Source organism: Streptacidiphilus cavernicola, from assembly GCF_042510955.1.
GTDB lineage: Bacteria > Actinomycetota > Actinomycetes > Streptomycetales > Streptomycetaceae > Streptacidiphilus > Streptacidiphilus cavernicola.
The window spans coordinates 1-51,018 of the sequence record NZ_JBHFAB010000039.1 but is presented as its reverse complement, the minus strand read 5'-3'; the positions used below and the strand labels follow the sequence as shown (position 1 = coordinate 51,018).

General features: G+C 71.6%; 52 protein-coding genes. 30 read left to right on the top strand and 22 right to left on the bottom strand.

Annotated elements, in window-relative coordinates:
• Nucleotides 1–412 precede the first annotated feature (412 nt).
• Nucleotides 413–616: a cold-shock protein gene (locus tag ACEZDE_RS32880; protein ID WP_030258797.1), complete on the bottom strand. Its 204-nt coding sequence runs from the start codon at nt 614–616 to the stop codon at nt 413–415.
• A 661-nt stretch (nt 617–1,277) separates the two neighbouring features.
• On the opposite strand from ACEZDE_RS32880, the gene ACEZDE_RS32875 reads away from it, so the two are divergent.
• Nucleotides 1,278–1,481 carry a cold-shock protein gene (locus ACEZDE_RS32875; RefSeq protein ID WP_370080745.1) on the top strand — a complete coding sequence of 68 codons (204 nt, stop codon included), beginning with the start codon at nt 1,278–1,280 and terminating at the stop codon, nt 1,479–1,481.
• Nucleotides 1,482–1,548: 67 nt separating this feature from the next.
• Here ACEZDE_RS32875 and ACEZDE_RS32870 read toward each other — a convergent pair whose 3' ends face one another.
• Nucleotides 1,549–2,097 carry a MarR family winged helix-turn-helix transcriptional regulator gene (locus ACEZDE_RS32870; RefSeq protein WP_380544536.1) on the bottom strand — a complete coding sequence of 183 codons (549 nt, stop codon included), beginning with the start codon at nt 2,095–2,097 and terminating at the stop codon, nt 1,549–1,551.
• A 103-nt stretch (nt 2,098–2,200) separates the two neighbouring features.
• Here ACEZDE_RS32870 and ACEZDE_RS32865 point away from each other — a divergent pair, with 103 nt between their 5' ends.
• On the top strand, nt 2,201–2,854 hold the full coding sequence (locus tag ACEZDE_RS32865) for an FMN-dependent NADH-azoreductase (protein ID WP_380544533.1): 654 nt from the start codon (nt 2,201–2,203) through the stop codon (nt 2,852–2,854).
• A 369-nt stretch (nt 2,855–3,223) separates the two neighbouring features.
• Here the strand turns inward: ACEZDE_RS32865 and ACEZDE_RS32860 are convergent, their stop codons facing one another.
• Together ACEZDE_RS32860 and ACEZDE_RS32855 are read right to left on the bottom strand one after the other, a co-directional pair.
• Nucleotides 3,224–3,532: an STAS domain-containing protein gene (locus ACEZDE_RS32860; protein WP_380544530.1), complete on the bottom strand. Its 309-nt coding sequence runs from the start codon at nt 3,530–3,532 to the stop codon at nt 3,224–3,226.
• Between the two features lie 150 nt (nt 3,533–3,682).
• Nucleotides 3,683–4,378, bottom strand: a complete 696-nt coding sequence (locus tag ACEZDE_RS32855) for an HdeD family acid-resistance protein (protein WP_380544527.1) — start codon at nt 4,376–4,378, stop codon at nt 3,683–3,685.
• A gap of 424 nt (nt 4,379–4,802) precedes the next feature.
• Here ACEZDE_RS32855 and ACEZDE_RS32850 point away from each other — a divergent pair, with 424 nt between their 5' ends.
• Together ACEZDE_RS32850 and ACEZDE_RS32845 are read left to right on the top strand one after the other, a co-directional pair.
• Nucleotides 4,803–5,063, top strand: a complete 261-nt coding sequence (locus ACEZDE_RS32850; protein WP_380544524.1) for a hypothetical protein — start codon at nt 4,803–4,805, stop codon at nt 5,061–5,063.
• 49 nt (nt 5,064–5,112) lie between these two features.
• Nucleotides 5,113–5,292 carry a YegP family protein gene (locus ACEZDE_RS32845; RefSeq protein ID WP_380544521.1) on the top strand — a complete coding sequence of 60 codons (180 nt, stop codon included), beginning with the start codon at nt 5,113–5,115 and terminating at the stop codon, nt 5,290–5,292.
• A 147-nt stretch (nt 5,293–5,439) separates the two neighbouring features.
• Here the strand turns inward: ACEZDE_RS32845 and ACEZDE_RS32840 are convergent, their stop codons facing one another.
• Nucleotides 5,440–6,090 (bottom strand): MBL fold metallo-hydrolase, encoded by a 651-nt coding sequence (locus ACEZDE_RS32840; RefSeq protein WP_380544518.1) that lies wholly within the window; start codon nt 6,088–6,090, stop codon nt 5,440–5,442.
• Nucleotides 6,091–6,169: 79 nt separating this feature from the next.
• Nucleotides 6,170–6,895 carry a maleylpyruvate isomerase family mycothiol-dependent enzyme gene (locus ACEZDE_RS32835; RefSeq protein WP_380544515.1) on the bottom strand — a complete coding sequence of 242 codons (726 nt, stop codon included), beginning with the start codon at nt 6,893–6,895 and terminating at the stop codon, nt 6,170–6,172.
• A 311-nt stretch (nt 6,896–7,206) separates the two neighbouring features.
• On the opposite strand from ACEZDE_RS32835, the gene uvrA reads away from it, so the two are divergent.
• The 11 genes from uvrA (at nt 7,207) to ACEZDE_RS32780 (ending at nt 20,023) form a co-directional block, all read left to right on the top strand.
• The gene (gene uvrA, locus ACEZDE_RS32830; RefSeq protein ID WP_380544512.1) at nt 7,207–10,164 is read left to right on the top strand and encodes an excinuclease ABC subunit UvrA; all 2,958 of its coding nucleotides are present in this window, start codon (nt 7,207–7,209) and stop codon (nt 10,162–10,164) included.
• Between the two features lie 114 nt (nt 10,165–10,278).
• Nucleotides 10,279–10,728 carry a Rieske (2Fe-2S) protein gene (locus ACEZDE_RS32825; protein WP_380544509.1) on the top strand — a complete coding sequence of 150 codons (450 nt, stop codon included), beginning with the start codon at nt 10,279–10,281 and terminating at the stop codon, nt 10,726–10,728.
• Between the two features lie 117 nt (nt 10,729–10,845).
• Nucleotides 10,846–12,873, top strand: a complete 2,028-nt coding sequence (uvrC, locus tag ACEZDE_RS32820; RefSeq protein WP_380544506.1) for an excinuclease ABC subunit UvrC — start codon at nt 10,846–10,848, stop codon at nt 12,871–12,873.
• Nucleotides 12,874–12,920: 47 nt separating this feature from the next.
• Nucleotides 12,921–13,751 carry an RNase adapter RapZ gene (rapZ, locus tag ACEZDE_RS32815; protein WP_380544547.1) on the top strand — a complete coding sequence of 277 codons (831 nt, stop codon included), beginning with the start codon at nt 12,921–12,923 and terminating at the stop codon, nt 13,749–13,751.
• Between the two features lie 42 nt (nt 13,752–13,793).
• Nucleotides 13,794–14,801 carry a gluconeogenesis factor YvcK family protein gene (locus ACEZDE_RS32810; protein WP_380544503.1) on the top strand — a complete coding sequence of 336 codons (1,008 nt, stop codon included), beginning with the start codon at nt 13,794–13,796 and terminating at the stop codon, nt 14,799–14,801.
• The gene (gene whiA / locus ACEZDE_RS32805) at nt 14,792–15,793 is read left to right on the top strand and encodes a DNA-binding protein WhiA (protein WP_380544500.1); all 1,002 of its coding nucleotides are present in this window, start codon (nt 14,792–14,794) and stop codon (nt 15,791–15,793) included. Before ACEZDE_RS32810 ends, whiA begins: the two co-directional genes overlap by 10 nt.
• Before the next feature lie 203 nt (nt 15,794–15,996).
• The gene (gap, locus tag ACEZDE_RS32800) at nt 15,997–17,001 is read left to right on the top strand and encodes a type I glyceraldehyde-3-phosphate dehydrogenase (RefSeq protein WP_380544497.1); all 1,005 of its coding nucleotides are present in this window, start codon (nt 15,997–15,999) and stop codon (nt 16,999–17,001) included.
• A 111-nt stretch (nt 17,002–17,112) separates the two neighbouring features.
• Nucleotides 17,113–18,336 carry a phosphoglycerate kinase gene (locus tag ACEZDE_RS32795; RefSeq protein WP_380544495.1) on the top strand — a complete coding sequence of 408 codons (1,224 nt, stop codon included), beginning with the start codon at nt 17,113–17,115 and terminating at the stop codon, nt 18,334–18,336.
• 5 nt (nt 18,337–18,341) lie between these two features.
• A complete protein-coding gene (gene tpiA / locus ACEZDE_RS32790) occupies nt 18,342–19,130 on the top strand; it encodes a triose-phosphate isomerase (protein ID WP_380544492.1) in 789 nt (262 codons plus the stop codon).
• A gap of 100 nt (nt 19,131–19,230) precedes the next feature.
• A complete protein-coding gene (gene secG, locus ACEZDE_RS32785; RefSeq protein WP_380544489.1) occupies nt 19,231–19,470 on the top strand; it encodes a preprotein translocase subunit SecG in 240 nt (79 codons plus the stop codon).
• Between the two features lie 217 nt (nt 19,471–19,687).
• The gene (locus ACEZDE_RS32780; RefSeq protein WP_123501027.1) at nt 19,688–20,023 is read left to right on the top strand and encodes an RNA polymerase-binding protein RbpA; all 336 of its coding nucleotides are present in this window, start codon (nt 19,688–19,690) and stop codon (nt 20,021–20,023) included.
• A gap of 46 nt (nt 20,024–20,069) precedes the next feature.
• Here ACEZDE_RS32780 and ACEZDE_RS32775 read toward each other — a convergent pair whose 3' ends face one another.
• From ACEZDE_RS32775 to ACEZDE_RS32765, 3 genes are read right to left on the bottom strand one after another with little or no spacing between them, the layout of a single operon-like run.
• Nucleotides 20,070–21,044, bottom strand: a complete 975-nt coding sequence (locus tag ACEZDE_RS32775) for an acyl-CoA dehydrogenase family protein (protein WP_380544486.1) — start codon at nt 21,042–21,044, stop codon at nt 20,070–20,072.
• The gene (locus ACEZDE_RS32770; protein ID WP_380544483.1) at nt 21,041–22,207 is read right to left on the bottom strand and encodes an acyl-CoA dehydrogenase family protein; all 1,167 of its coding nucleotides are present in this window, start codon (nt 22,205–22,207) and stop codon (nt 21,041–21,043) included. The genes ACEZDE_RS32775 and ACEZDE_RS32770 overlap by 4 nt, the downstream gene beginning before the upstream one ends.
• Nucleotides 22,207–23,067, bottom strand: coding sequence for an enoyl-CoA hydratase (locus tag ACEZDE_RS32765; protein ID WP_380544480.1), 861 nt, complete (start codon nt 23,065–23,067; stop codon nt 22,207–22,209). The genes ACEZDE_RS32770 and ACEZDE_RS32765 overlap by 1 nt, the downstream gene beginning before the upstream one ends.
• Nucleotides 23,068–23,143: 76 nt before the next feature.
• On the opposite strand from ACEZDE_RS32765, the gene ACEZDE_RS32760 reads away from it, so the two are divergent.
• The 3 genes from ACEZDE_RS32760 to ACEZDE_RS32750 are packed head-to-tail and all read left to right on the top strand — an operon-like array spanning nt 23,144 to nt 25,760.
• Nucleotides 23,144–23,938 (top strand): SDR family oxidoreductase, encoded by a 795-nt coding sequence (locus ACEZDE_RS32760; RefSeq protein ID WP_380544477.1) that lies wholly within the window; start codon nt 23,144–23,146, stop codon nt 23,936–23,938.
• Nucleotides 23,939–23,968: 30 nt separating this feature from the next.
• On the top strand, nt 23,969–24,580 hold the full coding sequence (locus ACEZDE_RS32755; protein ID WP_380544474.1) for a TetR/AcrR family transcriptional regulator: 612 nt from the start codon (nt 23,969–23,971) through the stop codon (nt 24,578–24,580).
• A gap of 22 nt (nt 24,581–24,602) precedes the next feature.
• The gene (locus ACEZDE_RS32750; protein ID WP_380544471.1) at nt 24,603–25,760 is read left to right on the top strand and encodes an acetyl-CoA C-acetyltransferase; all 1,158 of its coding nucleotides are present in this window, start codon (nt 24,603–24,605) and stop codon (nt 25,758–25,760) included.
• Nucleotides 25,761–26,240: 480 nt separating this feature from the next.
• Here ACEZDE_RS32750 and ACEZDE_RS32745 read toward each other — a convergent pair whose 3' ends face one another.
• The 4 genes from ACEZDE_RS32745 to ACEZDE_RS32730 are packed head-to-tail and all read right to left on the bottom strand — an operon-like array spanning nt 26,241 to nt 29,702.
• Nucleotides 26,241–27,335 carry an NAD(P)H-dependent flavin oxidoreductase gene (locus ACEZDE_RS32745; protein WP_380544468.1) on the bottom strand — a complete coding sequence of 365 codons (1,095 nt, stop codon included), beginning with the start codon at nt 27,333–27,335 and terminating at the stop codon, nt 26,241–26,243.
• Nucleotides 27,335–28,081 (bottom strand): CoA-transferase subunit beta, encoded by a 747-nt coding sequence (locus tag ACEZDE_RS32740; RefSeq protein WP_380544465.1) that lies wholly within the window; start codon nt 28,079–28,081, stop codon nt 27,335–27,337. The genes ACEZDE_RS32745 and ACEZDE_RS32740 overlap by 1 nt, the downstream gene beginning before the upstream one ends.
• Nucleotides 28,078–28,953, bottom strand: a complete 876-nt coding sequence (locus ACEZDE_RS32735) for a CoA transferase subunit A (RefSeq protein WP_380544462.1) — start codon at nt 28,951–28,953, stop codon at nt 28,078–28,080. The genes ACEZDE_RS32740 and ACEZDE_RS32735 overlap by 4 nt, the downstream gene beginning before the upstream one ends.
• Nucleotides 28,953–29,702, bottom strand: a complete 750-nt coding sequence (locus tag ACEZDE_RS32730; RefSeq protein WP_380544459.1) for an enoyl-CoA hydratase family protein — start codon at nt 29,700–29,702, stop codon at nt 28,953–28,955. Before ACEZDE_RS32730 ends, ACEZDE_RS32735 begins: the two co-directional genes overlap by 1 nt.
• 78 nt (nt 29,703–29,780) lie before the next feature.
• On the opposite strand from ACEZDE_RS32730, the gene ACEZDE_RS32725 reads away from it, so the two are divergent.
• Together ACEZDE_RS32725 and ACEZDE_RS32720 are read left to right on the top strand one after the other, a co-directional pair.
• Nucleotides 29,781–30,599, top strand: coding sequence for an SDR family oxidoreductase (locus ACEZDE_RS32725; RefSeq protein ID WP_380544455.1), 819 nt, complete (start codon nt 29,781–29,783; stop codon nt 30,597–30,599).
• A gap of 2 nt (nt 30,600–30,601) precedes the next feature.
• The gene (locus ACEZDE_RS32720; protein WP_380544452.1) at nt 30,602–31,483 is read left to right on the top strand and encodes an SDR family oxidoreductase; all 882 of its coding nucleotides are present in this window, start codon (nt 30,602–30,604) and stop codon (nt 31,481–31,483) included.
• A 4-nt stretch (nt 31,484–31,487) separates the two neighbouring features.
• On the opposite strand, the gene ACEZDE_RS32715 is transcribed toward ACEZDE_RS32720, so the two are convergent.
• The 6 genes from ACEZDE_RS32715 to tkt all read right to left on the bottom strand — a co-directional run bounded on the left by ACEZDE_RS32715 (nt 31,488) and on the right by tkt (nt 39,701).
• Nucleotides 31,488–32,957, bottom strand: coding sequence for a DUF2079 domain-containing protein (locus ACEZDE_RS32715; protein ID WP_380544449.1), 1,470 nt, complete (start codon nt 32,955–32,957; stop codon nt 31,488–31,490).
• A gap of 68 nt (nt 32,958–33,025) precedes the next feature.
• Entirely contained in the window at nt 33,026–33,808 is a 783-nt protein-coding gene (pgl, locus tag ACEZDE_RS32710) for a 6-phosphogluconolactonase (RefSeq protein ID WP_380544446.1), read from the bottom strand.
• Nucleotides 33,805–34,884 (bottom strand): glucose-6-phosphate dehydrogenase assembly protein OpcA, encoded by a 1,080-nt coding sequence (gene opcA, locus ACEZDE_RS32705; RefSeq protein ID WP_380544443.1) that lies wholly within the window; start codon nt 34,882–34,884, stop codon nt 33,805–33,807. The genes pgl and opcA overlap by 4 nt, the downstream gene beginning before the upstream one ends.
• Nucleotides 34,881–36,452: a glucose-6-phosphate dehydrogenase gene (gene zwf, locus ACEZDE_RS32700; RefSeq protein ID WP_380544440.1), complete on the bottom strand. Its 1,572-nt coding sequence runs from the start codon at nt 36,450–36,452 to the stop codon at nt 34,881–34,883. Before zwf ends, opcA begins: the two co-directional genes overlap by 4 nt.
• Nucleotides 36,449–37,579, bottom strand: a complete 1,131-nt coding sequence (gene tal, locus ACEZDE_RS32695; RefSeq protein ID WP_380544437.1) for a transaldolase — start codon at nt 37,577–37,579, stop codon at nt 36,449–36,451. Before tal ends, zwf begins: the two co-directional genes overlap by 4 nt.
• 40 nt (nt 37,580–37,619) lie before the next feature.
• A complete protein-coding gene (gene tkt / locus ACEZDE_RS32690) occupies nt 37,620–39,701 on the bottom strand; it encodes a transketolase (RefSeq protein ID WP_380544434.1) in 2,082 nt (693 codons plus the stop codon).
• Between the two features lie 376 nt (nt 39,702–40,077).
• Between tkt and ACEZDE_RS32685 the strand changes: the two genes are divergently transcribed.
• On the top strand, nt 40,078–41,019 hold the full coding sequence (locus tag ACEZDE_RS32685) for a heme o synthase (protein ID WP_380544431.1): 942 nt from the start codon (nt 40,078–40,080) through the stop codon (nt 41,017–41,019).
• 25 nt (nt 41,020–41,044) lie between these two features.
• Nucleotides 41,045–41,365: a hypothetical protein gene (locus ACEZDE_RS32680; protein WP_380544429.1), complete on the top strand. Its 321-nt coding sequence runs from the start codon at nt 41,045–41,047 to the stop codon at nt 41,363–41,365.
• Between the two features lie 51 nt (nt 41,366–41,416).
• Here ACEZDE_RS32680 and ACEZDE_RS32675 read toward each other — a convergent pair whose 3' ends face one another.
• From ACEZDE_RS32675 to ACEZDE_RS32665, 3 genes are all read right to left on the bottom strand, one after another.
• The gene (locus tag ACEZDE_RS32675) at nt 41,417–42,376 is read right to left on the bottom strand and encodes a COX15/CtaA family protein (protein WP_380544426.1); all 960 of its coding nucleotides are present in this window, start codon (nt 42,374–42,376) and stop codon (nt 41,417–41,419) included.
• 62 nt (nt 42,377–42,438) lie between these two features.
• On the bottom strand, nt 42,439–43,212 hold the full coding sequence (locus ACEZDE_RS32670) for an ABC transporter permease (protein WP_380544424.1): 774 nt from the start codon (nt 43,210–43,212) through the stop codon (nt 42,439–42,441).
• Entirely contained in the window at nt 43,209–44,147 is a 939-nt protein-coding gene (locus ACEZDE_RS32665) for an ABC transporter ATP-binding protein (protein ID WP_380544421.1), read from the bottom strand. The genes ACEZDE_RS32670 and ACEZDE_RS32665 overlap by 4 nt, the downstream gene beginning before the upstream one ends.
• A 133-nt stretch (nt 44,148–44,280) precedes the next feature.
• Between ACEZDE_RS32665 and ACEZDE_RS32660 the strand changes: the two genes are divergently transcribed.
• From ACEZDE_RS32660 to ACEZDE_RS32625, 8 genes are all read left to right on the top strand, one after another.
• A complete protein-coding gene (locus tag ACEZDE_RS32660) occupies nt 44,281–45,048 on the top strand; it encodes a helix-turn-helix transcriptional regulator (RefSeq protein ID WP_380544418.1) in 768 nt (255 codons plus the stop codon).
• Complete coding sequence (gene sufB / locus ACEZDE_RS32655) at nt 45,045–46,457, top strand: Fe-S cluster assembly protein SufB (protein WP_380544414.1); 1,413 nt, start codon at nt 45,045–45,047, stop codon at nt 46,455–46,457. The genes ACEZDE_RS32660 and sufB overlap by 4 nt, the downstream gene beginning before the upstream one ends.
• 53 nt (nt 46,458–46,510) lie before the next feature.
• Nucleotides 46,511–47,746, top strand: a complete 1,236-nt coding sequence (gene sufD / locus ACEZDE_RS32650) for a Fe-S cluster assembly protein SufD (protein WP_380544411.1) — start codon at nt 46,511–46,513, stop codon at nt 47,744–47,746.
• Nucleotides 47,743–48,060: a non-heme iron oxygenase ferredoxin subunit gene (locus tag ACEZDE_RS32645; protein WP_380544408.1), complete on the top strand. Its 318-nt coding sequence runs from the start codon at nt 47,743–47,745 to the stop codon at nt 48,058–48,060. The genes sufD and ACEZDE_RS32645 overlap by 4 nt, the downstream gene beginning before the upstream one ends.
• Nucleotides 48,061–48,065: 5 nt before the next feature.
• Nucleotides 48,066–48,830 (top strand): Fe-S cluster assembly ATPase SufC, encoded by a 765-nt coding sequence (sufC, locus tag ACEZDE_RS32640; protein ID WP_380544405.1) that lies wholly within the window; start codon nt 48,066–48,068, stop codon nt 48,828–48,830.
• Nucleotides 48,831–48,865: 35 nt separating this feature from the next.
• The gene (locus tag ACEZDE_RS32635) at nt 48,866–50,101 is read left to right on the top strand and encodes a cysteine desulfurase (RefSeq protein ID WP_380544544.1); all 1,236 of its coding nucleotides are present in this window, start codon (nt 48,866–48,868) and stop codon (nt 50,099–50,101) included.
• Nucleotides 50,102–50,117: 16 nt separating this feature from the next.
• Nucleotides 50,118–50,573 carry a Fe-S cluster assembly sulfur transfer protein SufU gene (gene sufU / locus ACEZDE_RS32630; protein WP_380544541.1) on the top strand — a complete coding sequence of 152 codons (456 nt, stop codon included), beginning with the start codon at nt 50,118–50,120 and terminating at the stop codon, nt 50,571–50,573.
• Between the two features lie 98 nt (nt 50,574–50,671).
• Nucleotides 50,672–50,959, top strand: a complete 288-nt coding sequence (locus ACEZDE_RS32625; RefSeq protein WP_225447548.1) for a metal-sulfur cluster assembly factor — start codon at nt 50,672–50,674, stop codon at nt 50,957–50,959.
• The last annotated feature ends 59 nt before the right edge of the window (nt 50,960–51,018 follow it).

The window sequence follows — 51,018 nt, the reverse complement described above, 5'->3', positions numbered from 1 at the left end:
CCGCCCCGGCTCCCGCGTCGTTGCTGCAGTGCGCCGCAGGCGCGAGACGGACCCGACACCGCAGCAACGGCGAAGGCCGACCCCACCCAACACAGCGCCGACCCCAACCCAGCGTCGACCCCAGCCAAGTCGGCTGGCCGACCCCTGGCCCCTCGCATAGCGTCGGAGGAACGAAGCGCGTGCGAGGGAAAGGGGCAGGTGATGGTGGTCCTGGAGATCCTGGGGTTCTCCCTGGGCGTGATGCTGATCTGTGCCGCGCTGCTGATGTTCCTCATCGGCGGCCCGAACTACCGCAAGGGCTAGCCGGCGCCCGCTGCCCCCCGCGACCGGACTGTCTTCCTGCCCTGCAGACAAAACAACGACGCCCCGTACCGGCGGACCGGTACGGGGCGTCGTCGACGCGCGGCGATCGTCAGATCGTGCGGATGTTCTCGGCCTGCGGGCCCTTCTGGCCCTGCGTGACGTCGAACTCGACCTTCTGGCCCTCGAGGAGCTCACGGAAGCCCTGCGCGTTGATGTTCGAGTAGTGAGCGAAGACGTCGGCGCCGCCGCCGTCCTGCTCGATGAAGCCGAAGCCCTTTTCGGCGTTGAACCACTTCACGGTGCCGGTAGCCATATTGATCTCCTTCTGTCAGGGGCTGGTTCCAGGAGCCGCACGGTGCGAACCCCTGTGTCGCCGGAATGATCACCCTGGTCACGAAGGGACCTGCAAAAGCACGAACGCCCGTGATCGCGATCACGGGCGGCCAAAACTTAGGGAACCACGCACTGCAACTGATCTAGAGAATACAGGGTGGGCCGGGGGTTCCGTCAACAGATCCCAAGATCCTCGTCACCCGGCCGCGGTCCGGCCTGTGGCGTGCCCGCGGCGTGCCCGCGGTTATCGCCTGTGGTCCGGCGGCCCGCCGCTCCGCCTGCGGTACGCCTGCGTACGCCGCCGCCCCTCCGCGACTTGCCCTTGCCGGTCTGCCCCCGGCGGGGTAGCCGGTCGGCTCTCCCGCCGGGCCGCGCCGGCTCTCCCGCCGGGCCGCGCCGGGCCGCTGGCCGGACATGTCGGCTGCAGAGCCGGCCTCCTTTTCGTGTCGCGTGGCCCCGATCGCGGCGATCGTGTACGGTTTTGCCCTGTAGTAGTCGTGGTTCTCGACGTTTGTACGCCCGTGATCCCGATCGCGGGCATTTTTTCTGTTTGCGATCTCCCTCATGGTCGGGCGTGCGGATCGGTGACTCGGACTCCGCACGGTGCGGTTCCTACACGACTACAGAGGAGAACGAGAGACATGGCCACCGGAACCGTCAAGTGGTTCAACGCTGAAAAGGGCTTCGGCTTCATCGAGCAGGACGGCGGCGGCGCCGACGTCTTCGCCCACTACTCCAACATCAACGCCTCTGGCTTCCGCGAGCTCCTTGAGGGCCAGAAGGTCGAGTTCGACGTCACGCAGGGCCAGAAGGGCCCGCAGGCCGAGAACATCCGCCCGCTCTAAGGCTTACCGCCTGATCAGCGTGTCGTGGTGAGTGCCCCCGTACCGGTTCGCCGGTACGGGGGCACTCTCATTTCTGCGTCCCTGGTTTCTGCGTGCCAGGCCGTTCCGTACCGAGCGCCGCTGTTGCCGCCACCACCGTGCACAGGTCCGTCGCCCCGCTCGCGTGCGCGATGTAGTGCGAGGCCAGCGCCTGCAGCATGCAGCGCAGCTGCCCCTGTTCCGCGGGGCTGAGCGGGGCCAGGACGGCGGCCTCGGCCTCGTTGATGGCCTGCTGGGCCGTGGCGAGCCGTTCGGCGCCGGCCGGGGTGGCCCGGATCAGCCGACTGCGGCGGTCGGCCGGGTCCGCGATCCGCTCGACCAGACCGGCCTTCGCCAGGTCGTCGACCAGGTAGACCATCACCGTGCGGTCCACGCCCAGCTGGCGTGCCAGTTCCGCCTGGTTGCGCGCGCTGCAGTGGGCCGCGCCGGAGAGCGCCTGGAAGCCGCGGTGCCCGTGCGGGATTCCGGCCAGGGCTCGTTCCATGGCCTCGCCGTAGGCACGGAAGCACTGTGCCAGCAGCCAGCCGAGGCTGTCCTCTAGGCCGGGCGGCAGGGGGGCGGACTCCGTGGTGGTCACAGGATCAGGGTAGCCGAGGCCACCTGCTTGACAAATAGTCTGCGCGACAGACAGTCTTTGTGACATACAAGCTGTTCCGCAACCTATTCAGGCGAGGCTCATCATGGCGCACCTCCTCCACATCGACTCTTCCGCGCTGGTCTCCGGCTCGGTCTCGAAGGAGATCTCGACCACCTTTCGTAAGTCCTGGGAGCAGGCGCACCCCGACGGCACGGTCACCTATCGCGACCTGGGTGTCGATCCGGTAGGGCCGCTGCTGGAGGCTGGCATCACCGCCGGGTTCACGCCGGAGGACGCCCGTACGCCGGAGCAGGTCGCGGCCTTGGCCGCCCGTGAGGCGCTGGTGCAGGAGGTCCTGGAGGCCGACGCTTTCCTGCTCAGCGTGCCGATGTACAACTGGGGCGTGCCGGCCACCTTCAAGGCGTGGCTGGACCAGGTCCTGGTGATGGGTCGCACCGCTGCCCCCGCAGGCACTCCGCCGCTGGCGGGCCGTCCCACGACCGTGGTGCTGAGCTACGGCGGCGGGTACGACGCGGGCACCCCCCGCGCGGGCTGGGACTTCGTCCAGCCGTACCTGGAGACCGTGTTGGGCAAGGCCATGGGGCTGGACCTCACCGTGATCAAGGCGCAGCTCACGCTCGCCGAGCGGAACCCGGCCATGGCCGAGCTGATCCCCGCCTCGCTGCAGCAGAAGGAGGCCGCGCACGCGGCTACCGGTGAGCATGCCCGTACGGTGGCGGCGGCGCTCGCGGTCTGACGCCCTGTCGGCCGCGTTTGCCGCAGTTGCCGCAGGCGCGACGAAGACACGACGCGGGCGCGACGAAGGCGCGACGCGGGTACGACGAAGGCCCCGCCGACGGGGGAGACGGCGGGGCCTTCGGTTTCAGCTTACAACCAAGCGAGGCGGGTCGGGAATGCCCTTCGGGTGTCGGGTCTTGGGTCTCGGGTGGGTGTCGGATGGCTCGTTCGCGGGTGCTCTCGACCAGGGGTCGTGGACATGCCATGCTGAACGGGCATCCACCCTGTGCGCGGTGGGTGCCCCGCGTGGTCCCCGCCGGCGAGGCATCCACCTGCCCGGGGAGCCCCCGGAAGGGCCCTGGCAGGGGCCGTGTCGACGCCGGGTGGTTCAGGACGGTGCGCAGAGCGGTCCGGCCAGGCCGGTCACGTCCAGGATCAGCTCCAGTCGTGGGGTGACCCGGACCAGGTAGAGCGGCACGCCGCACCCGGTGGCCTGCTTCTGGGCCGAGAGCAGCGCGCTGAGACCGCTGGAGTCGCAGAACGGGACCAGTGCGACGTCGATCTCGATGCGGTCGACCACCGGGTCGGCCAGGAGGTGCCGTACGGCCGGACCGAGCGTGGGCGCGGTGGTCAGGTCGAGGTCGCCTGCGAGCAGGATCTGTGCCGTGGACACACCGTCGAGGGCGACTGCGGTCACGGTTGAGTTGTCGCCCATTGGAGCCCCTGTCTCCCAAGTGCGCGGGGCATCAAGGTAGTTGAAGACAGGAGCATCTGCACACAACTTCTTCATGATTCTTCCCCACGGGTTTCAGTTGCCGTGGGGACCCGCAGTGGTCGCGGGCGCGGTTCAGGCCTGGCGAGAGGCGTGCGGACGGTTGAGCGAGCGCAGCTGCACCGCGTGAACCACACCCACCGCTCCGATCACCACCAGCCAGATCCCGGACACCACGGCGAGTACGGTCAGCGAGCCGAACGGGGAGACGATCAGCACGATGCCGGCCAGCGCGGTGATCACGCCCAGGAAGATCTGCCAGCCCCGGGCCGGCAGCTCGTCGTGGGCGAGTGCCATCGCGGTGAGCATCACGCCCTGCAGCAGCCAGCCGAAGCCGATCCACAGGGCCAGCAGCAGGGTCGACTCGGCGGCCCCGCGGAAGCAGATCAGCCCGAGCAGCACCGAGAGTGCGCCGCTGACGAAGCCGACGGCGCGCATCGAGCCGGGGACGTGCGAGCCGAAGGCGCCGGCGAGCTGGAACAGCCCGCTGATCAGCAGGTAGATCCCGAAGAGCACGCCGATGACGGCCAGGGTGGCGTGCGGCCAGACCAGGACGATGATGCCGACCACGATCGCGACCAGCCCGGCTGTCGCCAGGATCTGCCAGGCGGCGTTGGCCAGGGACTGGACGGCGTTCCCGTAGGCCCGCTCCGGCGAGGCGAGGCCGCCGCCGGGCAGGCTGCCGCCGGATGCGGACGGGGTCGAGCGCGGGTCGGGCCGGGTGTCGGGGCGAGGGTCGTGGTGCGGCTGGGGTGCGGAGGGGGCGCTCATCTCGACTGCCTCTCGGACGGCGGGGGACGTGCGGGGATCGCTGAGGATCGATCGCTCAGGATCATCGTCACCCCGCCGCTTCGGCTCCGCCCGCGCACGGCCCTTCGGCCGGGCGCTGGACCGGATCCTCGACCGGGCTCTCGGTCGGCCGGCTCACCCGTTCGCCCGGTGCGATTGCCGAATGTCACCGGCCGTCGCACGGTGGAGTCAGCGCCCTGGCGGGTGCGCAGCCGGGTGACCTCTTCCCCCCGGCGCCGGGAGCCCTCTGCGGTGCGCGAGCCGCGGGGGGCTCCCGCATCTCTCGGCGCCCCTCCGTGTTCCCTCTCCCGGCGCGGCGCGGCGCGGGCTTGGGCTTGCGCTCGGGCTCGGGCTCGGGCGGCCTCCGGCGGTAGCGCCGCGCGCGACATTGTCGCAGGCTGGAGAGATGAACGATGTCCTCGAACCCCTTGTCATCGTCCTCGGCCTGGAGCGCGGCCCGGACGGAACCGGGCGCCGTGTGCAGATCGGCAAGAACGTCATCGCCATCGCCGAATCCCGCGCCGACGTCGACCAGCTGCTGAGGATGGCGGGTCTGACCGAGTGGGTCGAGCTCGACCCGACGATCGTGGAGTGGCGCGGGGGCGGTCCGGAGGTGTGGCCGTCGACCGCCCCGGACGACATCATCGACGTGCCGCCATTCGAGTGACGACGTAGCGTGGGCATTCAGGATTTTCGCCCTGAATGAGGTGGTTCCGATGTCGGCGCACTTCGAGGTCTACCAGGACAAGGCGCATCTGTGGCGCTTCCGGCTCAAGGCCGGCAACGGGGAGATCGTCGCCACGGGTGAGTCGTACCCGACCAGGAGCGGCGCCGAGAAGGGCTGCGAGGCGGTGAAGCGCGCGGCGGCGGAGGCCGACATCAAGGAAGCCGCCTGAGCCTGGCGGCAGAGCCCGGTGGAGGCTGTGGTTTGTGCGGGCCGGGGCTGGCGCCGAGCCCGGTCAGGCGGCTGGGCCTGGGCGGACCCCGACCAGCCCCACCCCCGACCAGCCCCACCCCACCCCACCCCACCCCCGCCCCGCGCCCTACCAGCCCCTGGCGCGCCATTCGGCGAGGTGGGGGCGTTCGGCGCCGAGGGTGGAGTCGTTGCCGTGGCCCGGGTAGATCCAGGTCTCGTCGGCCAGGGCGTCGAACACCTTCGCTTCCAGGCCGTCCATCAGCGAGGTGAAGTCCGCCGCCCCGGTGGTCTTGCCGGGGCCACCGGGGAAGAGGCAGTCGCCGCTGAAGAGGTGCGGGTGGCCCTGCGGGTCGTCGTAGACCAGGACGATCGCGCCGGGCGTGTGTCCGACCAGGTGCCGGACGGTCAGCTCGACCTCGCCGACGCGCAGCGTGTCGCCGTCGTCCAGCAGCAGGTCCGAGCGGACGCCGATGCCCTCGGCGTCGTGCCGGCCGGCGGCGGTGCGGGCGCCGGTCGCGGCGGCGACCGCGGCGAGGGCCTGCCAGTGGTCGCCGTGGCGGTGGGTGGTGACCACCGTCGCCAGGCTGCCGCCGACGGTCTCCAGCAGGACCGGGGCGTCGGCGGCGGCGTCGATCAGCAGTTGCTCGTCGGTGGCCCGGCAGCGCAGCAGATAGGCGTTGTTGTCGAACGGTCCGACCGCGACCTTGGTGATCACCAGATGGGCCAACTCCCGTACGTCCGGCGTCCCGCCGACCTTCACCGCTCCGTGGTACGACATGTGGCCAGCCTATCCCGCAGGGCCCGGCCGGCGGCGCTCAGTCGGCAGACCCGGCAGGCAGGACCCCGGCCGGCGGAGCTCAGCTCATCGGCGGCAGCTGCGGGAGGTCGGCGACCGGGACACTGAGGCCGGAGCCGTCCGAGCGGCCGGAGAGCCAGGCGAGCAGGGCCCAGGCCGGAGCGCCCAGCTCCAGCGGCGGACGGGTCCCGCTGCCCAACTCGTAGCCGGCACCGGTGCCGGAGTCGCGCAGCAGCATCGGCGGCAGGTCGGCCGCGCCGCGGTAGCGCCCGGCCAGCGATGCCAGCTCACGGGCCACGAACGGCTCCGGCCACTGCGCCGGGGTGTAGTCGAGGCCGAGGTCGACGTGGTGGTACTCGACCTCGGCGATCCGCTTCAGCGGGACGTCCGAGGCTGGGAAGGGGCCGGTGCGGTGCGGGACCTCGACCGCCCAGGCGGCGTCCGGCATGGCCTCGGTCGCGGTGGTGAAGCGCAGTCCCGAGGCGCGCAGGTCGGCGAGCTGCTCGGCGAGGGTCCGCTTGGCGCCGTCCTGGATGCCGCGCTCGCGGGACTCCGGGCTCGGGTACATCGGGATCGGCTGCGAGGTGCGCGCGCCGCGCAGCAGGTTGCCGAGGCCGTCGGCGTTGCGGGAGATGTGGGTGAGCACATGGCCGCGGGTCCAGCCCGGCAGCGCCGAGGACTCGAGGACCTGCTCGGGACGCATCCGCTCGACGGTGCGCAGCAGCCGCTCGGCGGATCCGGCCGCGGCAGTGAGGGAGTCGGCGAGGGAATAGCCAGGGGCGGTCATCGTGCTGAGCCTCCTTGTACGGGCCGCGCGCGTGTCCCGCACGGCTTCTCGTCGTTTCACCCGGCAAGGGCGGTGTTGACGCTACCTTCGATTCATCCCTTCGGGTGAGGCATCTCGATTGCCTCAGAAATCGAACACGTGCTCCCATGTAGGGAGCAGCACGCGGACCGTCCGGGCCCAGAGCCTACGATGGGGCCCGACGGGCCTCCTCCGTCCCGTGCTGTCCCCGGACGCCGGGCGGCTCCGGATCGCCCCATCCAGGCCGCCCGGCTCACCCCCTCCGACCTCCGACTCCGGAAGGCGCAGATAGCGTGGCAGACCGCCTCATCGTCCGCGGTGCTCGCGAGCACAACCTCAAGAACGTCTCGCTCGACCTGCCCCGCGACTCCCTCATCGTCTTCACCGGCCTCTCCGGTTCGGGCAAGTCCTCGCTCGCCTTCGACACGATCTTCGCCGAGGGCCAGCGCCGCTACGTCGAGTCGCTGTCCTCCTACGCCCGGCAGTTCCTGGGCCAGATGGACAAGCCCGACGTCGACTTCATCGAGGGCCTCTCCCCGGCCGTCTCGATCGACCAGAAGTCCACCTCGCGCAACCCCCGCTCCACCGTCGGCACGATCACCGAGGTCTACGACTACCTCCGGCTGCTGTTCGCGCGGATCGGCCACCCGCACTGCCCCGAGTGCGGCCGCCCGATCGCCCGGCAGTCGCCGCAGCAGATCGTCGACAAGATCCTCGAACTCCCCGAGGGGACGCGGTTCCAGCTGCTCAGCCCACTGGTCAGGGCCCGCAAGGGCGAGTTCGTCGACCTCTTCGCCGACCTGCAGACCAAGGGCTACTCGCGGGCCAGGGTGGACGGCGCGACGATCCAGCTGACCGAGCCGCCGACGCTCAAGAAGCAGGAGAAGCACACCATCGAGGTGGTCATCGACCGCCTGACCGTGAAGAAGAGCGCCCAGCGGCGGCTGACCGACTCGGTGGAGACCGCCCTCAAGCTCTCCGGCGGCACCGTCGTGCTGGACTTCGTCGACCTGGCGGACGACGACCCCGAGCGTGAGCGGATGTACTCCGAGCACCTCTACTGCACCTTCGACGACATCTCCTACGAGGAGTTGGAGCCGCGCTCGTTCTCCTTCAACTCGCCGTTCGGCGCCTGCCCCGAGTGCACCGGCCTCGGCAGCCGGATGGAGGTCGACCCGGAGCTGATCGTCCCGGACGACCAGAAGACCCTGGACGAGGGCGCGATCCACCCCTGGTCGCTCGGCCACACCCGGGAGTACCACCAGCGCATGATCGGCGCGCTGGCCAAGGAGGTGGGCTTCCGCACCGACATCCCCTGGGCCGGGCTGCCGCAGCGCGCCAAGAAGGCGCTGCTGTACGGGCACAACTCCCAGGTGGAGGTGAAGTTCCGGAACCGCTTCGGGCGTGAGCGCTCCTATGTCACCGGCTTCGAGGGCGCGGTGCCCTTCGTGCAGCGCCGGCACTCCGAGTCGGAGACCGACAGCAGCCGGGAGCGCTTCGAGGGCTATATGCGCGAGATCGACTGCCCGGCCTGCCACGGCACCCGGCTGAAGCCGGTGGTGCTCGCGGTGACCATGGCGGGCAAGTCGATCGCCGACGTCTCCGGGATGTCGATCAGCGACTGCGCCGAGTTCCTGGGCGCGATGGAGCTGAGCGAGCGCGAGAAGACCATCGCCGAGCGGGTGCTCAAGGAGGTCAACGAGCGGCTACGGTTCCTGGTCGACGTCGGCCTCGACTACCTCTCGCTGAACCGCGCGGCCGGGACGCTCTCCGGCGGCGAGGCGCAGCGGATCAGGCTCGCCACCCAGATCGGCTCCGGCCTGGTCGGCGTGCTGTACGTGCTGGACGAGCCGTCCATCGGGCTGCACCAGCGGGACAACCACCGGCTGATCGAGACCCTGGTCAGGCTGCGCGACCTGGGCAACACGCTGATCGTGGTGGAGCACGACGAGGACACCATCCGCACCGCCGACTGGGTCGTGGACATCGGCCCCGGCGCGGGCGAGCACGGCGGCCATGTGGTGCACTCCGGCTCCCGCGAGGAACTGCTGGCCAACGAGCGCTCGCTGACCGGGGCGTACCTGTCCGGGCGGCGCAGCATCCCGACGCCGGACGTCCGCCGGCCGGTCGACCCCAAGCGGCAGATCACCGTGCACGGCGCGCGCGAGCACAACCTCCAGGACGTGGACGTGAGCTTCCCGCTGGGGACGCTGACCGCGATCACCGGGGTCTCCGGTTCGGGGAAGTCGACGCTGGTCAACGACATCCTCTACACGCACCTGGCCCGGGAGTTGAACGGCGCGCGGAGCGTCCCCGGGCGGCACACCCGAGTCACCGGCACCGATCTGGTGGACAAGGTGGTGCATGTCGACCAGTCGCCGATCGGCCGCACTCCGCGCTCCAACCCGGCCACCTACACCGGCGTGTTCGACCACGTCCGGCGGCTGTTCGCGGAAACCACCGAGGCGAAGGTGCGCGGCTACCTGCCGGGCCGCTTCTCCTTCAACGTCAAGGGCGGGCGCTGCGAGAACTGCGCCGGCGACGGCACCATCAAGATCGAGATGAACTTCCTGCCGGACGTCTACGTCCCCTGCGAGGTGTGCCACGGGGCCCGCTACAACCGGGAGACCCTGGACGTCCACTTCAAGGGCAAGTCCATCGCCGAGGTGCTGGACATGCCGATCGAGGAGGGCCTGGAGTTCTTCGAGGCGGTCCCGCCGATCGCCCGGCACCTGCGGACGCTGACCGAGGTCGGCCTCGGTTACGTCCGGCTGGGGCAGCCCGCGCCGACCCTGTCCGGCGGCGAGGCGCAGCGGGTGAAGCTCGCCTCCGAGCTGCAGAAGCGCTCCACCGGGCGCACCGTCTACGTCCTGGACGAGCCCACCACCGGGCTGCACTTCGAGGACATCAGCAAGCTGATCAAGGTGCTGACCGGGCTGGTGGACAAGGGCAACACGGTGATCGTGATCGAGCACAACCTGGACGTGATCAAGACCGCGGACTGGGTGGTCGACATGGGCCCCGAGGGCGGCAACGGCGGCGGCCTGGTGGTCGCCGAGGGCACCCCGGAGTACATCGCCACGGTGGGGGAGAGCCACACCGGCAAGTTCCTCCGCGACATCCTCGGCGACCGGGTCTTCGCCGAGGAGGAGGCGCAGGCCGGGTCGGGGAAGAAGCCGGCCGCGAAGAAGGCGGCGGCCAAGAGGACCGTCAAGAAGGCTGTGGGGAAGGCCGCGTCCCGCGCGAAGTAAGCACAGGCAGGCCGCATAGGGTGCACCCGGGACCGCAACCTGTCCCGGGTGCACCGCGTTGTGCGGGGTGTGCCGTTCCGCTGTTCGCCCCTGCTTCCGCACCCTGGAGAGCCCATGTCCCAGCCTGATTCCACCGCCGCCGACTGTGCGAGCTGCTGCGGGCCGTCCCGGCGCGGGGTGCTGCGCGGGGTCGCCGCGGCGGGGGTGGCCGGCGCGGCCGGCGTCGCACTGGCCGCCTGCTCCTCCGGCGGCGGCAAGCCCGCCGCCTCCGGCCCGACCGACATCGGCCCGACCAGCGGCGTCCCGGTCGGCGGCGGCACGATCTACAAGGACGACAAGATCGTGGTGACCCAGCCGACCGCGGGGCAGTTCAAGGCGTTCAGCGCGGTCTGCACGCACGCCGGCTGCCTGGTGGACGCGGTGAAGGACGGCACCATCCAGTGCCCCTGCCACGGAAGCCAGTTCAAGATCTCGGACGGCGCGGTCGCACAGGGCCCGGCCGCCTCCCCGCTGCCCGCCAGGACCGTCACCGTGCAGAACGGCAAGCTGGTGGTCACCGTCTGAGCCGAGCTGTGCGGTGGTGGCCGCGGGGTGTCGGGGGCGGGGACTAGGGTCTGAAGTGTCTCGGCCGATCCGATCGCAGGGGAGTACTCGCATGCCGTGTGCTGGAGCGCGCTGCTGATGGCTGATCCGTCCACCTACCGGCCGGCTCCGGGGCAGATTCCGGTCTCGCCCGGTGTCTACAAGTTCCGGGACGCCGCCTCCCGGGTGATCTACGTCGGCAAGGCCAAGAGCCTGCGGCCGCGGCTGTCGTCGTACTTCCAGGATCTGGCCAACCTGCATCCGCGGACCCGGCAGATGGTCACCACCGCCGCGTCGGTGGAGTGGACCGTGGTCGGCACCGAGGTCGAGGCGCTGCAGCTGGAGTACAGCTGGATCAAGGAGTTCGACCCGCGCTTCAACGTCAAGTACCGGGACGACAAGAGCTATCCCTCGCTCGCGGTGACGCTGAACGAGGAGTTCCCCCGGGTGCAGGTGATGCGCGGCCCGAAGAAGCGCGGGGTGCGCTACTTCGGGCCGTACGGGCACGCCTGGGCGATCCGGGAGACGGTCGACCTGATGCTCCGGGTGTTCCCGGTGCGGACCTGCTCGGCCGGGGTGTTCAAGCGGGCCGAACAGGTCGGCCGGCCCTGCCTGCTGGGCTACATCGGCAAGTGCTCGGCGCCCTGCGTCGGCCGGGTCACCCCGCAGCAGCACCGCGAACTCGCGGAGGAGTTCTGCGACTTCATGGCCGGCCGGACCGGCGCCTACCTGCGCCGGCTGGAACAGGAGATGAAGGAGGCCGCCGCCGAGATGGAGTACGAGCGGGCCGGGCGGCTCCGCGACGACATCGAGGCGCTGAAGCGCGCGATGGAGAAGAACGCGGTGGTCCTGTCCGACGGCACCGACGCTGACCTGCTCGCCATCGCCGAGGACGAGTTGGAGGCCGCGGTGCAGATCTTCCACGTCCGCGGCGGCCGGGTCCGCGGCCAGCGCGGCTGGGTCACCGACAAGGTCGAGAACGTGGACACGGCCGGCCTGGTCGAGCACGCCCTGCTCCAGCTCTACGGCGAGGAGACCGGCGAGGCGGTCCCGCGCGAGGTGCTGGTGCCGGCCCTGCCGGACCCGGTGGAGCCGGTCGCGGTGTGGCTCGGCGAGCGCCGCGGCAGCGCGGTGGACCTGCGGGTCCCGCAGCGCGGCGACAAGCGCGAGCTGATGGTCACCGTGGAGCGCAACGCGGCCCAGGCGCTGGCGCTGCACAAGACCAAGCGCGCCTCCGACCTCACCACCCGCAGCGTCGCGCTGCAGGAGATCGCCGACGCGCTCGGCCTCGACGCCGCTCCACTGCGGATCGAGTGCTACGACATCTCGCACCTGCAGGGTCAGGACGTGGTGGCGTCGATGGTGGTGTTCGAGGACGGGCTGGTCCGCAAGAGCGAGTACCGCCGCTTCGCGATCAAGGGCTTCGAGGGCCAGGACGACGTCCGCTCGATGCACGAGGTGATCACCCGCCGCTTCAGGCACACCGAGAAGGCCGCCGACCGGGACGAGGAGACCGGGAAGCCGCGCCGCTTCGCCTACCCGCCGCAGCTGATCGTGGTGGACGGCGGCGAGCCGCAGGTGGCCGCGGCGCAGCGGGCGCTGATGGAGCTGGGCGTGCACGACGTCGCCCTGTGCGGCCTGGCCAAGCGGCTGGAGGAGGTCTGGCTGCCCGGCGAGGACGACCCGGTGGTGCTGCCGCGCAGCTCCGAGGGCCTCTACCTGTTGCAGCGGGTCCGTGACGAGGCGCACCGCTTCGCCATCACCTACCAGCGGCAGAAGCGCGCCAAGCGGCTCACCGCGGGCGCCCTGGACACCGTGCCCGGACTCGGCGAGAGCCGGCGGCAGGCACTGCTGAAGCACTTCGGCTCGCTGAAGCGGCTGAAAGCGGCGACGGTGGAGGAGATCTGCGAGGTCCCCGGCGTCGGACGGCGTACGGCGGAGGCCGTCGTCGCAGCGTTGGCCTCCCGTACACCTGCCGCTCCCGTGGTGAACACCGCGACGGGTGAGATCGTGGAGGAGAGTGGGGAGAGTAGCGGCTCCGTCACTCGTCCGAGTGATTCAGGGAAGCCGCAGGCAGCGACCGGCGTTGTCAGTAGCGAGAGACACGACCAAGGGGAGAGCACGTGAGTGAGTCCGGCGGTGAGACCGTACCCGAGCTGGTGATCATCTCCGGGATGTCCGGAGCCGGCCGCAGTACGGCCGCGAAGTGCCTGGAGGACCTGGGCTGGTACGTGGTCGACAACCTGCCGCCGTCGCTGATACCGACCATGGTCGACCTCGGCGCCCGCTCGCAGGGCGCGGTGGCGCGGATAGGCGCCGTCGTGGACGTCCGCGGACGCAGCTTCTTCGACGACCTGCTGGCCTCGCTGGAGGACCTGGAGAAGCGCGGCGTGCGACTGCGCGTCGTCTACCTGGAGGCCTCGGACGACGCCCTGGTGCGCCGGTTCGAGAGCGTCCGCCGCCCGCACCCGCTGCAGGGCGACGGCCGGATCGTGGACGGCATCGCCCAGGAGCGCACTCTGCTGCGCGACCTGCGCGGCGAGGCCGACCTGGTGATCGACACCTCCGGCCTGAACGTGCACGAGCTGCGGGCCAAGCTGGACGCGCAGTTCTCCGACGACACCGAGCCGCAGCTGCGGGCCACGGTGATGTCCTTCGGCTTCAAGTACGGCCTGCCGGTGGACGCCGACCTGGTGGTGGACTGCCGGTTCCTGCCCAACCCGCACTGGGTGCCGGAGCTGCGCGCCCGTACCGGGACCGACGACGAGGTGGCCCGCTACGTCTTCGACCAGCCGGGCGCCAAGGAGTTCCTGGACCAGTACGCCGAGATCCTGCGCATCGTCACCGACGGCTACCGCCGCGAGGGCAAGCGGTACCTGACGCTTGCCGTAGGCTGCACCGGAGGCAAGCACCGCAGCGTTGCGATGTCCGAGCGCCTGGCCAAGCGTCTGACGGCCGACGGACTCGAAACGGTGCTGGTGCACCGGGACATGGGGCGCGAGTAGCACACAGGCGGGTTGCCGCGCAGGGCAGCAAAAGGGGCACGGGTGGCGTCGCACATCGTTGCCGGACGACAGGGCCGAGGCCGTCACGGCGCTCCGCGGATCACCGCTCTCGGCGGTGGGCAGGGGCTGGCCGCGTCGCTGCGCGCGCTGCGCAGACTCACCGGCGAGCTGACCGCGGTGGTCACCGTCGCCGACGACGGCGGCTCCAGTGGTCGGCTGCGGGCCGAGCTGGGCGTGCTGCCCCCGGGCGACCTGCGCAAGGCGCTGGCCGCGCTGTGCGGCGACGACGAGTGGGGCAGGACCTGGTCCGAGGTGATCCAGCACCGCTTCCAGAGCGACGGGGACCTGCACGGCCACGCCGTCGGCAACCTGCTGATCGTGGCGCTCTGGGAGAAGCTCGGCGACCCGGTGGAGGCCCTGGCCTACGTCGGGAAGCTGCTCGGCGCGCACGGCCGGGTGCTGCCGATGTCGGCGGTGCCGCTGGACATCGAGGCGGTGGTGCGCGGCATCGACCCGGCCCACCCGGACCGGCTGGACACCGTGCGCGGCCAGGCCGAGGTGGCGGTCACCCCGGGCGAGGTGCAGTCGGTGCGGCTGCTTCCGCAGGACCCGCCCGCGGTGCCGGAGGCGGTGGCCGCCGTGCGCGAGGCGGACTGGGTGGTGCTCGGCCCCGGCTCCTGGTTCACCAGCGTGCTGCCGCACCTGATGGTCCCGGAGCTGCGCGCCGCGCTGGTGCAGACCCGCTCCCGCAAGGTGCTGGCGCTCAACCTGGTGGCGCAGCCGGGGGAGACCGAGGGCTTCTCCCCGCAGCGCCACCTGGAGGTGCTCGGGGCGCACGCCCCCGAGCTGACGGTCGACTTCGTCCTCGCGGACGAGGCGGCCGTGGCCGACCCGGAGGCGCTGCGCAGCGCGGCCAAGCGGTTGGGCGCCGAACTCGTGCTCGACAGCGTCGCGGTCGGCTCGGCGCCGGGGCGACACGACCCGGAGCTTCTGGCCGCAGCGTACGACCGGATCTTCAGAATGCATGGAAGGATCGCGCCATGGCGATGACGGCAGCGGTGAAGGACGAGATCAGCCGGCTACCCGTCACCCGGGCATGCTGCCGCAAGGCGGAGGTGTCGGCGATCCTGCGGTTCGCGGGCGGTCTGCACATTGTGAGCGGACGCATCGTGATCGAGGCGGAGCTGGACACCGGAGTCGCGGCGAGGCGACTGCGCAAGGACCTCCTGGAGATCTTCGGACACTCCTCGGAGCTTGTGGTGATGGCCCCCGGCGGTCTGCGACGCGGAAGCCGGTACGTGGTGCGCGTGGTGAAGGACGGCGACCTGCTGGCCCGGCAGACGGGCCTGGTGGACGGGCGCGGACGGCCGATCCGGGGGCTTCCCCCGGCGGTGGTCTCCGGGGCGACCTGCGACGCCGAGGCGGCCTGGCGCGGGGCCTTCCTGGCGCACGGCTCGCTCACCGAGCCCGGCAGGTCCTCCTCGCTGGAGATCACCTGCCCCGGCTCGGAGGCGGCGCTGGCCCTGGTCGGCGCGGCCCGGCGGCTCGGCATCCCGGCGAAGGCCCGCGAGGTGCGCGGGGTGGACCGGGTGGTGATCCGCGACGGCGACGCCATCGGGGCGCTGCTGACCCGGCTCGGCGCGCACGAGTCGGTGCTGGCCTGGGAGGAGCGGCGGATGCGCCGCGAGGTCCGGGCGACCGCCAACCGGCTGGCCAACTTCGACGACGCCAACCTGCGCCGCTCGGCGCGGGCCGCGGTCGCGGCCGGGGCGCGGGTGCAGCGGGCGCTGGAGATCCTCGGCGAGGAGGTCCCGGAGCACCTGGCCGCGGCCGGGCGGCTGCGGATGGAGCACAAGCAGGCCTCGCTGGAGGAGCTGGGCTCGCTGGCCGACCCGCCGCTGACCAAGGACGCGGTGGCCGGGCGGATCCGGCGGCTGCTGGCGATGGCCGACAAGCGGGCCTCGGAGCTGGGGCTGCCCAGCACCGAGCACAACCTGTCGGAGTCGGACTCCTATGCGTCCGAGGAGATGGCAGTCCACTGAAATACCGGCGAAATTCCGGTGAAACCCAGCCGAATGCCGTCCGCGGACCCCTGGTCCAGGGCGGCTTTCGCTGGTTATGGGCCCGTACGGGCGGGCTGATGTGCCCTCGGCCACTGCCGCGGGGTAGGGTTTTAAGCGGTCGGGGACATCCCATTCCAGCTCGTCGGCGTACAGCGCCGGCGTACCAGCGAGGAGATCGGTTCGTGACGATCCGGGTAGGCATCAACGGGTTCGGCCGCATTGGCCGTAACTTCTTCCGCGCGGTCATCTCCCAGGGCGCGGACATCGAGATCGTGGGTGTCAACGACCTCACCGACACCAAGACTCTGGCGCACCTGCTCAAGTACGACTCGACCCTGGGCACCTTCCAGGCCGAGGTGACCCACACCGACGACAGCATCACCGTCGACGGCAAGACCTTCAAGGTCACCGCCGAGCGCGACCCCGCCGCCCTCGGCTGGGCCGCCCTGGGCGCCGACGTCGTGATCGAGTCCACCGGCTTCTTCACCAAGGCCGAGCAGGCCAAGAAGCACATCACGGCCGGCGCCAAGAAGGTCCTGATCTCGGCCCCCGCCTCCGACGAGGACATCACCATCGTCATGGGCGTGAACGACGACAAGCTCGACGTCGCGAAGCACAGCATCATCTCCAACGCCTCCTGCACCACCAACTGCGTGGCGCCGATGGCGAAGGTGCTGCACGAGTCGTTCGGCATCGTCAAGGGCATGATGACGACGATCCACGCGTACACCAACGACCAGGTCACCCTGGACTTCCCGCACAAGGACCTGCGTCGCGCCCGCGCCGCGGCCCTGAGCATCATCCCGACCTCCACCGGTGCCGCCAAGGCCACCGCGCTGGTGCTGCCGGAGCTCAAGGGCAAGCTGGACGGCACCTCGCTGCGCGTCCCGGTCCCGACCGGCTCGATCACCGACCTGGTGGTGGACCTGGAGCGCGAGGTCACCAAGGACGAGGTCAACGCCGCGTTCCAGAAGGCCTCGCAGGGCAGCCTGAAGGGCTACCTGTACTACAACGAGGACGAGATCGTCTCCCGCGACATCGTCAACTCGCCGTACTCCTGCATCTTCGACGCGCCGCTGACCATGGTCCAGGGCAACCAGGTGAAGATCTTCGGCTGGTACGACAACGAGTGGGGCTACTCCAACCGCCTGGTCAACCTGACCACCCTGGTCGGTGGCCAGCTCTGACGAGCGGCTTCGCAGTAGGCACGACGTGAGCCAGGGTCCGGACAACCGACGTCCGGGCCCTGCTTTCGGTGTTCCCCCGTCCGTCGCCACCTCCACAGGAGACTCCTGACCGTGCAGACCATCGACGACCTCGACGTCGCCGGCAAGCGGGTATTCGTCCGCGCCGACCTCAATGTGCCGCTGTCCGGCACCGACATCACCGACGACGGCCGGATCCGCGCCGTCGCGCCCACGATCGCCAAGCTGGCCGCGGCCGGCGCCAAGGTGATCGTCGCCTCCCACCTCGGCCGTCCCAAGGGCGCGCCGGAACCGCAGTACAGCCTGGCCCCGGTCGCCGTGCGGCTCGGTGCCATCCTTCAAGAGGACTACAGCCTGGGCCAGGAGGTGGCCTTCGCCACCGACACCGTCGGCGACAGCGCCGCCGCGACCGTGGCTGCGCTGGGGGACGGCCAGGTCGCGCTGCTGGAGAACCTGCGCTTCAACGCCGGCGAGACCAGCAAGGACGACGCCGAGCGCGGCGCCTTCGCGGACCGGCTGGCCGCCCTGGCCGACCTCTACGTCGGCGACGGCTTCGGCGCGGTGCACCGCAAGCACGCCTCGGTGTTCGACCTCCCGGCCCGGCTGCCGCACGCGGTTGGCCTGCTGATCGCGACCGAGGTCGGCGTGCTGAAGCGGCTCACCGAGCAGGTCGAGCGCCCCTACGTGGTGGTGCTCGGCGGCTCCAAGGTCTCCGACAAGCTCGGCGTGATCGACAACCTGCTGGGCAAGGCCGACCGGATCCTCATCGGCGGCGGCATGGCCTTCACCTTCCTCAAGGCGCAGGGCCACGACGTCGGCGCCAGCCTGCTGCAGGAGGACCAGATCCCGGTCGTGCTGGAGTACCTGGAGCGGGCCGAGAAGAACGGCGTGGAGTTCGTGCTGCCGGTCGACGTCGCGGTCTCCGGGTCGTTCCCCGACCTGAAGACCAAGGCGAGGGTCGAGGACTTCGAGGTCGTCCCCGCCGACGCGATGCCGGCCGGGAAGCTCGGCCTGGACCTCGGCCCGGCCACCGGCGAGCTGTTCGCCGCCAAGCTGGCCGACGCGCGGACGGTGTTCTGGAACGGCCCGATGGGCGTGTTCGAGCACCCCGACTTCGCCGCGGGCACCCGCGCTGTCGCCGAGGCGCTGGCCGAGGGCGACGCCTTCTCGGTGGTCGGCGGCGGCGACTCGGCCGCGGCCGTACGCATCCTGGGCTTCGACGAGAAGAAGTTCGGACACATCTCGACGGGTGGCGGCGCCAGCCTCGAATACCTGGAGGGCAAGACCCTCCCCGGCCTGGCCGCACTGGAGAACTGAGCGACATGACTGCTGCACGCACCCCGCTGATGGCGGGCAACTGGAAGATGAACCTCAACCACCTGGAGGCCATCGCCCACACCCAGAAGCTGTTCTTCGCGCTGACCGACAAGGACTACGCGTCGGTCGAGGTCGCCGTCCTGCCGCCGTTCACCGACCTGCGCTCGGTGCAGACCCTGGTCGACGGCGACAAGATGAAGATCAAGTACGGCGCCCAGGACATCTCGGCGCAGGACTCCGGCGCCTACACCGGCGAGATCTCCGGCCCGATGCTCTCCAAGCTGAAGTGCGCCTATGTCGCCATCGGCCACTCGGAGCGGCGCCAGTACCACGGCGAGAACGAGGAGATCGTCAACGCCAAGGTCAAGGCCGCGTTCCGGAACGGCATCGTGCCGATCCTCTGCGTCGGCGAGGGCCTGGACATCCGCAAGGCGGGCGACCAGGTCGGCTACACCCTGGCCCAGCTGGACGGCGCCCTGGACGGCGTCCCGGCCGAGCAGGCCGAGCAGATCGTGGTGGCTTACGAGCCGGTCTGGGCCATCGGCACCGGCGAGGTGGCCACCCCGGAGGACGCCCAGGAGGTCTGCGGCGCGATCCGGGCCCGGCTGGCCGAGCTGTACGACCAGGAGCTGGCCGACAAGGTCCGGGTCCTCTACGGCGGTTCGGTGAAGTCGTCGAACGCGGCCGGGATCATGGCCAAGCCGGACGTGGACGGCGCCCTGATCGGCGGCGCGGCCCTCGACGCCGAGGAGTTCGTGAGGATCGTGCGCTACCGGGACCAGGCGGTAGGCTGATCGCGGTCTAGAGTGGGCGGGGCCGGCACCCGGACGTTGTCCGCAGTCCGGCCCTGCCGCATACTGTGCCCGACACTGGTTTCGAGAGATTGGTCCCGCCGTGATCCTCGGCTTCTCGATCGCGCTGATCTTCTTCAGCGTGATGATGGTTGCCCTCGTCCTGCTGCACAAGGGCAAGGGCGGCGGTCTCTCCGACATGTTCGGTGGCGGCATGTCCTCCACCGGTGGTGGCTCGGCAGTCGCGGAGCGCAACCTCGACCGCATCACCATCTTCATGGGGATCGCCTGGTTCGCCTGCATCATCATCCTGTCGCTGCTGCTCAAGGCCAAGAACGGCTGAGCAGGCAGCATCCTTTGCTGACGGAGTGTCGTCCGGCCGCCTATCATGAGTGACAGTCGTCACCGGTGGCGGTGTCGGACGGCACTTATGCGGTCCGTACACTGGGACGACTCCGTCGGAGAAGGGGGGCGACGGGACACTGTGGGGGCCGAGCCTCGGGGGCGCGGATTCCTCCCACGTGACTATCGCATCGCACCAGCACGCAGGGAGTCAGACCGTGGCAAGTGGCAACGCCATCCGTGGCAGCAGGGTCGGGGCAGGCCCCATGGGGGAAGCCGAGCGCGGCGAGTCCGCTCCTCGCCTCCGCATCTCCTTCTGGTGCGCGAACGGGCATGAGACCCGCCCGTCCTTCGCGTCCGACGCGCAGATCCCGGAGACCTGGGACTGCCCGCGCTGCGGCTTCCCGGCCGGTCAGGACGAGGAGAACCCGCCGGCCCCGCCGCGCACCGAGCCCTACAAGACCCACCTCGCCTACGTCCGCGAGCGTCGCAGCGACGCCGACGGCGAGGCGATCCTGGCCGAGGCGCTGGCGAAGCTCCGCGGCGAGATCTGAGCAGCGCGACAGCACGGCGCGGTACCACAGGGGCACTCCCGGGCAGCTACCTCACCAGTGGCCCGGTGGTGCCCTTCCGCGCGTCCAGGACCAGGCGGCGGCAGGCGGACGGCGAGCCCCAGGCCGAGCGGAGCACCCGGGCCCGGCGGATCCACAGCGACAGGTCGAACTCGTCGGTGTAGCCGATCGCGCCGTGCAGTTGCAGTGCGGCCCTGGCGGCGGCGTAGCCGGCGTCGCCGCAGGCGGCCTTGGCGGCGTGGAGGTCGGGGCCGGTCAGGTCCAGGGCCGCGGCGTGGAGCAGCGGTTCGGCGAACTCCAGCCGCAGCAGCACGTCGGCCAGCCGGTGCTTCACCGCCTGGAAGCCGCCGATCGGGCTGCCGAACTGGACCCGGGTGGCGGCGTACGCAGCGGTGGCGGCCAGCAGCCGCCGGCCGGCGCCCAGGGCGAGGGCCGCGGTGCAGAGCACGGCCACGGCGGTGGCGCGCTCCGGGTCCACGGCGGCGACGCGGGTGAGCGGTCCGGGGCGGGCCAGCAGCCGGGCCGGGTCCAGCGAGGGGCGCAGCGGGCCGTGCCCGGCGGCGGTGTGCAGGACGCCGCCGTCGACCGTCAGCACCGCGTCGGCGAGGTCCGGGTCGGCGGCGTACGGACTCTCGGCGGGCAGCGCCAGGGTGAGCACGGCGTCGCCCGCGGCGACCCGGGGCAGCAGTTCGGCGGCGAGCGGGGTGCCGTCCAGCAGCACGCTCGCGGCGAAGCTCTCGGCCAGCGGGCCGGGGACCGCGTGACGGCCCAACTCGACGCAGGCGAGCGCCAGTTCGAGTGGCATCAGACCGGTTCCGGTGAACCGCTCGGGCACCGCGAGGGCGAACAGGTCGCTGGCCGCCAGCCGCTTCCACAGGGCCCGCAGCGGGGCCGGATCACCGGCGGCACGCGCCCTGATCACCGCCGGGACGTCGGCGGCGGTCAGCAGCGCGTCCAGTCCTGCGCCGAAGTCGCGCTGCTCGGTGCTGAGCAGGAATCTCATCCACGCCGTCCCCGGGGCAGGCCGAGCAGCCGCTCGGCGACGATGTCGCGCTGGATCTCGTTGGTGCCGCCGTAGATGGGTCCGGCCAGGGCGAAGACATAGCCCTCGGACCAGTCGTCCTCGGCGGCGCCGTCGAGGAGTTCGCCGTCCGGGCCGAGCAGGTCGAGTGCCGTCTCGTGCAGGGCGATGTCGAGTTCGGACCAGAAGATCTTGTTGAGGCTGGACTCCGCGCCGAGGCTCCCGCCCTCGGTGATCCGGGCCGCGGCGGCGAAGCCGAACAGCTGGTAGGCGCGGGCCCGGACGACCACGTCCGCGACCCGTTCGGCGAGCGCGGTGTCCGCCGGGTCGCCGACCGTCCGCCACAGCGCCACCAGCCGGTCGGCGGCGGCCAGGAAGCGTCCGGGGCTGCGCAGGGTCAGCCCGCGCTCGTTGCCCGCGGTGCTCATCGCCGCCCGCCAGCCCTGGCCGGGCTCGCCGATGACGTCCCGGTCCGGGACGAACACGGCGTCCAGGAAGATCTCCGCGAAGGCCGGCCTGCCGTCCAGGCGGCCGATCGGACGGACCGTCACCCCCGGTGCGTCCAGCGGGAACATCAGATAGCTGAGCCCGCGGTGCGGTGCGCCGGACTCGGCCAGCGGGGTGGACCGGAACAGCCCGAAGGCCCGGTCGGCGAAGGCCGCCCGGGAGGACCAGGTCTTGGCCCCGTCCAGCAGCCAGCCGCCTTCGGTGCGGCGGGCGGTGGAGCGCAGCGCGGCCAGGTCGCTGCCCGCGCCGGGTTCGGACCAGGCCTGGGCCCAGACGCACCCGCCGCCCGCCATCGGCGGCAGCACCCGGGCCCGCTGCTCGGCGCTGCCGTGCTCGAACAGGGTGGGCGCGAGCAGGTTGATGCCGTTCTGGGTGACCCGTCCCGGGGCGCCTGCGGCGTAGTACTCCTCCTCGAAGACCAGCCACCGCAGCAGGCTCGCGCCCCGCCCGCCGTACTCCTCCGGCCAGGAGACCACGGCCCAGCGGTCGGCCTGCAGCTCCTGCTCCCAGAGCCGGTGCGCGGCGAAACCGGCCTCGGTCTCCAGCGAGGGCAGCCGCCGGGCCGGCACGTGCGCGGCCAGCCAGGCCCGTGCCTCGGCGCGGAACTCGCGGTCTTCTTCGCTGAACTGAAGGTCCATCAGCTCTGGCCCGCTCGGGCGGCGGCGGCCTTCATCGCGGCGGCGTCCATCCCGCCGAGGGAGTCGGCCGCGGTCTCGGCGTTGTGGGCGTGGGCGAGGTGGTGCAACCCGAAGACCGAGTCCAGGCCGCTGTGCAGGCCCTGCAGGTCCTCGGCCTGGTTGACGGCCCGTTTGGTCAGGGCGAGGCCCATGGTCGGCATCTCGGCGATCCTGGCGGCCAGCGCCATGGTCGCGGAGTGCAGCTCGGCCCGGGGCACGATCCGGTTCACCATGGCCAGCTCGTAGGCGCGTTGCGCGGACATCCGGTCGCCGGTGTAGAGGAACTCCTTGGCGATCCGCGGCGGCAGCACCCAGGGGTGGGCGAAGTACTCGACCCCGGGGATGCCCATCCGCACCACCGGGTCGGCGAAGAAGGCGTCCTCACTGGCCACGATCAGGTCGCAGACCCAGGCCAGCATCAGCCCGCCGGCCACGCAGGCCCCGTGCACCGAGGCGATCACCGGCTTGGGCAGCTCGCGCCAGCGGCGGCACATGCCGAGGTAGACCTCGGACTCGCGGGCGTAGCGGCTCTCCGCGCCCTGCCGCTCGGAGTGGTCCCACCACAGCGAGGCCCGGCGTTCGAAGGGGAGGTGCGCGTCGCGCCCCGGGGTGCCGATGTCGTGCCCGGCGGAGAAGTGCGGGCCGGCGCCGCGCAGCACCGCGACCTTGACCTCGGGGTCCTCGGCGGCGCGGTAGAAGGCCTGGTCAAGGGCGTAGGTCATGGCGGAGTTCTGGGCGTTGCGGTAGTCCGGGCGGTTCAGGGTGACCAGGGCGACCGGCCCCTGGCGCTCGTAGAGGACGACCTCGGGCTCGGCTGGCATGACTGCCTCTCCTTCCCTAACAAGTGTTTGGTAGGTTAACGTGCGGGTAGTCGGGCGTCGAGAGGTGGAGCGCTTCATGCCCAGCACCAGCACACCCCCCGCCTATCCGCCGGGGCACCGGCTGCTGGCCGGGCGCGGCGCCGTGGTCACCGCCGCCGCCGGGGCCGGAATCGGCGGGGCGACCGCGCGACGGCTGCTGGAGGAGGGCGCGGACGTGGTCCTCGGCGACGCGCACGCCCGGCGGCTGGACGAGACGGTGGCGGCGCTGGCGGAGGAGTTCGGCCCGGACCGGGTCGGCGGCACCGCCTGCGACGTCACTGACGAGGCACAGGTCGCCGCGCTGCTGGCGCTGGCCGAGGCCCGGCACGGACGGCTCGACATCCTGGTCAACAACGCCGGTCTCGGCGGGACCGCGCCGCTGGTCGAGATGACCGACGAGCAGTGGGACCGGGTGCTGGACGTCACCCTGACCGGCACCATGCGCTGCACCCGGGCGGCGCTGCGCCGGTTCCGGGAGTCCGGCACCGGCGGCGTGATCGTCAACAACGCCTCGGTGGTGGGCTGGCGGGCCCAGGCCGGGCAGGCGCACTACGCGGCGGCGAAGGCCGGGGTGATGGCGCTGACCCGCTGCGCGGCGGTGGAGGCGGCGGAGTTCGGGGTCCGGGTGAACGCGGTGGCGCCGAGTCTGGCCATGCACCCGCACCTGGCCAAGGTCACCACCCCGGAACTGCTGGAGCGGCTGACCGCGGCCGAGGCGTTCGGGCGGTACGCCGAGCCGTGGGAGGTGGCGAATGTCATCGTCTTCCTGGCGAGCGGATACTCGTCCTACATGACCGGGGAGATCGTCTCCGTGAGCAGCCAGCACCCGTGACACCGTGAAGACCCGTGACACCGTGAAGAGATGAGCGAAGCAGCGATGACGTCCCAGGCGAAGACGGCGGCGGCGGGCCGGCGCGGTGAGCTGCTGGCCACCGCGGCGCAGGTGTTCGCGCGGCAGGGCTACGACGCCACCACGGTCCGGGAGATCGCCGACGCCGCCGGAATCCTGGCCGGCAGCCTCTACTACCACTTCGACTCCAAGGAGTCGATGCTGGACGAGATCCTCTCCGGCTTCCTGACCGAGCTGTGGACCGGCTACGACGCGGTCCTCGCGGCCGGTCTCGGGCCCAGGGAGACGCTGGAGGCCCTGGTCGGCCAGTCCTTCCGGGAGATCGACCGGCACCGCGACGCGGTCGCCATCTACCAGCGCGAACGGCATCTGGCCGGGCAGCCCAGGTTCGCCTACCTCGCCGACTCGATGAGCCGGTTCGAGGCCGCCTGGCAGGGGACGCTGGAACGCGGGGTCGCGGCCGGGGAGTTCCGCTCCGACCTGGACCTCCGGCTGGCGTACCGCTTCGTCCGCGACACGGTCTGGGTCGCCGCGTCCTGGTACCGGCCCGGCGGCAGGCACGATGCCGGGACCATCGCCCGGCAGTACCTCAGCATGCTGCTGGACGGCATCAACATCCGCTGATCAGAAGGAGAACCACGTCATCATGCCCGAGGCATACATCGTCGAAGCCGTACGCACTCCGGTGGGGCGCCGCGGCGGCGGCCTCTCCGCCGCGCATCCCGCGGATCTGGGCGCGCATGTGCTCAGGGCGCTGGTCCAGCGGTCCGGGATCGACCCGGCACTGGTCGAGGACGTGGTCTTCGGCTGCCTGGACACGGTCGGCCCGCAGGCCGGCGACATCGCCCGCACCTGCTGGCTGGTCGCGGGGCTGCCAGAGGAGGTGCCCGGCGTCACCATCGACCGGCAGTGCGGGTCCTCGCAGCAAGCGGTGCACTTCGCTGCGCAGGCGGTGATGTCGGGGACCAGCGACCTGGTGGTCGCGGGCGGCACCCAGAGCATGTCGCAGATCCCGATCGCGTACTCCTCCCGTGAGGCGGCTCTGCCGCTGGGCCTGACCGAAGGCCCGTACGCCGGGTCGATCGGCTGGCGCGAGCGGTACGGCGACCAGCCGGTGAACCAGTTCCACGGCGCCGAGCTGATCGCGCAGAAGTGGGACATCTCGCGGGAGGAGATGGAGCGCTTCGCGCTGCGGTCGCACCAGCGCGCCGCCCGCGCGATCGACGAGGGACGGTTCGACCGGGAGATCGCGCCGTACGGGGAGGTGCGGCAGGACGAGGGCCCGCGCCGGGACACCACGCTGGAGAAGATGGCCGGACTGAAGCCGCTGACCGAAGGGGGGCGGCTGACTGCCGCGGTCTCCTCGCAGGTGTCCGACGGTGCGTCGGCGATGCTGATCGCCTCGGAACGGGCGGTCGCCGAGTACGGACTCACGCCGCGGGCCCGGGTGCATCACCTGTCGGTGCGCGGCGAGGACCCGATCCGGATGCTCTCCGCGCCCATTCCGGCGACGGCGTACGCGCTGAAGAAGGCCGGGATGACCATCGAGGACATGGACCTGGTCGAGATCAACGAGGCGTTTGCCCCGGTGGTGCTGGCCTGGCTGAAGGAGACCGGAGCGGATCCTGACAGGGTCAACGTCAACGGCGGCGCGATCGCGCTGGGGCATCCGCTGGGCGCGACCGGGGTTCGGCTGATGACCACGCTGCTGAACGAGCTGGAGCGGACGGGGGGTCGGTACGGCCTGCAGACCATGTGCGAGGGGGGCGGGCAGGCCAACGTCACCATCATCGAACGGTTGTAGGGGCGGGCTGGGAGACGGGGTGGCTGTGGGGCGGCGGGTGCGGCTCACGGACGAAAACCAGCGGGGCGCGGCTACGCGGTAGTGCCCGGTGGGGTCGTGCGACCGTACCCGCGGCTGGCGGTGGTCACGCTCGGTCTCGCTGCCGCTCGACGGCCAACTACGGCAGCAGGGGAGGGGCGGGCCGCCGTAGGCCCGTGACGGCTGGGGCGATCCGCGGGTGGGGGCGGGGTGCGATCCGTGCGGGGCAGGGCTCAATCCGTGCGGGACGGGGGCGCGATCCGTGCGGGGTAGGGCGCAAGGTCCTCGCTCCATGCTCCACGCCCCCCGCTCCTGCTCATCCCGCAGCGGGCCTCACCCTGCCCCCGGCTCTTGTAGTTGGCTGCTTTGCGCCGGAGGCGCGAGACGGGGCGGTTGCCGCCGGTACGGTGAAGGCCGACCCCACCGGCGCAGCGTGTCGTGATCCGGGCGCCTGGTCGTCTCTCACGCTCTCGGGAGGCGCTGGGTCAGGACGTCCACTGCCTCCGCCATGATGCGGTCGATCAGTTCCTGGACCGACGGGAGGTCGTCGATCAGGCCCGCTATCTGGCCGGAGGCCATCACGCCCAGGTCGGTGCGGCCGTCGACCATCGCGGCCTTGAGCATCATCGGGGTGTTGGCGGCGAGCAGCAGTTGACTCCAGCTCAGATCGTGGGCGCGGCGCATGGCCAGGCCGTCGTGGAGCAGCGCACGCAGGCTCAGGCCGGAGTCCGCGCGGAAGGCGGCGGCATGCCGCCCCGCCCGTACCAGCGCCCTGGTCCGTCCCGAACGGTCAAGCGCCTTGACCAGTTCGCTGCGCAGCATCCGGTGCGGCAGGCCGTCCACCTTCGTGGTGACCACGATGTCGTTGACCCCGGCGGCCAGGTAGCAGGCCTTCACCGGGTCCGGGACGGTGCTGTCCGAGGTGAGCAGGAAGCGGGTGCCCATGGCGACGCCCGCCGCGCCGAAGGCGAGCGCGGCGACCAGGCCGCGGCCGTCGCGGAAGCCGCCTGCGGCGATCACCGGGAGGTCGACAGCGTCGACCACCTGCGGCAGCAGCACGGTGGTGGCGACCTGCCCGGTGTGCCCGCCGCCCTCGCCGCCCTGGACCAGGACCGCGTCCGCGCCCCACGCCGCGACCTTCTCGGCGTGCCGCCGGGCGCCGATGCTGGGGATGACGACCACACCCGCGTCCTTCAGCCGGGCGATCAGCTCGCGCGAGGGGGCCAGCGCGAAGGAGGCGACCCTGACCCCCTCCTTGATGACGATGTCCGCCCGCTCGACGGCGTCGCCCGCGTCCGCGCGCAGGTTCACCCCGAACGGCGCGTCCGTGCGCTCCTTCACCTCCCGTACCGCAGCCAGTAGTTGACCCGGCGTCATGGTCGCCGAGGCAAGGATGCCGAGGCCACCCGCACGGGCGGTGGCGGTGACCAGCCGGGGCCCGGCGACCCAGCCCATGCCGGTCTGCACGATCGGATGCCGCACCCCGACCAACCGCGTCAGCGGAGTCTCCAACCGCGGCGGCGCCCCCTGCGGCGCCTCTCCTCGCGGCAGCGCCATCACCGCACCTCGCGGTCCCGCGCCCCGCGCGGGTCCAGGACGTCGCGGATCAGCCGCAGCTCCTCGGCCGAGGGATCACGGGTGGCCGGTGTCTGCCGCGGCAGGAACAGCGGGAAGCCGGTTGCCTCGACCACCTGGTCGACGCTCACCCCGGGGTGCACCGAGACCAGCCGGATCGCCCGCCCCGGCCCGCCGAAGTCCAGCACCGCCAGGTCGGTGACGATCCGCCGCAGGTCGTGGAAGCGGGCCGCCGCGCCGCTCAGCCGGTGCTGCCCGACGCCGCAGACCAGGTCCACCCGGTCGACGAAGACCCGGCGGCTGTGCCGGGGGATCCAGTAGCTGGTGGGGTTGTTGGCGGTGTTGCCGGGCGCGCCGCGCACCCCCAGCAGTTGCCGGGCCGGTCGAGGCCAGTCGCCGATGGCGGAGATGTTCTGGTTGCCGTACCGGTCGAGCTGGCTGGCGCCCATCATCACGTGCCGGTGGCCGCGGGCCACCAGATCCAGGTGCCGCCGGTACGGCAGCCAGCCCTCCACCGCGGTCGGGGTCGCGCCCAGCGCGGGCACGTCGGCGGAGAGCAGCGCCTCGCCGTCGGTGATCAGCAGGTCCGGTGCGAAGGTGAGCTTGGCCAGCCGGGCGCCGATGGTCGGGACCGTGCCCATCGCGGCGGCCAGTACCTCCCCGTCGCCGCGCCAGGCCTCGGCGCAGGCGATGACGCAGTACTCGGCCCTGGTGATCCCGTCGGTCATCGGTCGGCCTCCGCTGCGTGGGCGGCGAAGGCGGTGACGGCGGCCTGGTAGTCGGCCTCGTCGCCGGAGAGGAAGCGTTCGGTGAAGGCGCCCCAGGCGTCCGGGTCGGCGGCGGCGCGGACGTAGCCGCGCTGGAATGCCTCGTCGCGCTCGTAGTCGGGGGCGCAGGAGGTGAAGTGCGCGCCGTTCGGGGCCTCCACCACGCCGGTGACGTCATGACGGGGGATCAGCAGCGAGGCCGGGCCGCCCTCCTTGAGCAGGTCGGCGGTGTCGACCAGCCGCTCGCAGCTGAGGTAGGCGGCGTCGGCGGCGGCGGCGAAGAGGTCGTCCATGTACGGGTCGGGGCCGAGATACTGCCCGTTGCCGGAGCGGTCCGCCCGGTTCAGGTGGATCAGTGCGGCGTCCAGCCGCAGCGCGGGCACCGCCACCAGCTCCTCGCCGTCCGGGTAGGGGGAGGTCACCGTGCGCAGCCCGGGGTTGATCCGCAGCACGTCCGAGCCGAGGCCGGCCCGGATCGGCAGGAACGGCAGCCGCTGCGCGGCGGCGCGCAGGCCCTGCAGGAACATCCCCTCGTCGTACTCGGTCAGCCGGGGCAGCGACCCGCTCTCCCGCGCGGCGCGGAAGTGCGGTTCCAGCGGGACGGAGTCCAGCGTGACGAACGCGGTGACCAGGTGCGCGATCCGTCCGGCCGCCGCCAGCAGGCCGACGTCGGGGCCGCCGTAGCAGACCACGGTCAGATCGGTGAGGTCGGACCGCAGGATCGCCCGTACCAGCGCCATCGGTTTGCGCCGCGAGCCCCAGCCGCCGATGCCCAGGGTCATCCCGCTCCACAGCCGGGCGACGGCCTGGTCCGGGCTCATCCGCTTGTCCATCAGCTCTCCTCCGCTGTCAGGAACGCCTCGCGGTGCTGGTCGGACGCCCCGGCCAGGTTGGCTTCGAAGGTGAAGCCCTGTTCGAAGCGGTAGCTGCGGCGGACGTCGACCGGGTCGATGCCGTTGATCGCCTCCTTGGCCAGTCGCAGCAGGTAGCCGTCCTTGGCGGCGATCTGCCGGGCCAACCCCATGGCCGCCTCCCGTAGTCCGTCGCGCGGGACCACCTGCCAGACCGACCCGTGCCGGTGCAGCTCCTGCGCGCTGACGGTGCGTCCGGTGTAGTAGAGCGGGCGCATCAGGTGCGGCGGCACCAGCCGGGCCAGGTGGGTGGCCGCGCCCAGCGCACCCCGGTCCAGCTCGGGCAGGCCGAAGACGGCGTCGTCCGCGGCCACGATCGCGTCGGCGTTGCCGACCAGGCCGATGCCGCCGCCCAGGCAGAACCCCTGCACCGCGGCGATCACCGGCACCTGGCACTCGTAGACCGCCGCGAAGGCCTCCGCGCAGCCGCGGTTGGCGCCGATCAGGGCCTGCGGGCCCGGGTCGCGCTGGATCTCCTTGATGTCGACCCCGGCGTTGAAGCCTCGCCCCGGGGCCTCCAGCAGGACGACCCGGACCCCGGGGTCCGCACCGGCCGTCCGCAGTGCGTCGGCCAGCCGGTACCAGCCGTCCACCGGAAGGGCGTTGACCGGTGGGTAGGCGACGGTGACGACGGCTATCCCGGCTTCGGGGAGCGAGGTGGAGACACCCATGGGATTCTCGGCTACCTTTCCACCAAACGTTTGTTAGGTGCGACGGTAGCAGTGGAACCGAGTTGTGGGGAGGGTGAGATGACGGACCGTCAAGAACTCGCCGGACGGGTCGCCGTCGTCACGGGCGGGACCAGGGGCGTCGGCGCCGGCATCGTGCGGGCCTTGCTCGGGGCCGGGGCGGAGGTGGTCGCGGCGGCCCGCCGCCCGCCCGCCGCACCGCTCGAAGCAGCGGGCCGCGCCGCGGAGTTCCGCGCCCTGGACGTCCGCGACCCGGACGCGGGGGCGGCGCTGCTGGCTCAGGTCGCGGCCGAGCACGGGCGGTTGGACCTGCTGGTCAACAACGCGGGCGGGACGCCGTACCTGCCGCTCGCCGAGGGCAGTGCCGCCCGGCACCTACGGGTGCTGGAACTCAACCTGCTGGCCCCGCTGCTGCTCTCCCGCGCCGCGCACGCGCTGATGGACCGTCAGCCCGAGGGCGGCGGCATCGTCATGATCGGCAGCGTCAGCGGGCAGCGCCCCTCGCCCGGCAGCGCCGCCTACGGCGCGGCCAAGGCCGGTCTCGACCAGCTCGCCCGCAGCCTGGCGGTGGAGTGGGCGCCGCGGGTGCGGGTCAACACCCTGGTCCTCGGCATGGTCAGGACCGAGGCATCGGCGCTGCACTACGGCGACGAGGAGGGCATCGCCGCCGTTGCCCGCACCGTCCCGCTGGGGCGGCTGGCCCGGCCCGAGGAGGTCGGCGACGCCTGCGTCTTCCTGGCCTCGCCGCGCGCCGCCTACATCAGCGGTGCCTCCCTGCTGCTGCACGGCGGCGGCGAGCGCCCGGCGTTCCTGGACGCCGCCAACGCCGACCACGACGGCAACCACGCGAACAACCACGCGAACGAGAAGGAGAGTTGACGATGCCCGGACTCGCCCAGGGCCGCACCGTCGTGGTCACCGGCGCCGGCCGCGGCCTCGGTCGTGCGCATGCCCTGGCCTTCGCCGCCGAAGGCGCCGACGTGGTGGTCAACGACCTCGGCGTCGGCCTGGACGGCGCCCCCGCCGCGGGCAACCCCGCGCTGGACGTGGTGGCCGAGATCCGCGCCGCGGGCGGCCGGGCGGTCGCGCACGGCGGCGACATCGCCACCGAGGAGGGCGCAGCCGGCCTGGTCGACACCGCGCTGCGGACCTTCGGACGGCTGGACACCCTGGTCAACAACGCGGGCTTTCTGCGCGACCGGATGCTGGTCAACCTGGACGGCGACGACTGGGACGCGGTGCTGCGGGTCCACCTCAAGGGCCACTTCCTGCCGCTGCGGCACGCCGCCGCGCACTGGCGGGCCGCCGCCAAGGCGGGGCGCCCGGTCGCTGCCCGGATCGTCAACACCAGTTCGGGGGCCGGGCTGCTGGGCAGCGTCGGGCAGGGCAACTACTCCGCGGCCAAGGCCGGGATCCTCGGTCTGACCCTGGTCGCCGCCGCCGAGTTCGCCGGCTACGGGGTGCAGGTCAACGCGATCGCCCCGGCCGCCAGAACCCGGATGACCGAGGGCGCGATCGCCGCCGCGCTGCCCGAGCCGGAGGACGTCTCGCCGCTGGTGGTCTGGCTCGGCAGCGACGCCAGCGAGGGCGTCACCGGCCAGGTGTTCGAGGCCGAGGGGGGCCGGATCACGGTGATGCAGGGCTGGCGTCCCGGGCCCACGGCCCGGCACGGCGCCCGCTGGTCGCCGTCCGGCGCGGGCGAGGCCGCCCGGGAACTGCTGGCACGGGCCGAACCGCCGCTGCCGCCCTACGGTGTGCGCTGACGCGTTACTGACGGTGCAGCAGCACGATGCCGTCCTGGTCGGTCACCAGCCGGTAGCCGCCGGACCGTTCGTCCGCCGCCACGACGGCCAGGGCGGTGGTGATCGGGCAGGGGAAGTTCGTGGAGTCCGCCCGGTCCACCAGGATCCAGTCCGGCGGCGCGGTCGGCGGGTCGGGGCTGCAGACCAGGCTCACCGCGGCCCGGTCGGTCAGCTGCGGGGCGAGCCGGTCGGTGCTGGCCACGGTCGCCCCGTCGGGTATTCGGTCCAGCACCCGGTGCGCCGCCCGGACATGCGCGGTCGTGGTCCAGGTGCCCGGCAGGAACAGCGCGCCCAGCGGGAACAGCGGCAGGCAGACGGCGGTGACCAGGGCGCCGGCACCGCAGCGCAGCCGCAGCCGGGGGCCGCGCAGCACCTCCCGGTGCTGGTCCAGCGCCTGCACCGTGCTCGCCCAGACCACCACCATCAGCACCGCGCTGTAGTGGTCCGCGGTGCCCCAGTAGGCCGGGTTCGCCGAGACGAAGCGCCAGCCCAGCGTCGGCAGCGCGAGCAGCACCAGCGGCGAGCGCAGCGCCAGAAAGCCGGTCGGCGCCAGCAGCAGCAGTACGGTGAGGTACTTCTCCGGCGGCCAGAAGGTGTGCAGCACGGTCCCGGTCAGCGAACCTGAGTGGGCGGTGGCGGCCGTGCTGCCGCCGGCGATCTCGTTCCAGTAGTCGAAGCTGCCGTGCTGGTTCACCGCAGGCAGGATCACCAGTACTTCGAGCAGCGTGCCCAGTACGCCGGCCACGGCCAGCGCCAGGCCGAGCCGGCGCGGTCCCTTCCAGGCGATACAGCCGCCGAGCACGGCCAGGGTCAGCCCCAGGTCCTCCTTGACCAGCAGCAGCGGCAGCCCCCACAGCGCCGCCGCCCGCCAGCGCCGCTGCCCCGCGGCAGCCAGCGCGAACGCCAGCAGCGGGACGGCCAGGCAGACCTCGTGGAAGTCGAAGCCGATCATCGAGGCGAGGCCCCAGGACGCCCCGAAGCCAAGACCGGTCCAGGCCGCCGCCCACGGGCCGCGCACCCGGTGCGCCCAGCGCACCAGCGGCACGACCGCCAGCGCGGTCAGCGCGGCCTGGCCGACCAGCAGCGTCAGCGGGCCGGGGAACAGCCGGTAGAACGGCGCGAACAGCACCAGCAGCGGATGGAAGTGGTCCCCGAGCAGATCGAACCCCGGGCCCTTGAGCAGCGAGACCGGCGCGTGCCCGTGCGCGTAGCCGCGGATGCCCTGCTCGAATATCCCCAGGTCGAAGCCGGTTGACAGGATGCGCTGCTGGCGCCGTACGGACAGGCAGCAGTAGAGCGCGAAGAACACCCCGGCCAGCCCCCAGGCCTGCACCCGGGCCCGCTGCCACCAGGGCGGCTGAGCAGGCGTCGGCTCGGACGGCGGCCCGCCGCGGACGGCGGTCCGCGGTGACGGCGACAGCTGTGACGAGGACACGGGGCGGGCACCGCTCCAGGCTCGGCCCGCAGGTCCGGGCGGACCGGGCCGAGCCTAGCAACGGTGCGTCAGGCCGAGGCGGGCGGGTACATCTCCGGCGGCAGCTTGGCCGCCGCCGCCCGGTCCAGCAGCCACAGCGTGCGGTGCTGCCCGTACGCGCCGGAGGCGGGCGCCTGGATCTCGCCGGGGCTGCTCAGGGCCAGGGCGACCGCCTCGGCCTTGTCCTCGCCCGCGGCCAGCAGCCAGACCTCCCGCGCCGCCCGGATCGCCGGCAGGGTCAGCGAGACCCGCACCGGCGGCGGCTTCGGCGCGCCCCGGACCCCGACGACGGTACGGGTGGTCTCCCGTACCCCGGGGAGCTCCGGGAACAGCGAGGCGACATGGGTGTCCGGGCCGACGCCGAGCAGCAGCACGTCGAAGGCCGGGACCCCGACGTGGTCCTCGGGACCGGCGGCCTTCGCCAGCTCGGCGGCGTAGCGCTCGGCCGCCGCCTCGGCGTCGTCGCCGTCCGCGCCGTCCGAGGCGGGCATGTAGTGCACCCGTGCCGGGTCGAGCGGGACGGCGTCGAGCAGTTCGTCGCGGGCCTGGGTGGCGTTGCGCTCCGGATCGCCCTCGGGCAGGAAGCGCTCGTCCCCCCACCAGAGGTCGAGCCGGGACCAGTCCACCGCCTCCCTGGCCGGGGAGGCGGCGAGCGCCGCGAGCAGCGCGTTGCCGTTGCGACCGCCGGTGAGCACCACCGAGGCGGCGCCGCGGGCGGACTGCGCGTCCACGATCCGGGTGATCAGCCGGGCCGCCGCGGCAAGGGCCATCAGGTCCTTGTCGCGGTGGACCACGAGTTGAGGCGTCGTCACTTCTGGGTCCGGTTCGCCGAGGCGGCCGACTTCTTGGCCGCCTTGGCCGGGGCCTTGGCGGGCGCGGCACCCGCCGCCTCGGCCTTCTCCGAGGCCCGCTGCCCGGCCGCGGTCCTGGCGTCGACGGTCTCGTGCCCGACCGGGGGACCGTCCTGGTGCAGCTTGTGCACCCCGTAGCGGACGGCCGAGGCGTAGATGTCGTCCGGGTCCAGCCGGCGCAGCTCCTCGGCGATCAGCTCGGACGTCTCGCGGCGCTTCAGCGCCACCATCCGGTCCGGCTGGTCCGGCATGGAGAGCGTCGCCAGCAGGCCGTCCGAGCGCTCCAGGGTGACGTCGCCGCCGGCGGTGCGCAGCCGCACCGCGGTCAGCCCGGGGCCGTCGGTGACCACCCGGTCGACCTTGATGTTCAGCCGGTCGGCCAGCCACAGCGCCAGCAGTTCGGCGCTGGGGTTGTAGGACTCGCCCTCGACCACGGCCGCGGTGACCTTGACCCGGCGCTGGTCCAGGGCCGCCGCGAGCATCGAGCGCCACGGGGTGATCCGGGTCCAGGCCAGGTCGGTGTCGCCGGGGGTGTACGAGGCGGCGCGGACGCCGAGCTGCTCGACCGGGGACTCGGCCGAGACGGCGTCGGTGATCCGGCGCTGGGCGAGCGCGCCCAGCGGGTCCTTGGCGGCGTTCTCCGGGGCGTTCTCCGGCCACCAGACCACCACCGGGGCGTCCGGCAGCAGCAGCGGGAGGACCACCGACTGGGCCTGCGCGGCGAGTTCGCCGTGCAGCCGGAGCAGCACGGTCTCGCCGGTGCCGGCGTCGGAGCCGACCCGGATCTCGGCGTCCAGACGGGCCTCGGCCCGCGCCCGGGGCGAGCGCCCGGGGCGGCGGATGACCGCAAGGATGCGCGAGGGGTGCTCGCGCGAGGCGTCGCCGGCCGCCTTGAGGGCGTCGTAGGCGCTGCCCTCGTCGGTGACGATGACGAGGGTGAGCACCATGCCGATCGCCCCGGTGCCGATGGCCCTGCGGGCCTCGACCAGACCGGAGTTGATCTTGCTGGAGGTGGTGTCCGTAAGGTCGATCTTCATGGCCGGCGCCAGCTCCTACCGTCTCGTGCGAGCATCTCGTCCGCCTCGGCCGGGCCCCAGGTGCCCGACTCGTAGGGGGCGGGCTTGCCGTGCTTGTCCCAGTACGCCTCGATCGGGTCCAGGATCTTCCACGACTCCTCGACCTCCTGGTGGCGGGGGAAGAGGTTGGCGTCGCCGAGCAGGACGTCCAGGATCAGTCGCTCGTACGCCTCGGGGCTGGACTCGGTGAAGGACTCGCCGTAGGCGAAGTCCATGCTGACGTCGCGGACCTCCATCGAGGTCCCCGGCACCTTCGAGCCGAACCGCATGGTCACGCCCTCGTCCGGCTGCACCCGGATGACCAGGGCGTTCTGCCCCAGCTCCTCGGTGGCGCTGGAGTCGAACGGCAGGTAGGGAGCGCGCTGGAAGACCACCGCGATCTCGGTCACCCGGCGTCCGAGCCGCTTGCCGGTGCGCAGGTAGAACGGGACGCCGGCCCAGCGGCGGTTGTTGATCTCCAGCTTCACCGCGGCGAAGGTGTCGGTGGTGGACTTGGGGTCGATCCCCTCCTCCTCCAGGTAGCCGAGCACCTCCTCGCCGCCCTGCCAGCCGTGCGTGTACTGGCCGCGCACGGTGTGCTTGGCCAGGTCCTTGGGGATCCGGACCGCCGAGAGCACCTTGAGCTTCTCGGCGACCAGGGCCTTGGGGTGGAACGAGGCGGGCTCCTCGATCGCGGTCAGCGCCATCAGCTGCAGCAGGTGGTTCTGGATCACGTCACGGGCCGAGCCGATGCCGTCGTAGTACCCGGCGCGACCGCCGATGCCGATGTCCTCGGCCATGGTGATCTGCACGTGGTCCACGTACGAGCGGTTCCAGATCGGCTCGAACATCGAGTTGGCGAAACGCAGCGCCAGGATGTTCTGGACCGTCTCCTTGCCCAGGTAGTGGTCGATCCGGAAGACCTCGTCGCGCGGGAACACCGAGTGCACCACGGCGTTGAGCTCCTGCGCGCTCTCCAGGTCGTGGCCGAACGGCTTCTCGATCACCGCCCGGCGCCAGGCGCCCTTCGGCGGGTCGGCCAGGCCGTGCGCCTTGAGCTGCTGCACCACCTGCGGGAAGAACTTCGGCGGCACGGACAGGTAGAAGGCGAAGTTGCCGCCCGTCCCCTGCGCCTTGTCCAGCTCCTCGATGGTCTCGCGGAGCTTCTCGAAGGCGTCGTCGTCGACGAACTCGCCCTGGACGAAGCGCATGCCCTTGGCGAGCTGTTGCCAGACCTCCTCCCGGAACGGCGTCCGCGCGTGCTCCTTGACGGAGTCGTGGACGACCTGGGCGAAGTCCTCGTCCTCCCAGTCGCGGCGGGCGAAGCCGATCAGCGAGAAGCCCGGCGGCAGCAGGCCGCGGTTGGCCAGGTCGTAGACGGCCGGCATCAGCTTCTTGCGGGAGAGGTCACCGGTGACGCCGAAGATGACCAGCCCGGACGGGCCCGCGATGCGCGGCAGCCGGCGGTCGGCCGGGTCGCGCAGCGGGTTGACCCAGGAGTCGACGATGTCGGTGTCCTCGCCGAGTACCTCTGAGGCGTCCTCGCTCACTTGGCGGTGCCCCCCTTCGGGGCGAACTTCGCCAGCGACGCGGAGACGGTGTCCAGCAGTTCCTTCCAGGACGCCTCGAACTTCTCCACGCCCTCGTCCTCCAGCACCTGGACCACGTCGTCGTAGGAGATGCCCAGCGGCGCCAGCGCGTCGATCGCGGCCTGCGCGGCGGCGTAGGAGCCGGTGACCGTGTCGCCGCGGATCACACCGTGGTCGGCGACCGCGTCGAGGGTGGCCTCGGGCATGGTGTTGACCGTGCCCGGGGCGACCAGCTCGACCACGTACAGGGTGTCGTCCAGGGACGGGTCCTTGACGCCGGTCGAGGCCCAGAGCGGGCGCTGCGGCTTGGCGCCGTCGGCGGCCAGGGCCTTCCAACGGTCCGAGCTGAAGACCTCTTCGTAGGCCTGGTAGGCGAGTTGGGCGTTGGCGACGGCGGCCTTGCTCTTGGCGGCCTTGGCCTCAGGGGTGGCCAGCTTGTCGAGGCGCTTGTCGATCTCGGTGTCCACCCGGGACACGAAGAAGGAGGCCACCGACTCGATCGAGGAGAGGTCGTGGCCGTTGGCCTTGGCCTGCTCCAGGCCGGTCAGGAAGGCGTCCATCACGCCGCGGTAGCGCTCCAGCGAGAAGATCAGCGTCACATTGACGCTGATCCCCTCGGCGATCACGGCGGTGATCGCGGGCAGCCCGGCCTTGGTCGCCGGGATCTTGATCAGCGTGTTCGGCCGGTCCACCAGCCAGGCCAGCTGCTTGGCCTCGGCGATGGTCGCCTCGGTCCGGTGCGCCAGCCGCGGGTCGACCTCGATGGAGACCCGGCCGTCGCGGCCGTTGCTGGCGTCGTAGACCGGGCGCAGCACGTCGGCGGCCTCGCGGACGTCGGCGGCGGTCATCATCCGGACGGCCTCCTCGACGGTCACGCCGCGGACCGCGAGGTCGCGCAGCTGGGCGTCGTAGGAGTCGTCGCTGCCGCCGATGGCCTTCTGGAAGATGGTGGGGTTGGTGGTGACCCCCACCACGTGCTTGTCCCGGACCAGTTCGGCCAGGTTGCCGGAGGTCAGCCGCTTGCGGCTGAGGTCGTCCAGCCAGATCGCCACGCCTTCGTCGCTGAGGCGCTTCAGAGCGTCAGTCATGTTCTCAACTCTTTCTTTTCTGCTCTGCGGATGGACTTGTTCAGCGACCCGCGGCCACATCGGCGAGCGACTCGTGGGCGGCGGCGACCACGGCGTCGTCGGTGAGGCCGAACTCCCGGTAGAGGACCTTGTAGTCGGCGGAGGCGCCGAAGTGCTCCAGGCTGACCGTGCGGCCGGCGTCGCCGACGTAGCGGTGCCAGGTCAGCGCGATGCCGGCCTCGACCGAGACCCGGGCCCTGACGCTCGGCGGCAGCACGGTGTCGCGGTAGGCGCGGTCCTGCTCCTCGAACCACTCGACGCAGGGCATCGAGACCACCCGGGTCGGGATGCCCTCGGCCTGCAGCCGCTCGCGCGCGGCGACGGCGATCTGCACCTCGGAGCCGGTGCCGATCAGGATCACCTGGGCGGCGCCGCCCTCGGCCTCGAACAGCACGTAGCCGCCCTTGGCCGCGTCCGGGTTCCCCTCGTAGGTGGGGACGCCCTGGCGGGTCAGCGCCAGGCCGTGCGGGGCGGGCTTGGCCGCGTGCCGGCGCATGATCTCGTGCCAGGCGGTGGCGGTCTCGTTGGCGTCGGCCGGGCGGACCATGTTCAGCCCGGGGATGGCGCGCAGCGCGGCCATGTGCTCGACCGGCTGGTGGGTCGGGCCGTCCTCGCCGAGGCCGATGGAGTCGTGCGTCCACACGTAGGTGACCGGCGCCTTCATCAGCGCGGCCAGGCGGACGGCGCCGCGCATGTAGTCGGAGAAGGTCAGGAACGTTCCGCCGTAGACCCGGGTGTTGCCGTGCAGGGCGATGCCGTTCATGATCGCGCCCATGGCGTGCTCGCGGATCCCGAAGTGGATCGTGCGGCCGTAGGGGTTCGCGGACGGCAGCGGGTTGCCCTCGGGCAGGAACGAGGAGTCCGGGTCGATCGTGGTGAGGTTGGACCCTGCCAGGTCGGCCGAGCCGCCCCACAGCTCGGGGACGACCGCGCCGAGGCCCTTGAGCACCTCGCCGGAGGCCTTGCGGGTGGCGACGTCCTTGCCGGCCGGGAACGACGGGATGGCCTTCTCCCAGCCGTCGGGCAGCTCGCCCGCGGCGATCCGGTCGAAGCTCGCGGCCCGCTCGGGGTTGGCGGAGCGCCAGTCCTGGAAGCGCTTGGTCCACTGGGCGTGCGCCTCGGTGCCGCGCTCGCCGACCTCGCGGGCGTGGGCCAGCACCTGGTCGGCGACGTCGAACGACTTCTCCGGGTCGAAGCCCAGCACCCGCTTGGTCGCGGCGACCTCGTCCGCGCCCAGGGCGGAGCCGTGCGACTCCTCGGTGCCCTTGGCGTTGGGGGCGGGCCAGGCGATCACGGTGCGCATGGCGATGATCGAGGGGCGCGAGGTCTCGGCCTTGGCGATCACCATGGCGTCGTGCAGCGCCTTCGGGTCCAGGTCGCCGCTGGCGGCCGGGGCGACCCGCTGGACGTGCCAGCCGTACGCCTCGTAGCGCTTGAGCACGTCCTCGGAGAAGGCGGTCTCGGTGTCGCCCTCGATCGAGATGTGGTTGTCGTCGTACAGGAAGACCAGGTTGCCCAGCTTCTGGTGGCCGGCCAGCGAGGAGGCCTCGCCGGAGACGCCCTCCTCCAGGTCGCCGTCCGAGCAGATGCCCCAGATGGTGTGGTCGAACGGGGAGGCGCCCGCGGGCGCCTCCGGGTCGAACAGACCGCGCTCGTAGCGCGCGGCCATCGCCATGCCGACCGCGTTGCCGACGCCCTGCCCCAGCGGCCCGGTGGTGGTCTCGACGCCGGCGGTGTGGCCGTGCTCGGGGTGACCCGGGGTCAGCGAGCCCCAGACGCGGAAGGACTTGAGGTCCTCCAGGGTCAGGCCGTAACCCGACAGGTAGAGCTGGATGTAGAGGGTGAGGCTGGTGTGACCGGGGGAGAGCACGAAGCGGTCGCGGCCGGTCCAGGCCGGGTCGGCCGGGTCGTGCCGCAGGAACCGCTGGAAAATCAGGTACGCGGCCGGGGCCAGGGACATGGCCGTGCCCGGGTGGCCGTTGCCGACCTTCTGCACGGCGTCCGCCGCCAGAACGCGCACGGTGTCGACCGCCCGCTGGTCGAGCTCGGTCCACTCAAAGGTAGTGCTCGGCGTCGTACTCACCCTGAATCAGGGCTCCTTCCGTATCGTCTTTCGACCCGGTGCCGGGAGACCGTCGACGGTGGCGGACCTGGTCACAGAGCGTTGACCCGCTGTACGAGGCGAGCCTACCGCTGATGCGTATGCCCGTTCCCACGGCAGCCCTGCAGCCGGGACGGACTACCTGCATTCCGTACCCGGCCGAGCTGTCAGCAGCCCGTATCTGTATGCCAGCCTGAGGGATCGTCCGGGGAACCGCCCGCTGAACGACGCAACACGGTTACCCGAAGCGGGACCCCGCGCCGAAGCGGGTATGGGCAACGTCTAAAGTGGCGTGGTAAGCGCAGGACCGCCGGGGCGTCGTCCCGGTCCTGCGGCTCTCCATCAACCAGGGGTGTTCGTGACCGCCGTCGAAACCCGCCCGGCCGGGCTGGTCGAGGCGAACCCCGGGCATCGGCCGTTTCCGGCCCGTGTCGGGGCATTCGTCGCACTGACCAAACCGCGGATCATCGAGCTGCTGCTGATCACCACCGTCCCGGTGATGTTCCTGGCGCAGCGCGGTGTCCCGGACCTGCTGCTGGTGCTGTACGTCGTGGTCGGCGGGTACCTGTCGGCCGGTGGCGCCAACGCCCTCAACATGTACATCGACCGCGACATCGACGCGCTGATGCACCGCACCGAGCGCCGCCCGTTGGTCACCGGCATGGTGTCGCCGCGCGAGTGCCTGGTCTTCGGCATCGCGCTCGCGGTCGGCTCCACGGTCTGGCTGGCACTGCTGGTCAACCCGCTGTCGGCCGGGCTCGCGCTGGCCGCACTGCTGTTCTACGTCTTCGTCTACACGCTGGGGCTGAAGCGCCGCACCGCGCAGAACATCGTCTGGGGCGGGATCGCCGGCTGCATGCCGGTGTTCATCGGCTGGGCCGCGGTGACGAACTCGCTGAGCTGGGCCCCGGTGGTGCTGTTCCTGGTCATCTTCTTCTGGACGCCGCCGCACTACTGGCCGCTGTCGATGAAGGTGAAGGACGACTACGCCAACGCCGGCGTGCCGATGCTGCCGGTGATCGCCACCAACGAGGCCGTGGCCAAGCAGATCGTGGCCTACAGCTGGGTGATGGTCGCGGTCTCGCTGGCGCTGTGGCCGCTGGCCCACACCAGCCTGCTCTACCCGGTCTCGGCGGTGGTCCTGGGCGCGTTCTGGCTGAAGGAGGCGCACGGGCTGCTGTCCCGCGCCAAGGCCGGCGTGGTCGGCGCCAAGCTCAAGGAGATGCGGCTGTTCCACTGGTCGATCACCTATCTGACGCTGCTCTTCGTCGAGATCGCGATCGATCCGTTCTTGAAATAACCCTACTGATCGGTAGCATCGGCTCATGAGCGAAAAGACGGACGAGCGCCGCGCGGCGCGCATCGCCAAGCACATCCGCAGCTTCGCCACCGCCCACGGCGGCAGCGCCGACGGCGTGGTCGAGTACATCGGCGGGATCTCCACCCGGATCGCCCTGGTCGGCGCGGACGGTGCGTGGGGCGACCAGGTCGCCCCCAGCCTCGCGGTGGCCAACCGGGCGGCGGAGCTGTCCGGGATCACCGTGCACGAGTCCTTCGAGGGCGAGCTGGGCCTGAAGGTCCGCACCGGCGCCTACGAGTGGAAGCGGATGGCCGGCCTGCAGCTGGGCGGCAGCCAGCAGTCCTGAGCAGCCGAAAGGGGCCGGTCCGCACCGCGGACCGGCCCCTTCTCCGTGCCCTCAGACCGCCGCGAGCGCCTCGATGTTCGCGGGCCGCGGCAGTGCGCCGACCTCAGGCCGGGTCCGCAGCGAAAGGTGCAGCCGCAGCACCGCGACCCAGACCAGGGCCGCGCCCAACAGGTGCACGCCGACCACCAGTTCGGGCAGATGCGTGAAGTACTGGACGAAGCCGATCACGGCCTGGGACATCAGCACCACGAAGAACTCCCGGGCCCGCCGCCGCGGACCTGACGGGGCGTCCACCGCCAGCAGCACGAACATCATCGCCAGCGCCAGGCCGATGGTCACCATCGCGAAGTCGGCGTGGAACTGGGTGATCTTCTCCCAGTCGAACGGCATCCGCTTCACCAGGGTGCCGTCGCCGGAGTGCGGCCCGGTGCCGGTGACCAGGGTGCCGACCACGATCAGCGCCGCGGTGACCGCGATGGTCAGCCGGGACAGCTGGATCACCGGGCGCCCCACGGTCCGCACCGGCGTGCCGTCGCCCTCGCGGGTGCGCTGCCACATCGCCAGCGCGGCCAGGATCAGCAGCGTGGAGGCGAGGAAGTGGCCGGCCACCACGAAGGGGTTGAGGTGGGTGAGCACGGTGATCCCGCCCAGCACCGCCTGCGACACCGTCACCCAGAACTGGGCCCAGCCCAGCCGGGTCAGGCTGCGCCGCCACGGACGGCCGCAGCGCGCGGCGATGATGGCCAGGCCGATCACCCCGCACAGCACGTCGGTCAGCATCCGGTTGCCGAACTCGATCACACCGTGGATGCCCATCGCGGGCGTGGTGGCGATGCTGCCGCCGGTGCAGGTCGGCCAGGTCGGGCAGCCGAGCCCGGAGCTGGTCAGCCGCACCGCGCCGCCGGTCACCACGACCAGCACGCTCATCACCAGCGTGGCGAAGGCCGTCCAGCGGACGACACGGTCGGAGACCGTGACGCGCTCGGCCAGAAGAGAGAAGGGGGTACGCACGGATTCATCGTAGATTGCCCTCTTCCCGATCTTCGGCGCGGCCCCCCGCCCGCGCCCCCGCGCTACTCCCAGCGGAAGAACCGCGCCGCCGCGGCCAGCGCGACCACCGCCCAGACGGCCAGGATGCCGAGGTCGCCCCAGGGCATCCCCGCCCCCTGCTGCAGCACCGCGCGCAGCCCGTCCGACAGGGCGCTGATCGGCAGCGCCTCCAGCACCGGGCGGACCGCCCCGGGGAACTTCGCCAGCGGCACGATCACCCCGCCGGCCAGCAGCAGCAGGATGAAGACCAGGTTGGCCGCGGCCAGGGTGGCCTCGGCCCGCAGCGTCCCGGCCATCAGCAGGCCGAGGCCGGAGAACGCGGCGGTGCCGAGCAGCAGCAGGAGCAGCACCGCCAGCGGGTTGCCGTGCGGGTGCCAGCCCAGACCCAGCGCGATCGCCGACAGCAGCACCACCTGCAGCAGCTCGGTCGCCAGCACACTGCCGGTCTTGGCGGTCATCAGCGCCCAGCGCGGCAGCGGGCTGGCGCCGAGCCGCTTGAGCACCCCGTAGCGGCGCTCGAAGCCGGTGGCGATGGCCTGTCCGGTGAACGCGGTGGAGAGCACGGCCAGCGCCAGCAGACCCGGCGCGAGGAAGTCCACCCGCGCCCCCGGCCCGGTGGTGGAGACGATATCCACCGCGCTGAACAGCACCAGCAGCAGGCTCGGGATGATCACGGTGAGCAGCAGCTGCTCGCCGTTCCGCAGCAGCATGGACGTCTCCAGCGCGGTCTGCGCCCTGAGCATCCGGCCGATCGGGGCGGCGCCGGGCCGCGGGGCGAAGGTAGCGTCGGCGCTCATGCGCGGAGGTCCCGTCCGGTCAGTTCGAGGAAGACGTCTTCGAGGGTGCGCCGGCCCACCGCGAGCTGTTCGGCCATCACCCCGGACTGGGCGCACCAGCTGGTCAGCGTGGCCAGCAGCTGCGGGTCCACGGCGCCCTCGACCAGGTAGCTGCCGGGGGTGGCCTCGGCCGCCGCGGTGCCGTCCGGCAGGGCCTTGAGCAGTGCGCCCAGGTCGAGTCCCGGGCGGGCCCGGAAGCGGACGGTGCCGTCGGCGTCGCTGCGGCAGAGCTGCTCCGGGCTGCCCTCGGCGATCACCCGGCCGCCGTCCACGATCGCGACCCGGTCGGCCAGCTGCTCGGCCTCGTCCATGTGGTGGGTGGTGAGGACCACGGTGACGCCGTCCGCGCGCAGGTCGCGGACCAGGTCCCAGGTGGCGTGCCGGGCGTGCGGGTCGAGGCCGGCCGTGGGCTCGTCCAGGAAGACCAGTTCCGGGCGGCCGACCACGGCCATGGCCAGGGCGAGCCGCTGCTGCTGGCCGCCGGAGAGCCGGCGGTAGGCGGTGCGTCCGCAGGAGTCCAGGCCGAGCCGGGCGGCCAGCGAGTCCACATCCAGCGGGTGGGCGTGCAATGTAGCGGTGTGCCGAAGCATCTCCAGGGCGCGTGCGCCGGGATACACGCCCCCGGACTGCAGCATCACTCCGATCCGCGGGCGCAGCCGCGCGGCCTCGGCCGGGAGGCCGGGGTCGAGGCCGAGTACCCGTACCGTTCCGGCGTCGGCGCGCCGGTAGCCCTCGCAGGTTTCGATCGTGGTGGTCTTGCCGGCGCCGTTCGGTCCGAGCACGGCGGTGACGCCGCCGCTCGGGACGGTCAGGTCGAGGCCGTTCACCGCGGTCTTCCCGCCGTAGCGCTTGACCAGGCCGGTGACCGTGACCGCGGCGGCCGCTTGGGATTGCATGGCCAGGAGTCTATGCAGGAAGGGAATTCCAGCGACAGGTTAGGCAAACCTTAGTGATTCATCAGACAGCCAATGATCGGGAAGCGGGTTGTTCCGGCGGAATGAATTACGCAACAATGGAGTTGTGAAAAACATGCGGGAGTGCGAGGAGGGGCCCGAGGCAGTCGTTGCGACGACCGCCCATGCCGTCGCGCCCGCTCCCGCCGTCTCCTCCCGCGACCGGGTGGCCCGCTCCATCCTGGACCACGGCCCGAGCAGCGCCGCGGACCTCGCGGTCCGGCTCGGCCTGACCCAGGCCGCCGTCCGTCGGCACCTGGACGCCCTGCTCGCCTCCGGCCTGGTGACCGCCCGCGAGCAGAAGGTCTACGGGCACCGCGGCCGGGGCCGCCCCGCCAAGGTCTTCCTGCTCACCGACTCCGGCCGGGACGCCTTCTACCAGGCCTACGACCAGCTGGCCGCCGACGCCCTGCGCTTCCTCGCCGACTCGGTCGGCGGCGGCGACGCGGGCAAGGAGGCCCTGGCCGCCTTCGCCCGCTCCCGGCTGGCCCGGGACGCCGAGCGCTACCGCGCCGCCCTGGGCGACCGCGGCGAGGCCACTCCGACCGAGGTCCTCGCCGGTGCGCTGACCTCGGACGGGTACGCTGCCACGGTGCGGCGTGCCCCTCTCGGAGAGCAGCTCTGCCAGCACCACTGCCCGGTCGCGCACATCGCCGAGCAGTTCCCGCAGTTCTGCGAGGCCGAGACCGAGGTCTTCTCGCAGCTGCTGGGCACCCATGTGCAGCGGCTGGCCACGATCGCCCACGGCGACGGGGTCTGCACCACCTTCGTGCCCGCGTCCGCTTCCGTTCCCACTGATCCGCACGACTCCGATCCGCACGTCTCCGGGAGGAACCCCGTATGACCACCACCGCTCACCCGGAGCTTGAGGGCCTCGGCACCTACGAGTTCGGCTGGTCCGACTCCGACGCCGCCGGCGCCGCCGCCAAGCGCGGCCTGTCCGAGGCCGTCGTCCGTGACATCTCCGCGAAGAAGTCCGAGCCCGAGTGGATGCTGAACCTGCGGCTCAAGGGGCTGAAGCTGTTCGGCAAGAAGCCCATGCCGACCTGGGGCTCCGACCTCACCGGCATCGACTTCGACAACATCAAGTACTTCGTGCGGTCGACCGAGAAGCAGGCGGAGTCCTGGGAGGACCTGCCCGAGGACATCAAGAACACCTACGACAAGCTGGGCATCCCGGAGGCGGAGAAGCAGCGCCTGGTCGCCGGTGTCGCCGCCCAGTACGAGTCCGAGGTGGTCTACCACCAGATCAACGAGGAGCTGGAGGCGCAGGGTGTCATCTTCATGGACACCGACACCGCGCTGAAGGAGCACCCGGAGCTGTTCCAGGAGTACTTCGGAACGGTCATCCCGGTCGGCGACAACAAGTTCGCCTCGCTGAACTCCGCGGTCTGGTCCGGCGGCTCGTTCATCTACGTGCCGAAGGGCGTGCACGTGGAGATCCCGCTGCAGGCCTACTTCCGGATCAACACCGAGAACATGGGTCAGTTCGAGCGGACGCTGATCATCGTCGACGAGGACGCCTACGTCCACTACGTCGAGGGCTGCACCGCGCCGATCTACTCCTCGGACTCGCTGCACAGCGCCGTGGTCGAGATCATCGTGAAGAAGGGCGGCCGCTGCCGCTACACCACGATCCAGAACTGGTCGAACAACGTCTACAACCTGGTCACCAAGCGGGCCGTGGCCTACGAGGGCGCGACCATGGAGTGGGTCGACGGCAACATCGGCTCCAAGGTCACCATGAAGTACCCGGCGGTCTACCTGATGGGCGAGCACGCCAAGGGCGAGACCCTGTCGATCGCCTTCGCCGGCGGCGGCCAGCACCAGGACGCCGGGGCCAAGATGGTCCACATGGCGCCGAACACCTCGTCCAACATCGTCTCCAAGTCGGTGGCCAGGGGCGGCGGCCGGACCAGCTACCGCGGCCTGATCGAGATCGGCGAGGGCTCCAAGGGCGCCAAGTCCAACGTGCTCTGCGACGCGCTGCTGGTGGACACGATCTCCCGCTCGGACACCTACCCCTACGTGGACGTCCGCGAGGACGACGTGTCGATGGGCCACGAGGCGACCGTCTCCAAGGTCAGCGAGGACCAGCTGTTCTACCTGATGAGCCGTGGCATGACCGAGTTCGAGGCGATGGCGATGATCGTCCGCGGCTTCGTGGAGCCGATCGCCAAGGAGCTCCCGATGGAGTACGCGCTGGAGCTCAACCGGCTGATCGAGCTGCAGATGGAGGGTTCGGTCGGCTGACCGGCCCCACCCGCACAGACGTCGCTTCCATACGAGAGAGAGCAGCACTAGTAATGGCTGAGGCCACCAACACGCCCGGTGGGTCCACCACGGCCGGCTCCATCGAGGTCGGCACGGCCGGCGCGGGCGCGCAGCTCGCCGGCCCCGGCACCGGCCGCGACGCGGTCGCGCAGCCCGTGGACGCCCGCCTCGACGCCGTCGCCTCCTACGACGTCGCCGACTTCCCGGTGCCGAACGGGCGCGAGGAGAACTGGCGGTTCACCCCGCTGAACCGGCTCCGCGGCCTGCACGACGGCAGCGCCAAGGACGACGCGGACGCGGTGAAGGTCGACGTCTCGGCTCCGGCCGGGGTCGTCGTCGAGCTGGTCGACCGCACCGACCCCCGGGTCGGCAAGGCTGGCAAGCCGGTGGACCGGGTCGCCGCGCAGGCGTTCAGCTCCTTCGAGAAGGCCGGCCTGGTCTCGGTCCCGCGCGACACCGTGCTGGCCGAGCCGATCCGGATCGCCGTGCACGGCCAGGGAGGCACCCGCTTCGGGCACCAGGTGATCGAGGTCGGGGCGTTCGCCGAGGCCGTGGTCGTGATCGAGCACACCGGCGACGCGGTGCTCGCCGCCAACGTCGAGTACCTGCTCGGCGACGGCGCCAAGCTCACCGTGGTCTCCATCCAGGACTGGGAGGACACCGCCGTCCACGTCGCCCAGCACACCGCGCTGGTCGGCCGGGACGCCTCGTTCAAGTCGGTCGTGGTCACCTTCGGCGGCGACCTGGTCCGGCTGCACCCCCGGGTGGTCTACGGCGCCCCGGGCGGCGAGGCCGACCTGTTCGGCCTCTACTTCGCCGACGCGGGCCAGCACCTGGAGCACCGCCTCTTCATCGACCACGACACCCCGCACTGCCGCAGCAACGTCGTCTACAAGGGCGCGCTGCAGGGCAAGGACGCGCGCGCTGTCTGGATCGGCGACGTGCTGATCCGCGCCGCCGCCGAGGGCACCGACACCTACGAGCACAACCGCAACCTGGTGCTCACCGACGGCGCCCGGGTCGACTCGGTCCCCAACCTGGAGATCGAGACCGGCGAGATCGTCGGCGCCGGACACGCCTCGGCGACCGGCCGCTTCGACGACGAGCAGCTGTTCTACCTGCAGTCCCGCGGCATCCCCGCGGACGAGGCGCGGCGCCTGGTGGTCCGCGGCTTCTTCGCCGAGCTGGTCCAGCAGATCGGCCTGCCGGAGCTGCAGGAGCGGCTGACCGCGACCATCGAAGCGGAGCTGGAGGGCTCGGTCGCATGAGCTTCGTGCGTGTCGCCGCGCTGAGCGAGCTGGAGGCCGACACCCCCAAGCGGGTCGCCGTCGGCGAGGTCCCGGTGTCGCTGGTGCGCACCGGCGGCGAGGTGTTCGCGATCAACGACATCTGCTCGCACGCCAACGTCTCCCTCTCCGAGGGCGAGGTCGACGACTGCTCCATCGAGTGCTGGCTGCACGGGTCGAGCTTCGACCTGCGCACCGGCAAGCCGTCCGGGCTGCCCGCGACCCGTCCCGTCCCCGTGTACCCCGTCAAGATCGAAGGGGACGATGTGCTCGTCTCCGTCACCCAGGAGTCCTGAGCCCCATGGCAACCCTTGAAATCAACGACCTGCACGTCTCCGTCGACACGGAGAACGGTCCCCGCGAGATCCTCAGCGGCGTCGACCTGACCATCAAGCAGGGCGAGACGCACGCCATCATGGGCCCCAACGGCTCCGGCAAGTCCACCCTCGCCTACTCCCTGGCCGGCCACCCCAAGTACACCGTCACCAGCGGCACCGTGACGCTGGACGGCGAGGACGTGCTGGCGATGACCGTGGACGAGCGGGCTCGGGCCGGGCTCTTCCTGGCGATGCAGTACCCGGTGGAGATCCCCGGGGTCTCGGTCTCCAACTTCCTCCGCACCTCGGCCACCGCGATCCGCGGCGAGGCGCCCAAGCTGCGCACCTGGGTGAAGGAGGTCAAGGAGGCCATGTCCGACCTCCAGATGGACCCGGCCTTCGCCGAGCGCAACGTCAACGAGGGCTTCTCCGGCGGCGAGAAGAAGCGCCACGAGATCCTGCAGATGGAGCTGCTCAAGCCGAAGATCGCGGTGCTCGACGAGACCGACTCCGGCCTGGACGTGGACGCGCTGCGGGTGGTCTCCGAGGGCGTCAACCGGGTCCGCGACAAGGGCGAGGTCGGCACCCTGCTGATCACCCACTACACCCGCATCCTGCGCTACATCACGCCGGACTACGTGCACGTGTTCGCGGCCGGAAAGATCGTCAAGTCCGGTGGCCCGGAGCTCGCCGACGAGCTCGAGAACGAGGGCTACGAGAAGTACGCGAAGGGCGGCGCGTCCGAGTGACCTCATTCCCCGGCAGTTCCTCCGGCCGGTCCGCCCTGGACGTCGAGGCGGTCCGCAAGGACTTCCCGATCCTGCAGCGGCTGGTGCACGACGGCAAGCCGCTGGTCTACCTCGACAACGCGGCCACCTCGCAGAAGCCCCGCCAGGTGCTGGACGCGATGAGCGCCTACTACGAGCAGCACAACGCCAACGTCCACCGCGGCGTGCACGTGCTGGCCGAGGAGGCGACCGCGCTGTACGAGGGCGCCCGCGACAAGGTCGCGGCCTTCGTCAACGCGCCCAGCCGGAACGAGGTGATCTTCACCAAGAACGCCTCGGAGTCGCTCAACCTGGTCGCCAACATGCTGGGCTGGGCCGACGAGCCGTACCGGGTGGACGCCGACTCGGAGATCGTGATCACCGAGATGGAGCACCACTCCAACATCGTCCCGTGGCAGCTGCTGTCGCAGCGCACCGGCGCGAAGCTGAAGTGGTTCGGGCTGACCGACGACGGCCGGCTCGACCTCTCCACCATCGACCAGGTCATCACCGAGAAGACCAAGGTCGTCTCGTTCGTGCTGGTCTCCAACATCCTGGGCACGGTCAACCCGGCCGAGGCGATCGTCCGCCGGGCGCAGGACGTCGGCGCGCTGGTCGTCATCGACGCCTCGCAGGCGGCCCCGCACATGGTGCTGGACGTGCAGGCGCTGGAGGCCGACTTCGTCGCCTTCACCGGGCACAAGATGCTGGCCCCGACCGGCATCGGCGTGCTCTGGGGCCGGCAGGAGCTGCTGGAGGACCTGCCGCCGTTCCTGGGCGGCGGCGAGATGATCGAGACCGTGTCGATGAGCTCGTCCACCTACGCCCCCGCGCCGCACAAGTTCGAGGCCGGCACCCCGCCGATCTCGCAGGCGATCGGCCTGGGCGCGGCGATCGACTACCTCAGCGCGGTCGGCATGGACGCCGTCGCCGAGCACGAGCACCGGCTCACCGAGTACGCGGTCGGCCGACTGCTCGAAGTCCCCGAGCTGAAGATCATCGGTCCGGCCACGGCCGAGGACCGCGGCGCGGCGATCTCGTTCACCCTCGGTGACATCCACCCGCACGACGTGGGCCAGGTGCTGGACGAGCAGGGCATCGCGGTCCGGGTCGGACACCACTGCGCGCGCCCGGTCTGCCTGCGCTACGGAATTCCGGCGACCACGCGGGCGTCGTTCTACCTGTACTCCACCGAGGCGGAGGTGGACGCCCTGATCGCCGGGCTCCACCACGTCAGGAACTTCTTCGGCTGAAGGGAGGGGAGTGACCGTGAAGATGGACTCGCTGTACCAGGACATCATCCTGGACCACTACAAGCACCCCCACGGCAAGGGCCTGCGCGACGGCGACGCCGAGGTGCACCACGTCAACCCCACCTGCGGTGACGAGATCACGCTGCGGGTGCGGCTGGACGGCGGCACCGTGGCCGACGTCTCGTACGACTCGCAGGGCTGCTCGATCAGCCAGGCGAGCGCGTCGGTGCTGAACGACCTGCTGGTCGGGAAGCCGGTGGGGGAGGCGCAGCGGATCCAGGAGGCCTTCCTGGAGCTGATGCAGAGCAAGGGGCAGTCCGAGGGCGACGAGGAGGTGCTGGAGGACGCCATCGCGTTCGCCGGCGTCTCCAAGTACCCGGCGCGGGTGAAGTGCGCCCTGCTCAGCTGGATGGCCTGGAAGGACGCCACCGCCCGTGCGCTGGCCGAGGACCCCGTGAAGGAGACCGCATGAGCGACACCGGTACCACCGAGCCGGCCCCCGCGGCCGACGCCGAGGGCGAGAGCGTCTTCGTCGGCACCACGGCGGGCAGCGTCGCCGTGGACGACCTGATGGAGGCCCTGCTCGACGTGGTCGACCCCGAGCTGGGCATCGACGTGGTCAACCTGGGCCTGATCTACGGCGTCCACATCGACGAGTCGGACGTGGCGACCATCGACATGACGCTCACCTCGGCGGCCTGTCCGCTGACCGACGTCATCGAGGACCAGGCCCGCACCGCGACCGACGGCCTGGTCCAGGACCTGAAGATCAACTGGGTCTGGATGCCGCCGTGGGGCCCCGACAAGATCACCCCCGACGGCCGGGACCAGCTCCGGGCCCTGGGCTTCAACGTCTGAGCCGGACCCCGGCACGACCGCCGCGCGGCCCGTTCACCCCTTTGGGGGAACGGGCCGCG

What these genes read in the sequence shown, in the direction of transcription:
- ACEZDE_RS32680 (WP_380544429.1), top strand. Translation starts at nt 41,045, where the DNA reads ATGAGCGAAAAGACGGACGAGCGCCGCGCGGCGCGCATCGCCAAGCAC.
- ACEZDE_RS32720 (WP_380544452.1), top strand. Translation starts at nt 30,602, where the DNA reads ATGCCCGGACTCGCCCAGGGCCGCACCGTCGTGGTCACCGGCGCCGGC.
- ACEZDE_RS32760 (WP_380544477.1), top strand. Translation starts at nt 23,144, where the DNA reads ATGCCCAGCACCAGCACACCCCCCGCCTATCCGCCGGGGCACCGGCTG.
- ACEZDE_RS32840 (WP_380544518.1), bottom strand. Translation starts at nt 6,090, where the DNA reads ATGTCGTACCACGGAGCGGTGAAGGTCGGCGGGACGCCGGACGTACGG.
- sufD (WP_380544411.1), top strand. Translation starts at nt 46,511, where the DNA reads ATGGCTGAGGCCACCAACACGCCCGGTGGGTCCACCACGGCCGGCTCC.
- ACEZDE_RS32845 (WP_380544521.1), top strand. Translation starts at nt 5,113, where the DNA reads ATGTCGGCGCACTTCGAGGTCTACCAGGACAAGGCGCATCTGTGGCGC.
- ACEZDE_RS32750 (WP_380544471.1), top strand. Translation starts at nt 24,603, where the DNA reads ATGCCCGAGGCATACATCGTCGAAGCCGTACGCACTCCGGTGGGGCGC.
- ACEZDE_RS32755 (WP_380544474.1), top strand. Translation starts at nt 23,969, where the DNA reads ATGAGCGAAGCAGCGATGACGTCCCAGGCGAAGACGGCGGCGGCGGGC.
- ACEZDE_RS32835 (WP_380544515.1), bottom strand. Translation starts at nt 6,895, where the DNA reads ATGACCGCCCCTGGCTATTCCCTCGCCGACTCCCTCACTGCCGCGGCC.
- ACEZDE_RS32775 (WP_380544486.1), bottom strand. Translation starts at nt 21,044, where the DNA reads ATGAGATTCCTGCTCAGCACCGAGCAGCGCGACTTCGGCGCAGGACTG.
- ACEZDE_RS32855 (WP_380544527.1), bottom strand. Translation starts at nt 4,378, where the DNA reads ATGAGCGCCCCCTCCGCACCCCAGCCGCACCACGACCCTCGCCCCGAC.
- uvrC (WP_380544506.1), top strand. Translation starts at nt 10,846, where the DNA reads ATGGCTGATCCGTCCACCTACCGGCCGGCTCCGGGGCAGATTCCGGTC.
- whiA (WP_380544500.1), top strand. Translation starts at nt 14,792, where the DNA reads ATGGCGATGACGGCAGCGGTGAAGGACGAGATCAGCCGGCTACCCGTC.
- ACEZDE_RS32745 (WP_380544468.1), bottom strand. Translation starts at nt 27,335, where the DNA reads ATGGCGCTGCCGCGAGGAGAGGCGCCGCAGGGGGCGCCGCCGCGGTTG.
- ACEZDE_RS32625 (WP_225447548.1), top strand. Translation starts at nt 50,672, where the DNA reads ATGGAGGCCCTGCTCGACGTGGTCGACCCCGAGCTGGGCATCGACGTG.
- ACEZDE_RS32765 (WP_380544480.1), bottom strand. Translation starts at nt 23,067, where the DNA reads ATGCCAGCCGAGCCCGAGGTCGTCCTCTACGAGCGCCAGGGGCCGGTC.
- ACEZDE_RS32670 (WP_380544424.1), bottom strand. Translation starts at nt 43,212, where the DNA reads ATGAGCGCCGACGCTACCTTCGCCCCGCGGCCCGGCGCCGCCCCGATC.
- ACEZDE_RS32880 (WP_030258797.1), bottom strand. Translation starts at nt 616, where the DNA reads ATGGCTACCGGCACCGTGAAGTGGTTCAACGCCGAAAAGGGCTTCGGC.
- ACEZDE_RS32665 (WP_380544421.1), bottom strand. Translation starts at nt 44,147, where the DNA reads ATGCAATCCCAAGCGGCCGCCGCGGTCACGGTCACCGGCCTGGTCAAG.
- sufB (WP_380544414.1), top strand. Translation starts at nt 45,045, where the DNA reads ATGACCACCACCGCTCACCCGGAGCTTGAGGGCCTCGGCACCTACGAG.
- ACEZDE_RS32770 (WP_380544483.1), bottom strand. Translation starts at nt 22,207, where the DNA reads ATGGACCTTCAGTTCAGCGAAGAAGACCGCGAGTTCCGCGCCGAGGCA.
- ACEZDE_RS32865 (WP_380544533.1), top strand. Translation starts at nt 2,201, where the DNA reads ATGGCGCACCTCCTCCACATCGACTCTTCCGCGCTGGTCTCCGGCTCG.
- sufC (WP_380544405.1), top strand. Translation starts at nt 48,066, where the DNA reads ATGGCAACCCTTGAAATCAACGACCTGCACGTCTCCGTCGACACGGAG.
- ACEZDE_RS32825 (WP_380544509.1), top strand. Translation starts at nt 10,279, where the DNA reads ATGTCCCAGCCTGATTCCACCGCCGCCGACTGTGCGAGCTGCTGCGGG.
- ACEZDE_RS32725 (WP_380544455.1), top strand. Translation starts at nt 29,781, where the DNA reads ATGACGGACCGTCAAGAACTCGCCGGACGGGTCGCCGTCGTCACGGGC.
- ACEZDE_RS32875 (WP_370080745.1), top strand. Translation starts at nt 1,278, where the DNA reads ATGGCCACCGGAACCGTCAAGTGGTTCAACGCTGAAAAGGGCTTCGGC.
- tal (WP_380544437.1), bottom strand. Translation starts at nt 37,579, where the DNA reads ATGACTGACGCTCTGAAGCGCCTCAGCGACGAAGGCGTGGCGATCTGG.
- opcA (WP_380544443.1), bottom strand. Translation starts at nt 34,884, where the DNA reads ATGAAGATCGACCTTACGGACACCACCTCCAGCAAGATCAACTCCGGT.
- tpiA (WP_380544492.1), top strand. Translation starts at nt 18,342, where the DNA reads ATGACTGCTGCACGCACCCCGCTGATGGCGGGCAACTGGAAGATGAAC.
- ACEZDE_RS32735 (WP_380544462.1), bottom strand. Translation starts at nt 28,953, where the DNA reads ATGGACAAGCGGATGAGCCCGGACCAGGCCGTCGCCCGGCTGTGGAGC.
- ACEZDE_RS32730 (WP_380544459.1), bottom strand. Translation starts at nt 29,702, where the DNA reads ATGGGTGTCTCCACCTCGCTCCCCGAAGCCGGGATAGCCGTCGTCACC.
- ACEZDE_RS32660 (WP_380544418.1), top strand. Translation starts at nt 44,281, where the DNA reads ATGCGGGAGTGCGAGGAGGGGCCCGAGGCAGTCGTTGCGACGACCGCC.
- ACEZDE_RS32740 (WP_380544465.1), bottom strand. Translation starts at nt 28,081, where the DNA reads ATGACCGACGGGATCACCAGGGCCGAGTACTGCGTCATCGCCTGCGCC.
- ACEZDE_RS32645 (WP_380544408.1), top strand. Translation starts at nt 47,743, where the DNA reads ATGAGCTTCGTGCGTGTCGCCGCGCTGAGCGAGCTGGAGGCCGACACC.
- rapZ (WP_380544547.1), top strand. Translation starts at nt 12,921, where the DNA reads ATGTCCGGAGCCGGCCGCAGTACGGCCGCGAAGTGCCTGGAGGACCTG.
- ACEZDE_RS32850 (WP_380544524.1), top strand. Translation starts at nt 4,803, where the DNA reads ATGAACGATGTCCTCGAACCCCTTGTCATCGTCCTCGGCCTGGAGCGC.